Below are 57671 nucleotides of genomic sequence, written 5' to 3' on the forward strand. Positions count from 1 at the left end.
AGATTCCTAAGCATTACTCACCCGTCCGCCGCTAGAAATCGGTAGCAAGCTACCTATTCCCGCTCGACTTGCATGTGTTAAGCCTGCCGCCAGCGTTCAATCTGAGCCATGATCAAACTCTTCAGTTTAAAATCAATAGTACATATAGTGTACCAATCTTGGCTCATCAATTACTGACAAAAATTTGCTCAAATAAACTTCGAGTAATTTCTACCATTAATCAATGAAAATAATTTCGATCGATCAATCAGTAAAAATCCACACAAGTTGTTCTTCATAATCTCTTAATGATCTTCTTAATGCTTCGTCAGCAAATAAGAGAACAACATCAAACAACTCAAAACCTTATGTTTATCACTGTCTGCGTTGGTATGCAGCGTATTCTATAGAGTTTCAAAACAAACACAAGCCCCTATCACAGAAATTTCTATGATATTGCGCCTGAGTGTATATTTTTTAAACTATAAGCAATTTATTGCTTATTTAAAGATCAATATATCCTTATATTTTGCTTTATGAAAGACGAATTTTATAATTCTTGGTGATTTTTATATTCTTCAATCTAAAAAGCCCGTAATTCAACGGACTTTTCGAATATCACGGATTTTAAGAAAACTAATGAAGTTACAAAAGTGACTTTAGTTTGCTTGCTCAGCCAACCAACTCATAAATTTTTGTCGTTCAGCTTTACTAGCCTTCTGCCAAAGCTGAATTAATTGTTGATCTGCCCCATTTTGATGAACAGCTATATTTTTTGGAGCGACCACAGGAGCTGCCACGTTTGTTGGTTTTACATTTAAGGATTGTGCATAAACAGGTGACGGTTGATTTTCTGGCACAGCTTCTTTCTTCGCAAAATCTACGGCATTACCCAAAACACCATTGGAGAAAATCGATTTTTGTTCTTTCTTCGCCCCAGCTTGCTGCACAAGTAATTGATTAGATCTGTCATACAAACCAAATATCGGTTGGTCTTTATATTTTTGCGCAGCATCAAAATCTTTTGGTGCATTGACTAGACCCAAACGATACTCTTGCCCATCAATCAGAGCTGGAGTACGAATGGCGGCAACACCTGACTTTAAAATATCGTGAGAATTATCAGCATGTTGAAAAAATTCACTATAACGTACCGTTAATAGGTTTTCACCTGCATCTAGCTTATACTTCTCCGTAGATCGAAATAAACCACCAGTAACTTCTTGATCATTAACTGCAACTATTTTAATTTCTTCCGGAACAGTCAAAGTTACAGCTGCAAATCCGGCACTACTTAACATCAGCGCTGCAGCAGCAACAGTTAATCTTAAAGTCATCATTATCACTCTTTATCAATTATTTAGTTTCGAATGCACTATGCAATGCATATGTGACAATCTTATGACATCTAACAATCACTGTATATTTTGTTTCAAGACATTATTTTGATATTCATTAAAGAATTTTGCATATAAAAAAAGGATGCTCAAAGCATCCTTTTTAATTCATCACACCATCATTACTTGAATGTTTTGAATCGTTCTTCATCTGCAATAAAGGTTTTTTCACCTGCAGGTGCTTCAATCGAACCGAAAACAAGTTGTGCACGTAGTTTCCATTGATCTGGCACATCAAATGCCGCAGCTGTTTCAGCATCAACAATTGGATTGTAATGTTGTAATGACGCACCGATATTTTTTTCAGCCAAAGCAGTCCAAGTAGCAAATTGAGCAATCGCCGTTGAGTGTTCAGACCATACTGGGAAATTATCTGCATAAAGTGCAAATTGTTCTTGGAGAGCTTTTACTACAGCCTGATCTTCATAAAATAATGCTGTACCAAAACCTGCTGCAAAACTATTAATCTTGCCATTAGTTCCTTCAAATGCATCTGCAGGTACAATTTTACGTAAAGTTTCACGTACGATATTCCAGAATTTTTGATGTGCATCACCAAACAGAATAACGACACGAGACGTTTGAGAGTTAAATGATGAAGGACTTAAACGTACAGCATCTTTAATGGTTTGCTCAATTTCATCTTGCGATAAAGTAACGTTATTACCAATAGAATAGATTGTGCGACGTTGTTCGATTTGATTCAAGAATGACATTACAAGACCTCTTTTTATTTTCAATTAGCTTACTAAGTTGAGATTTATAATAGGTGAAGTTTTTAACAGTTGTATGACTATATTTACAACATTGTGTCTTATTTCTAGAACAATCAGTTGCAAGCATCTAAATACCTACAACCCACTTACATTCAGATTTTGGTTTCACTGTCTTTAGTACGGCAGAAATCAAAGCAACATACAGAACATAGAAATTACTCATAAATTCTAAACTGATCTTGATCTTCTAGTTCTAAGCGTTCAGGCGCTTGGCCTTCAATTGAACCAAAGACCAACTGCGCACGTAGCAGCCATTGTTGTGAAATATCAAAGTGTTCGGCAACAGCATAATCAATGTGTGGATTATAGTGCTGTAAACATGCGCCTAGACCTGCATCTGCGATCGAAGTCCATACTGCGAATTGGGCCATGCCAGACGTTTGCTCCGACCACACTGGAAAATCTTCTGCACTTAATGGCACTTTCTTTTGTAATTGTTGAATCACAGCTTGATCTTCATAGAAAAGCACAGTTCCTAGGCCAGCTGCACATTGATCTATTTTGAGCGCCACGCCCTCAAAAATATAACTCGCAACATTCTTGCGTTGTACGTCTTTTACTATGTCCCAAAATTTTTGATGAGATTCACCAAATAAAACCACAATACGTGTACTTTGCGAATTATATGCAGATGGACAACTTCTTACAGACTCTTGAATCAGTTCAGCCAAATAAGCCTGACTATAATGTACCTTCTTTCCAAGCTCGTAAATACTGCGACGTTTCTTTAGTTGGTCGACAAATGACGCTTCTACTTCTTGGTCAGTATTTTTCTTTTTTAATTTAAAATCTTTAGTGATATCCGCAGTCAATACATGACCAATTTTATCGAGTAACGCCACCCTAAACACCCCAAAGCAATTTTTATATATAAACAACAATTCCTTACTTATTCTAAGGGTTTATTAGGCTGAATTTTGATTATGATTTATTCACATGTTGCTTTTTAAATCAATCAATAAACTCTAAAACAAAAAACTCCGCATTTTGCGGAGTTTATGTGACATTTAACGCATTTTATTTATCAGTTTCAAATAATGCTGCGACAAATGATTTTGCTGAGAATGGACGTAAGTCATCAATTTTCTCACCTACACCAATAAAACGAATTGGTACATGGGTACGGCTTGCAATATTAAATAACACACCACCTTTTGCTGTACCATCAAGCTTAGTAATAGTTAGACCTGTAAGCCCTACTGCCTCATCAAACATTTCAACTTGGTTAATGGCATTTTGACCTGTGCCTGCATCTACCACTAACATCACTTCATGCGGAGCTGTAGCATCAATTTTTTGCATTACACGTTTTACTTTAGACAACTCTTGCATGAGGTGTCCTTTGTTGTGTAAACGACCTGCAGTGTCTGCAATCAGCACATCTACGCCTTTTGCACGAGCACTTTCAAATGCATCAAAAATAACAGATGCAGAATCTGCACCATGACCTTGAGCTACAACGGCAATATTATTGCGTTCGCCCCAAATTTGTAATTGTTCTGTGGCTGCTGCACGGAATGTATCACCAGCAGCCAACATTACTTTTTTACCTTCACCTTGTAAGCGTTTCGCTAATTTACCAATCGTGGTGGTTTTACCCACACCATTTACACCAACAACCAAAATTACATACGGATTTTTATTGCTGTCGATATGTAGCGGTTTAACACGTGGTGCAAGTAATGCCACAAGTTCTTCTTGAAGCGCTTTATATAAAGAATGTGAATAGATTAAATCGCCACGTTCAGTACGTTCAGTTAAGTTCGCAATAATCGTTTTGGTTGCATCGACACCAATATCAGCAACCAAAAGTTGCTCTTCAACTTCCTCTAAAAGCTCATCGTCAATTTCCTTCCCACCGATCAGGATATTCACCATGCCGTCTGCCAAGTTCTTACGTGACTTTGCTAGACCTTCTTTCATTCGACTAAAGAAGCCGCCTTTCGCCTTCGAGTCTTCAGTTTCTGACTCTGTTTCTTGTAATGGTGCAGCAACGTCTTGCTGTACTTTCGGTGTCTCGATAATCGGCACATTTACCGCAGGTAAACTCGGTAGCGTGACATCGTCATCACCGATATCAGCATCAATCAAAAATTTATTCTGCCCATGAGATTGCTGTTGCATGCCGAATCCTTGAAAAGCACTGCGTTAAAAAAACCGATTCTATCATAAGTTATCTTAAATTGAGTCGCTACACGCCTGTCAGAGCGAAGCACACTAAAAAACAACATGTTGAACTTGCAATCAAAATTAACTTTAGGAAAACTAGATAGCTATAAAATGCATTTTAATGGATTCCTTTGTGTCCCATAAAAACAGATTTTCTCCTTATTTTTTTAAAACTTTATTTCGCTCTGCGCTTCCTATCTGTGTCATCAGCAGTTGCCTTTGGTCTGCAACTCATCTACATGCAGACACACGTACCCAATTAACACGTAGCACCTTTGAAACCACACTTAAAAATGGCTTAAAGGTCATTATCCGTGAAGACCACCGTGCGCCGATGGTAATGACCCATATTTGGTATCGTGTTGGCAGTAGTGATGAGTCGGGCAATCTATTAGGGATCTCCCACGCGCTCGAACATATGATGTTTAAAGGAACCACCAAAGTTCCTAATGATGAATTTACACGTCTCAGCCGTATCTATGGCGGCAGCATCAACGCTGCAACCTTTACCAATTACACCAATTATTATCAGTTGTATCCAAAAGCCTATTTTCCTATGGCGCTGGAGCTCGAAGCGGATCGTATGAGTAATTTACGATTACAACAACAAGATTTCGACCCTGAAATTAAAGTGGTTATGGAAGAACGCCGACAGCGTACAGATGATAACCCTCGTTCTTTGGCTTATGAACGTTTCAAATGGATTTCTTATCCAACCAGTCATTATCGCCAACCCGTCATTGGGCATATGAAAAATCTGCAAAACATCAAATTGGCAGATTTAAAGCAATGGTATAAAGATTGGTATACACCGAACAACGCCATTTTGGTGATTGTCGGTGATGTCGATGCCGAAGCAGCCATTCGTCAAGTTCAAAAATACTTTGGTGATATTCCATCACGCAAAACACCTGATCGTAACGATGTGATGGAATTCGAACGTGTGGGCTATCGTCATATGGAACTAAATTTACCCGTACAAGTGCCTAATTTGTATATGGCGTGGAATGTACGCTCACTGGCTACTGCAAAAAACCCACAAGATGCATATGCTCTCAATATTATTCGCAACATTTTAGATAGTGGTATTTCATCGCGCCTACAAGACAAACTGGTACGCGATAGAAAATTACTCACCGCTGTAAGTGTTTCTTATGATCCATACAATCGTGGAGACAGCTTGTTTACCATTTCAGCACTCCCTGCCGATGGAATCAAAATGGAACAAGCTCAAAAGGCGATACAAGATGAAATCGACACTTTAAAAACAGAATTAGTCAAAACACCTGAAGTTGAACGTATCACCACACGTTTTGTCTCCAATTTAGTCTATAACCAAGATGACATCAGCAGCCAAGCCAAGACTATCGGTAACTTAGAAGTCAATGGGCTCAGTTTCAGGCTAATGGACGAATTACCAAAATTATATGAAAACGTCAGCGCACAGGATATTCAACGTGTCGCCAATGCGTATTTTGTCCGAGAAAATTTAAGCACCATGTATTTACTTCCGGAACAAACGGAGACCCCTACAGCTGCAAATAAAGCAGATCAAACTACAAAACCTGCAAAAACAGAAGTTGTTATTCCAGAGCAACAGACCAGCTCAACCCACAACACAGAAAGCGTCTTGTAAGGATTAGTGATGACTATTACGAAAATTTTATCCCTAAGCTTACTCACTGCGTTTGGCTCAATCCTCCATGCAGAAACTTATACGGAAAATGTTCCTGACCTCAACGATAATCCGAGCCAATTACAATCTATCCCCATGCTGCAAAGTTTAAAGAATTTACAGATTGATAAAGACTACCGTGCTCCACTCGTTCAAGTGCTGAAAAACCGAAATGGTGTGAATAGCCTGTTTGTTGAATCACAAGATCTACCCATGGTGGATATTCAACTGACCTTTAATGCAGGTTCTGCTCGTGATGAAGAAGTCGGAAAAGGCTTGTATGGTGTTGCCAACATGGCTGCACGTTTAATCGATGAAGGCACAGAAAAATACAATGCAACGCAAATTGCCTCGGTTTTTGACCAAACAGGTGCTCAATTTAGCGTACAAGCACATCGAGATATGTTTGTCGTTCGGCTGCGCGTATTATCAGACCCTAAAAAATTAGAACCTGCTTTAAGTATGATGATGGACGTGATTAAAAATGCGACTTTTAAAACCTCCAGTCTAAACTTAGCTCTCAGTAATAACCAAGCTGGTCAGAAGCAACTCCAAGAAAGCCCTAGTCGCTTAATGAATATTCGATTCTATCGGGCTGTATACGGCACACACCCTTATGCAGAACCGATTACGGGAACCAATGGCAGTATCAAAAAAATCACCCCAGACATTTTAAAAAAGTTTCGTGATCAATTTTTAGTTGCTCAAAACTTGAATATTGCCATTACAGGCAAACTCAGCAAAAAAGAAGCTCAGAACCTAGCAGAACGTATTTCTGGAAACTTAAAGCAAGGCGAAAAAGCCAAGGCACTTGCACAACCAGAAGAAAAACAAGGGTTTGATATTATCCATCTTCCCTACAATTCCACCCAAGCCAACGTCATATTTGGACATTTAGGGACGACCCGTGATAACAAAGATCGATTAGCCTTAGAAGTAGCCAATCGAATGTTTGGCGGTGGTGGTTTTAACTCGGTCCTCATGCAAGAGCTTCGTGTCAAACGTGGCTATACTTATGGTGCCTATAGTGCATTTAGCTTTAGCCAAGCGCCCGGTATCTTTAGTTTTAGCTATGGAACACGTCAAGATCAGCTGATAGATAGTATTCGTGTTGCGCATAAAGCCTTTAATGATTTTGTCAAAATGCCTATTGATCAAAAACAAATGGAAGAAACCAAAGCCGGTATGCTGCGTGCTTTTCCGAATAATTACAGCAGTAATGCAACAATCAATGCACAGCTTGGTCTATTGGGCTTTTATCAACAAGACCCAGATTATTTGACCCAGTACCCTAAATTATTGGAAAAAATAACTGTAGCTGATGTACAAAATGCGGTTCGTACCTACATGCACCCTGAAAATATGACGGTGATTGTGGTCAGTAAAACCTTAGATAAAAATGAAGTACAGCAGATATTGGAGGAGAATGTACAAGCAGCTCCAACCAAGATAATCCCTGCGACTAAGGCTGTTCCTCTGCCAAGGCCGGAAGTTGATGTGCCCGCACAGACTCCATCTGATAAGCATGCATCAATTTAAGATAAGCACCCACACGGATGCGATCTTGCTGTCTCAGCAGCATCGCCATTTCCTGTGTTTCAGGATAACTTTGCTGCAAAGCAAGTCGTGACACGTTTTGGTATTGCTGTACAGAAATAGGACGATATAAGGCAATCACAGCCAATACCAAAATCACCACGATCATGACTGAAACAAAGATATTATAAATTTGCTCTAGCTGTATTTTAGATTTGAATTGAATAATTTTTTCTAAATCAATAGTCATACACTACCTCAGGTTCAAAGTAGTGTATGGCTGACGTTCAAGAAGTTCAAGTCACAGCGCTTAAAACTGCATCAGTCCACTGTTTCAGTCTGTGAGTTAGCTAAACAATTTACTGAATAATGGTACGTATCACCGCAAAATAAAGAATCAATGCAATAATCGCCAAAACGATAAATACTGCAAAAATACTCATTCCACCCTCTGCATGCGCAGGATGTAAATCATCATCATCGGCGATTTTGAGTAATTCGCCATTATATGCATTGTAAAATTCTAAACGCTGTGCCTTATCTAAATCCCGTGTGAAATCATATACACGTTTGCGCTGTGCCAAACCAAAATCCCCTAAATGAATTTCTTGATGAAAAATTGCTTCATCAAGATTGCGACGATGTAGATGTGCCAACTCCACAATTTGCGCTAATGTCGGAGGATAATCTAAAGTTAAACCGTCTAAAACTCTTGTCATTTACTTCTCCTTATTATCTACAACTTCTTATGATAGTATTTTACTCACGAAAACAATTGTCCATTGTTTAATCATGTAAACTATAGCAAATTAGAAATATTTACGTGAATAGTTGACAATTCAAGATAATTGTAATATTAGTTTAATAATACTTAGTTAAATTAGTTAATAGGGCTAAAGAATGGGCCCTTAATGATCATAATTAGAATAAGGAGTTAAATATGATTCAACAATTCTCTCAACATGAACTCGAACATGTATACGCAAATGCGGTAAACACAATTCAATCTCAAATGAACTTCAGCGATGCAGTTCATGAATTGGAAGATGCAGCTCGTGCTGGACATGGTAAAGCAGCGTTATTTTTGGCTGAACTTTATTATCAAGGCTTCCGCGTAGAACGTGACTCACTCAAAGCGCAATATTGGCAGAACATGGCCACCTTGCAAGCATAACAAAACGTCACTAAGGTGGCGTTTTTTACACCCTTCAACTTTTAACTACATAAATTCTTACAATCAAGTTCAAAGCTTACACAGCTTTTTCATAAGAATTTCCTACAATAGGAGCAACATCAACAACACGCTGCATATGATGTCTAAATTAAAGCAATATAAACCTATTTCAAAAGATTTATTTTTCAAAATTAGTATTTTAAAAACCATGATGTACTGTGGAGTCCTTTGGGGTCTCTACCACCAACAAGGTTGGGCAATGACCAGCGATCAAGATCATATTATCTTCCCGTTTTGGCTAAATGGCATTCAAGCGCATAAATATGCCAAAAAGCATTGGCCCAACTACACTCCACGACGCATTACACCACAAGATTTTGAGGCATCGCTATTACCAACATTGACACGCCTTAAAGTCATCCCTGCGTTGCATAGCTCTAGCCACATCCGTCTCAAGCTCACAACATCGCAAATGCGTTTATTCTTTTTTAATAATGACAAAATACAAATCGCATAAAACCCTCAGTGCATGTTTGACCTAAGCATGCACTGAAAAGTATTTGCTTTTTTCAATTTTCGCGCTAATTTAAATTAAACAAAAACTACTATAAAGGAATGAAAATATGACTACAGTTGCCCAAGTACTTAAAGACAAAGCTTATCAAGAAATCTACACCATCACCCCAGATGCGACTGTACTCGAAGCCATTTCCCTGATGGCACAAAAAGGCATTGGTGCCCTCGTTGTGACCAATGAAGGCACAGTTGTTGGGATTTTGTCTGAGCGTGATTACACACGTAAAATCGCACTCATGGAAAGAACCTCTTTCGATACTTCCGTCAGTGAAATTATGACGGGTAGTGTCATCACCGTGACAAGTGCAGCGACTGTCGAAGAATGTTTAGAACTTATGACAGATCGCCATTTACGTCATTTACCTGTCGTTGAGGAACAGAAATTAACTGGCTTAATCTCCATCGGCGACCTTGTAAAAGCAGCAATGGATGATCAACGCAAACTGATCGAACAACTTCAACAATATATTTCTGGCTAAACTCGAAAATCCCCCTTTAACAAGCTTTAAGGGGGAATTCTAAATTTCAATAATTTTATATAATCCATAATATGTAATGACATACACATTACAACTTAATTACTTTTCTCAATTTCCCTTCTTATGTTGAAACGCGCGTTAGATAAATTAGACCAACTGGATGCCATCATTTTAGAATTAGAACGCTTAATGGTTTCGATGAAAGACGATGAGGTGGTGCAAAACTACCGACGTACGATTAATTTGGAGATTGCTTCTGCTATCGCTGAAATTTTAGATACAAAGGCAATTATTTATGCACTACAACCTGAGTTAATTCCAATTACATCAAGCTTTGACCACACTTTTTATAAAAATTACGTCAAAAAAAATATCCCAGTTAAAAACTGGGATACTTCGAATATAGATCGGGCTATACAACTGCAAAAGATTTTTGCACCATCAACAGATGATGAGCAACATAGTCTTTTTTAATGGTAGTAATTAATTTAAACCTAATTTTTCAGCCACATAGTCTGAGTCTTTATCGCCACGGCCTGAAACGTTAACGACAATCTTCACATCTTTGGCAAGTTTTGGTGCCTCACGAATTGCCCACGCAACCGCATGTGAACTTTCTAGTGCAGGAACAATACCTTCCACACGTGAAAGCGTCATGAATGCATCTAAACATTCTTGGTCTGTCGCTGTTGTATATTCAACACGGCCTAGGTCTTTTAACAAGCTATGTTGTGGCCCCACTCCTGGATAATCCAAACCTGATGCAATTGAATGCACTGGTAATGGTTCACCCTGTTCATCTTCAAGGACATAACATGCCATGCCATGAATTTGACTTGGCTTACCCAATGTCAACGTCGCAGAGTGCATATTGGTATCTAAGCCATGACCAGCCGGCTCTACACCCACAAGTTTTACATCTGTATCATTGAGGAATGCTGTAAATGCACCAACGGCATTTGAACCACCACCCACACATGCAACCACATAGTCAGGATTTGCATCAAAACGCTCGTTGGTCTGAACTTTAATTTCATCACCAATAATGGACTGGAAGTCACGAACCATTTTCGGGAATGGATGTGGGCCAACCACTGAGCCAATCGCATAAATAAAATTGGTTGGATCTTTTAAATATTCTTCAAAAGCGCTATCTACTGCATCTTTAAGCGTAGCTGTACCACGAGTGACAGAGATTAGGTTGGCACCTAAAATCTTCATTTTCACCACGTTTGGATGTTCTTTTTCAATATCCACTTGCCCCATGTGAATTTCACATGGAATGCCCACCAAGGCACAAGCCGTTGCCAATGCTACACCATGCTGACCTGCGCCAGTTTCTGCAATCACTTTGGTTTTACCCATGTATTTTGCTAACAAAGCTTCGCCAAGGCAGTGGTTAATTTTATGTGCGCCAGTATGGTTAAGGTCTTCACGCTTGAGGTAGATCTGTGCCCCACCTAATTTGTCAGACAAGCGCTTCGCATAAAACAATGGGCTTGGACGTCCAACATAATGTGCAAACAACTCTTTCAATTCATTTTGAAATTCTTCTGTATGACGAATTTGCTCATAAGCAACATTAATGTCATCCATTGCCTGTTTTAAATCTGGTGGAATGAACTGCCCACCGTATTCACCGAAGAAACCTTCTTCATTAGGTAATGCGATACCATTAATTTGATGATCCATCATATTTCCTTCATGTTGTATGCAAAACAAAGACTTTTAAATACTATCCAATTTTAAAAATAAGAAACAATGCAAAATTGGAGTAAGTAATATAAACATCATTGATAAGAAAAGTATCGTTTTAAAGCTTTAGCGCGCTAAATATTTCGTCATATCTTCCACACCTTTTAGGGTCATCGGGAACATATGATCTTCAAAGATGTGTTTTATCGCAGCTATGGTTTGGGTGTAATGCCAATAACTTTCTTCTTCGGGGTTTAACCATGCTGTTTTATCAAAGTGATTGCGTAAGCGCTGTAACCACACCTGACCCGCTTCATCATTCATATACTCCACAGAACCACCTGCCGAGTTCAACTCATACGGCGCCATACTTGCATCACCGACAACGATGACACGGTAATCTCGACCATAGGTGTTGAATAGATCCCATGTATTCATACGCGTGCTGGAACGGCGAATATTGTCTTTCCATACATAGTCATATAAACAGTTATGAAAATAGAAATACTCTAAGGTTTTAAATTCAGTTTTAGCCGCGGTAAAGAGCTTCTCACATTGGGCAATATGTGAGTCCATAGAACCCCCAACATCAAACAGCATCAATACTTTAATGCGGTTACGTCGTTCAGGAACCAACTGCACATCCAAAATACCTTGTTTGGCCGTTTCACGAATGGTTCCGTCGATATCTAGCTCTTCTGCTGCACCTTGACGGGCAAATTTACGCAAACGACGCAATGCCATCTGCATCTGACGACTACCGAGAATCTGCTCATCATCTAGGTTTCGGTATTGACGTTGTTCCCAGACTTTCACCGCAGATCGTTTACGACCAGGCCCACCGATACGTACGCCTTCAGGATGGTCGCCATAGGCACCAAACGGCGATGTACCACCCGTACCGATCATCCGATTACCACCCTGATGCTTTTTATGCTGCTCGCGCAAACGCTCTTCGAGCATTTTCATCAGTTCTTCTAATGATCCGGCTTTTTTTAATTCTTCTCGTTGTTCAGGTGTTAGATGTTTTTCGATGAGTTCAAGGTCAAACCAATCCTTTGGCAGTTTATGCACCTGATTTAATAGCTCATCCAAATCAAAGGTGGCAATACCGTCAAAATAGTCTTTCATTGCACGGTCGAATTTATCAAAGTAACGTTCATCTTTGACCATGACGGTTTTTGCAAGCTGATAAAATTCATTTTGATCTGCAAAGACTAGCCCTGCTGCCACTGCTTGGTTCAAGTCAATCAATTCACGAGTTGAAACAGGAACACCGTATTTTCGAAGGGTATAAAACAATCGCACAAACATAGGCGAATAAAATCCAATAAAAATTAAATATCAGGAGGTCAAATCCAGTGTGAATGCATGTGATCTTGTTATTTCATCTGCAACTGAGTCTTGCCTTTACATCCACCATTATGAAAAATTGATCCCTACAAGTAAAGCCAAAAGCTTTTACTGCGTGTTCATATACGTTGCCCTATCTTCCCAAAGAAAGGTAAATGACATGATTTATTCACAAGTCGCATTTCTATTTTTAAGCGATTGTTTAAGAGTTTCATATTTGTGCTGAACTTTGAGGCGATCTTGCTGCAACTTTTCAATAGATACGATTTTATGAAAACCTTGATTGTTTTTATAGCGGTTAAAGTCACTTAGATTCAAGATCACAAAATCATAGTATTTCAGCTCGAGTACAGTTGCAGCACAGGTCTTTTGTTGAATGGCTGTGTGAGTTTCGGGATGATCTGATTGATCGATGAGTTTTTCTTTAAGTTGATGTTCTGCAACTCGCGCCCAATACGCATCCTGGAGTAGCTGTTGATGCTGCTGTTCAAACTGAGCATCATCCATCGCATAGCTATACCCAGATAAATACAAGCTCGCAGCCAACAAGAGTACGGTCGGCTTTAATCTCTTAGTTACAGCTATGTGTACTTGAGATAAGTATGCGCTTGTCTGCATAATTCACCTTTATATTTTTTAGTGCTCAAAATAAAAGCCGGATAACCGGCTTTTAAATCTTTTAAAGAATTAATATCAATTAACGACGTGACATAAATGCTAGACGCTCAAGCAATTGCACATCTTGTTCGTTCTTAATCAAGGCACCATAAAGCGGTGGAATTGATTTTGATTTATCTGTGTTGCGTAAAATATCTTCTGGCATATCATCCGCCATCAGCAAACTCAACCAATCAATCAACTCAGAGGTTGAAGGCGGTTTCTTTAAACCCGGAATTTGACGTAATTTAAAGAAGATTTGTAGTGCTTCAGAGACCAAGGTATTTGAAATATTTTCAAAATGTACATCGATGATTTCACGCATGGTTGCTTCGTCAGGGAATTCAATATAATGAAAGAAACAGCGACGCAAGAAGGCATCTGGAAGTTCTTTTTCATTATTTGAAGTAATGATCACGATTGGACGTTGTGTTGCCGTAATCGTTTCACCCGTCTCATACACAAAGAAGGACATTTTATCGAGTTCGTGTAGCAAATCATTAGGGAATTCGATATCTGCTTTATCAATCTCGTCAATTAGAAGTACACAACGTTCTTCACTGGTGAATGCTTCCCAAAGTTTACCCGGCTTAATATAGTTTTTGATGTCATAAACACGGTCATCGCCCAACTGACTATCACGCAGACGGGATACGGCGTCATACTCGTACAAACCTTGTTGAGCCTTGGTCGTCGATTTGATATGCCAAGTAATGAGCTTAAGGCCTAAACTTTCAGCCACTTGTTCGGCTAAAAGTGTTTTACCTGTCCCCGGCTCACCTTTAACCAAAAGTGGCTTTTGCAATGAACGTGCAGCTTTTACTGCAAGTTTTAAGCTATCGGTCGCAATATATTGATCTGTACCAGTAAATTGTTGAGTTTCAACAGACATGACATAACCTTATTTTTTTATTTAAAGCGGTGAAATTTTCTTGTTTACAACGTGCTGTGGTTTCGCTGCATTGTATTTGGTCCAAAAATAACCGAGGACTAAACCAATACCCACCACAAAGAGAATCAACGATAGATTCAACCAAACCAATGGCTGATCTTTTGTTAATACACCAAAAATCAAACCAAAAATCGCAGGTGCGATTGCTGCATTTGAACCTTCAGAAACAGTTGGTGTTAATAAAATAGCAAATACGATAAGCCAACCAATGGCACCGATCGTTTTGGGTAAGCGCTTCATCAGCCCATACCAACACAACAAAGCAATTACAGCCCCACCTAGGTAAACCGTAATTGCAATACTGCTTTCAGGAATTGAGTCCAATACCGATACTACACCATTCATTTTCACAACTCCTGAATTAACTTAAGCGCCGCGCAAGCCTTCTGGCTCAACTGCATTTGGGTCAATTAAACCTTCTGGAGGCATTTGAATAAAGAACCCTTTTGTTTCAATTGAATCTAATACATGCAATACGTTCACACGTGCAAGTTTGCGTGATTCACTGAGTTCTAGATCCATGACAAATGTGGCACGACCAAATGCTGTACGTAAAGCATCAGGCATTACTGCAAGCGGATCTGTCGCTTCAGTTTCGTTTTCATTAACTTCAGGACGAGCAATATAAAGATACATTTCATCTTTTTTGCTCGATTTGTAGATAGAACAGTACATAATTGAATCAATACTCATTAAACGCAAGGCAAAGGATACATCAAAAAAAAGACTGATACATTAGTGTTTATTAACGCATCAGTCGTGAAATTGTATAAGTGATAGTTCTTTAATCAATCAGAACTTATTCCATCACTTTCATTTGACCAGAAAGATAGCTTTCATCGGCATGCAGCACTTCAATTAAAGGCTTCGTCAGTAATTCATAGCGCCAACCCAATAGGTAGCTCGGTAAATCCTGTTCATCATTATGAAAAACCACATGCTGATACAAAGCATTTAACCATTTTTTGCGCATTAAAACTTCTTTAGGCACAGAGGTTTCTTGTACTGCACGCTGAATGACTGTATCGACGCGCGAACCAATATCCTGAGACGAATGACGAATTGGACGTGCCATACGCAGCGGCCATTCAGCTTGTTCAGGTAAAAACTTCAACAAATCTAAAATAATTTTACCATGCTCACGCACAATGTTCGGACGAATGTCTTTCACCGCACTCAATTGAAAATTATTTTTTGGATTTTTTTCAACCATATCAATGATGGTTGAGTTTTTAAGAATAAAGCTACGTGGCTGATTTAAGGCTTTCACCATTTGCTCACGCCAAACGGCCAATTGCTGAATTTGCATGAGCTGTCGACGTGAATGTCGATAATTACCAATATCGTGATACAGCATATGGATCGGCGTTTCAGTGCCAATTTCATAAGTTAAATTTTTGCAGTCCTCAAGCACACAATTTAATAAACTTTTCGCAGCCAATTCATTCTGAATCGTATGGCTTAAATTCATTAAATAATGTACATCATTCGCTGCATAGTTCAATTGCTCGGCACTGAGTGGACGGGCCAACCAATCTGAACGTGTCTGATCTTTATCTATATCTACATCGAGCATAGTTTTTAAGGCATTTTGATAGCTGACTTGTAAGCCATGCCCTAAAAATGACATCCCAACTTGTGTATCAAATACATTTTCTAAAGACTTATGCTGTGCATAGTGATAAATCAGGTCGATATCTTCACTACAAGCATGAAAAATGTTTTGCTGAGCCGCAAATAATTTTTGCCAGAATTGGGTTAAATCGAGGGTTGTACCATCAAGTAAATACACCTGATTTTGTACATTAATTTGGAAAAGTCCAAGTTTGGGCCACAGGGTATCTACTTTTATAAACTCGGTGTCGAGTCCGTAAATCGAGCTTTGGTCCATAAGATTTAAAACAGAATTTAAATCTGGCTGATTTTGAATGAATTGATACATAAGTTGCTGAGTCTAATTTTAGATGCTCTATGAGCTTATATTAACTGATATATATTATTTATCTATAAGGAAAAACGTTATTTTAGTGACTTATTTCCTTTAATTGGCTTTTTTATTCATTGTAAACAAAAACTTTAATCGTTATTAAGTATAAATAATTAGGTGAAAATTATACAAAGCGAAACGAGTTTCGCTCTATAGTTACTTCATTCGCATTCGGTTATGCACGGCCTGACTTAAGGTATGACTATCCACATATTCAAGCTCACCACCCTGTGGTACTCCCTGTGCAATACGGGTCATTTGTATTGGTAAATGTTTAGTCGCTTCAACCAAATAATGTGCTGTCGCTTGACCTTCAACTGTTGCATTGGTCGCCAAGATCACTTCCTGCACTTTACCATCACTTAGTCGTTGAATTAAATATGGGATACCAATTTCGTCGGGGCCAATACCGTCGAGTGGCGACAAATGCCCACCCAATACATGATATTTCCCTCTAAAACTGCCACTTTGCTCGATTGCCATGACATCTGCAGGAGATTCAACCACACAAAGCAGTTGATCATCACGCTCTGAAGAGACGCAAATGTTGCATACTTCATCTTCAGTCAATGAATGGCAAATGGAACATTCATGAATATAGTTGGTTGCTTCAGTCAAGGCATGTGCCAGACCAACAGCACCCTCCCTATTTTTCATGATTAAGTGCAGTGCCATACGTTGAGCCGACTTAGGCCCAACGCTTGGCAAAATACGCAATGCCTGTACAAGTTGATCAAAACGATCACTAAACATTCAACGTATTCCTTAGAATAAACCTGAAAGGCCTGGTGGAAGCCCCATACCAGAGTTTGCAGATTTCATTTTTTCTTCTGAAATCACTTCAGCTTGACGTGAAGCATCATTCATTGCCGCTGCAATTAAGTCTTCAATCATATCTGCATCATCTTGAAGTAGTTCAGGATTGATTTCGATACGTTTCACTACATGACGTGCAGTCATAGTAACTTTAACCAGACCACCACCTGCTTCAGCGTGAACTTCAACTTGTGCAAGCTCTTCCTTGGCTTTTTTAATGTTGCTCTCAACTTCTTTTTGCATGCGTTGAGCTTGCTGCATGAGCATATTAATGTTCATAAAAATCTCCGAACAAAACTGATGAATTCACTTTAGATAAGATCTAAACCGCGTGAAAGATCGCGAATAATATCATTAATATCTTCTAAACCAACAGATACGCGAATTAAACCTTCGCTAATCCCTGCTGCTTTTTTCGCTTCTGCTGACATTCTGCCATGAGAAGTCGTTGCTGGATGGGTAATTGTTGATTTTACATCACCCAAGTTACTTGTAATAGAAAGGAACTTGGTATTATCAATCACGGTCCAAGCGCCTTCACGTTCGCCTTTGGCAACAAACGACACAACACCGCCAAAGCCTTTTTGTTGCTTTTTCGCCAACTCATGACCTTCATGATTTGGAAGTCCCGCATAGTACACTTTTTCAACTTTCGGGTGCGCATCTAACCATTCAGCTAAAGTCTGAGCACTTGCACAATGTGCTTTCATACGTAAGCTTAAAGTTTCTAGACCTTTCAGGAAGATCCATGCATTGAATGGACTCATCGAGTTACCCAGTGTACGAATAACACCTGTAATCTCTTCCATCAATTTTGCACTACCAACAACTGCACCACCTAGCGCACGACCTTGACCATCAATATATTTAGTTGATGAATAGATCACGAGGTCCGCACCAAATTTAATCGGTTGCTGTAACACTGGTGTACAGAAAGTATTATCGACTGCAAATAATGCGCCATGCGCATGTGCAATATCGGCAATGGCTTGTAAATCACCTACTTGAGCTAATGGGTTTGACGGTGTTTCAATAAACAATAGGCGTGTAGTTGGACGAATCGCTTGTTTCCAAGCATCTAAATCTTCCAAATCAACAAAAGTAACGTCAACGCCAAATTTTATGACATATTTTTCAAACAGAGAAATGATCGAACCAAAGACAGCACGTGAACACACCACATGATCGCCAGCTTTCAAATATGCCAAAGTGATCGCGTGTACGCCCGCCATACCTGAACTTGTCGCAACAGCGGCTTCAGCACCATCCAAAACAGCTAAACGTTTTTCGAACGCTTGTACAGTTGGATTGGTATAACGTGAATAGGTATTGCCTTCAATTTGACCTGAAAATTTTGCTGCGGCATCTGCTGCACTTTCACAAACAAATGATGAAGTCAGGAAAATTGGCTCACTATGTTCACCCTCAAAAGTACGAGTATGACCTGTACGAATCGCTAAAGTCTCTAATTGGTATTCGATGTCGTCTTGTTGGCTCATCTGTATTACTCAGTCGCGAAGAACTGCCTTTGTGAAGAATTGCCAATATTTTGAGCGTCTAAGCTATTTAAGGTCAAGGTAAAATACGAAATTATCGCTTAGACTTCGACCAATCCTACAAGGACTTAGGCAATTGACAGTTATGCATCCTTTCAAACAGAAATTTCTGGCGCAGCAAAAGAAAATTAAACACCTGTCTACACGTGTGTTTAATGCAAAATCGCTGGTCCTTTCTCAATCAACACCCTATGAAGTAATTACTGAATATAAACATGCAAAAGTTCGGTATTACGCTTCGCCTGATCGTAAATACAAAGAACCCTTAGTGTTTGTTGCACCACTGGCCATCAATATGGCAATTTATGATTTGTATCCATATCGCTCATTGGTGAAACATTTTCAACACAGTGGCTTTGATGTCTATTTGTTGGAATGGGGAAAGTTGAACTATCAAGATCGATTCTTAAATTTTCTATCGTTTATTGATGATGTGATTCCACATTGTATTGATCAAATTTGTGAGCATGCAGATAGTCAATACATCTCGCTACACGGTTGGAGCATGGCTGGAGTCTTTGTCACGCTGTATACCGCATTACATCAACCTGAACATGTTAAAAATCTCATGGTGATGGGCGCACCGATTGATAGCTATGCTTCAGGTCGTATCGGAAAGTTATTTCAAAAAACCAATCGCTTGCTTTCACGTAGTAAGAATTTACAAGAAAAGGTCTACACAGGGAAAATTCCTAAACATTTTATCCATACACCGGGCGTACTCAATGCAATTGGTTTTAAAATCGTTGATCCAATGGGTTGGTTCAAAAGCCAAAAACAATTTCTATCTAACTTAGACAATCTACATGACCTGTATGAGCATGCAACCATGGGCGATTTTCTCAATCACATGATTGACTATCCGGGTGGCATTAACCAAGACATGGTATTCAATGTTTGGCTACAAAATCCACTTAAAAATGGCATTATTCAATTGAAAGATAAAGTTATTCAATTAAAAAATATCCACTGCTCTTTGTTGATTGGCGCGGGTTCTACCGATCAAATCGTTACTGCCGATGCAGCAAGTCCTTTAGGCGAATTGACAAGTAGTCAAGATGTCACGTTTACTCTCATTCCCGGTGGTCACCTCGGCCTGATGTCGAGTCAAAAAAGTGCCAATCAATTTTGGCCAACTTTGACCCAGTGGCTTACACAAAGATCCAGTTTATTGAAATAAAAAATTTAGAGGGTAAAGATGATTCAATCAGTTGCATTTATCGGATTGGGCGCAATGGGTTACCGTATGGCAGCGCACCTACCAAAACAGTTCGACACGGTTTATGTCTGGAATCGAAACTTTACCAAGGCAGAGCAACATGCTGCTGAATTTGGTACGCAAGCGGTTGTATTAGAGCAAGCAGTGCAAGCGGACATTATTTTTTCATGCCTACCCATCAGCCAAGATGTTGAAAATTTAATTGCGAGTGTGACGCTGAAATCAGGCTCGATTTGGGTCGACTGTACCAGCGGTGTGCCAGAATCTGCAAAAAAACTCGCTTCAGCCTTAAAGCAACAAAACGTTTCGTTCTTAGACGCCCCTGTGAGTGGACAAACCATTGGCGCTGAAACTGGAACATTAACCGTCATGATTGGTGGTGACGCAGCAGCCTTTGAACGTGCATTACCTGCGATCCAAACATTTGGCAAACTGATTAAACATGTGGGTGAACCGGGTGCGGGTTTTGCCGTTAAAGCTGTAAACAACATGTTAATGGCTGTAAATCTTTGTGCAGTTGCTGAAGGATTCACCACCTTAAAAGCGCATGGCGTGGACTTACATGAGGCACTTGATTGTATTAATGCGTCGAGCGGTAAAAGTAATGTGACTGAAACTGTTTTACCTCAGCGCGTACTGAATCGCAGCTTCCCATTAACCTTTGCACTTCCATTACTTGCAAAAGATACGGGAATTGCTGTTGATCTTGTGCGACAAGCAAAACTTTCAGCACCTGTGCTCTCTTTGACGCAAAACTTAATCCAAGCAGCAAGTGATCAAGCTGAAGAAAACAGTGATTTTTCAAGCGCTATGATTATGTATGAAAAATGGAGTAAAATTACAATTGAGTAATAACTCGCCATTGAATAACGATAAATAACCATCATATTGTACTCTAGTGTCATAACACACATTGTTACAAATGACAGAGGAAACTCGCATGAACAAATTTACCCTCGCAACTTTGCTAGGTGCTGTAACTTTAATCGGGGCTTCTACTGCTGTTTTAGCATCTGAGCAAGAATGCCAAAAGTTGAAAAATGACCATGACGTGATTTATGCATCGAAAGGTTTCTGCTTTAAAGATCCTGACGCTAAAGCGAAGTTTGGCAATGACAATTGCTACACAACTAAGCCTAAATTTTCAGAAAAAGAGCAACAACGACTTGACGCGATCAAAGATCGTCAGAAAGAATTGAACTGTAAATAATTACGATTCAATTCGCTCAAGGAATTTAGCAATGACTTATGATGATCAAAATATTTTTGCTCGGATTTTACGCGGAGAACTTCCTGCGTTTAAAGTCTATGAAGATGATCAAGTACTCGCTTTTATGGATGTCATGCCACAGGCCGAAGGTCATACGCTCGTAATTCCTAAAACCCCTGCTATTACGCTGCTTGATTTAGATCCAGAAGCGGCTGCTTATACCATTCAGGTAGCTCAAAAAGTTGCAAAAGCAATGGAAAAAGCCTTAGACGTGAAAGGTATCGTATTGATGCAGTTGTCTGGCGCTGCTGCGGGTCAAACTGTTCCGCATGTGCATTTCCACCTAATTCCGACTTCAGTGCATGAATTAGGTAAACATGCCGCACAAATGGGCGACATGGAAAAAATCAAAGCCATTGGCGAAAAAATCAAAGCAGCACTTTAAGTTCAATTGAGTTTAAAGTGATGATCAATGGAGCTTCGGCTCCATTTTTTATGTCTCGAATATTATCCCAAGAACTTTTAGCTGCAAAATTTACTGTTCAATACAACCCTAAGCATTTAATAAATATTCATTTTTATAAGTATAAAAGCAATTTAAACCAGAAATCACCTTTCACCGTTTTGAAATATTTCCTTAATAGAACTGTCTTATTTGTAATGAATACTTAGCGCCATTAGATAGCGAAATTACTTCTAGCCAAGCTACTGATAAAACATATTGATATGACTGGAAAAGTCTTCTGGAGCTTCAAATGAAAAAAACTCTATGTGCATTAGCAATCGGGGCAACAATTCTTACACCAATGATGGCGTCTGCTGCAGATGTAAAAATTTATGGCCGTGCACATGTCTCTCTTGACTATCTAGATGATGGTAAAGATTACAACGAAGTTGGTCTTTCTTCTAACGCTTCACGCTTAGGCTTCAAAGTAGATCAAAAAATTAATGATGACCTCAACGTATTCGCTCAAATTGAGCAAGAAGTAAACTTTGCAAGCGGTAGCCAAGACAGTAAAGGTGTAGATTTTTCAACACGTGACACATTCGTGGGTTTAAAAAGTTCAACTTATGGTCAAGCACGTGTAGGTCGTTTTGACAGCCCATTTAAAGTCGCACGTAGCCCTGTGAACTTCTTCGGTGACATGGTTGGTGACGTTCGTAACGTAACACGTGTAGGCAACTTAAAATTTGATGAACGTAATGAAAACACCATTGAATATAAATCGCCAAAATTTGGCGGTGGTTTCAATGTATTAGCTGCAATGTCGATGCATTCAGGTACACAAATTGACCGTGAAACAGATGGTGAAGGCAAAGATGACAACAAAGCCTATGACCTTGCTCTAACCTATAAAGAAGGTCCAATTGATTTTGCAGCAGCTTACGAAAAGTATGATGAAAATGCAGCAAACGCAGCAGGTGGCGCAAGTCGAGATGCATTGCGTATTGCCGGTGCATATAAATTAACTGAAGAATTTAACTTGGGTGCCTTATACCAAATTGCCAAACACGACAACGATACATCCAACCCAGATACTCAAGTTTTCGGTGTAGCTGGCGAATATAAAGTAACGCCTAAAACCTCAGTACGCGGTGAATACTTCTACCGTGACGTAGATGCTGATGATGCCAATGCAAGCTTGATCGGTGTGGGTGTAGAACATAAGTTGGATAGCACATTACGCGTATACGGCAACTTAGCAACTGTGCTTAACGACAAAAACTCTAAACTCAACCCTTGGAAAGAAGGTCGTAGCTTCGGTAACGGTATTTCAGGGATCGGTGATGAAAATGCAACTGCACTTTCTCTTGGTCTACGTTACGATTTCTAAGCTGCAATATCTCCCCCAAAAGACATACTCCGGTATGTCTTTTTTTACTCAAAAGAAATGTTTCAGGACTAAAATAAGCTAAGTTCATCATGTATCAAATATTTAAAAAGTATTTAAAAAACTTAGTCCAGCCTCTTTAACATCAACCATATAGAGATCGTTTAACAGCACTACATCAATAGCCCATTTTTTTTAGCAAAACTTAAACATAACAAATAAAAATCTTATTCATTCAATAAAGATTCTCATTATTAACAATATAACTTTTAGTAAATATAGTAAATTAGTCAGAATTTAAATTAGATACATAAGCAATTTAGTCGGATTTAAAATAATTAAACACAAGTGTTTTAGTCAAGTATTTAAAATAAAAAATTAGTTTATTTTTTAACTAATAGGTAATATAAGTAATTGTATTTAAATTACTTAATAATATATTTTTATTTTAACTGTTCAACCTATTTGCTTTTTGTATATATTTGTTAATAATATAGTACAAGTTTAAAGAATAGGCTTATCTCCATGAGCTTAAAATTCAAAGATTTAAATCGTCGTGTGGTCAGAGAAATAACCGCAATACTAATAATTAAAGTGATTATTTTAATGATCATTAAGAACATCTGGTTCGACGCCCCTACTATCCCTAAAAACTTTGACAATCAAGTTGCCGAGCATATTGCTGGCAGTCCTTCCCAAATCAAGGAGACACGTTGATGATTTCTGAAAGCGTGGTCGATCTTTCGCGGTTCCAATTTGCAATGACCGCGATGTATCACTTTATTTTTGTTCCACTGACTTTAGGTCTGGCTTTTATTCTTGCCATCATGGAAACCACCTATGTGATTTCTGGCAAAGAAATTTATAAAGACATGACTAAATTCTGGGGAAAACTCTTCGGTATTAACTTCGCATTAGGTGTTACTACTGGTTTGACCATGGAGTTTCAGTTCGGTACTAACTGGGCGTATTACTCGCACTATGTCGGTGATATTTTCGGTGCACCATTAGCCATTGAAGGTCTGATGGCATTCTTCCTTGAATCAACATTTATTGGTTTATTCTTCTTCGGCTGGGATCGCCTATCCAAAGTTCAGCATTTGGCTGTCACTTGGTTAGTTGCGCTTGGCTCGAACATGTCTGCACTATGGATTTTAGTGGCCAATGGTTGGATGCAAAACCCTGTTGGTTCTGCTTTTAACTATGAAACCATGCGTATGGAAATGGTGGACTTCGGTGCGCTGATTTTCAACCCCGTGGCTCAGGTTAAATTCGTGCATACCGTATCTGCAGGTTATGTGACTGGTGCTATTTTCGTACTGGCAATTTCAAGTTACTACTTATTGAAAAAGCGTGACTTGCCATTTGCGCGTCGCTCATTCGCCATCGCTGCTATCTTTGGTTTAGCGTCTACACTTTCGGTGATCTTACTGGGTGATGAATCTGGTTATGAAATTGGTGACGTACAAAAAACTAAACTAGCTGCGATTGAAGCTGAATGGGACACTCACCCAGCTCCAGCGCCATTTACTTTGTTCGGTATTCCAAATAAAGAAACCATGTCTACTGACTACGCGATCAAAATTCCTTATGTCATGGGGATTATCGCAACACGTTCAACTGATAAAGAAGTGACGGGTATTAAAGACCTGATCGTACAACACGAAGCGCGTATTCGTAACGGTATGGTGGCTTACTCACAGTTAGAACAACTTCGTGCAGGCGATACGTCTCCTGAACTTAAAGCAGCATTTGCTGAGTCTCAAAAAGACTTGGGTTATGGTCTGCTTCTGAAAAAATACACAGACAAAGTGGTCGATGCTTCTGATGATCAAATCAAAGCTGCTGCAAAAGACACTATTCCACATGTTCCAAGCTTGTTCTGGGCATTCCGTGCAATGGTTGCTTCTGGTTTCTTAATGCTCCTTCTGTTCGTACTTGCTACCTTTGCTGTCGGTAAACGTAATGCAGAAAACAAACCTTGGTTATTAAAATTTGCTTTGTTTGCTCTACCATTACCTTGGATTGCTGCACAAACAGGTTGGTATGTTGCCGAAGTTGGTCGTCAACCATGGACTATCGGTGAAGTTCTACCTACACATCTTTCAGCTTCTAGCTTAAGTACAGGTGATGTATGGGGTTCTATCCTTGCATTGGCAGCGTTCTACACTGTACTGCTGATCATTGAAATGTACTTAATGATTAAATTCTCACGCCTTGGCCCAAGTTCTCTACATACTGGTAAATACCACTTCGAGAAACTTGAAGCTGCAAAAAAGGCAAATGAGGAGGCTCAAGCATGATCGAATATGAATTACTCAAAATCATTTGGTGGGTTTTAGTCGGTGTCCTACTGATCGGCTTCGCCCTCACCGATGGCTTCGATATGGGCTCAATGGCGATCATGCCATTCGTAGGTAAAAAAGACGAAGAACGTCGTGCGGCAATCAATACGATTGCCCCACACTGGGACGGTAACCAAGTATGGTTTATTACTGCCGGTGGTGCACTGTTTGCAGCATGGCCAATGGTATATGCAACTGCATTCTCAGGCATGTATTGGGCGCTGTTACTGGTACTCTTCGCTCTCTTCTTACGTCCAGTCGGTTTTGACTACCGTTCTAAACTTGAAAATACCAAGTGGCGTAATTCTTGGGACTGGGGTTTAGCAATTGGTGGTGCCGTTCCTGCCCTCGTATTTGGTGTTGCGTTTGGTAATATGTTCCTTGGTGTTCCATTCACTATGGACGAAACTGTTCGCTCGACTTATACAGGGAGCTTCTTTGCACTGCTTAACCCATTCGCTTTAGTTTGCGGTATCGTGAGTTTATCTATGCTTTGCGCTCACGGTGGTGCATGGCTCATGCTTCGTACAGACGGCGATCTACGCGCACGCTCTGCAAAAGCAACTCAGCTTATGGGTATCGTATTCTTAGTTTGCTTCTTACTGGCAGGCGCATGGTTATACTTCGGTAATATCCAAGGCTACACATTAGCTCAACCGTTTGACACTAATGGCGTTGCAAACCCATTAGCTAAAGAAGTGATCACCAATGCCAACCCAGGTTGGATGAACAATTACAGTACTTATCCAATTACTATGATTGCGCCAATCATGGCTATTTTAGGTGCGCTGATCATCATCCTTGCCGCAGGTAAAGGTAAAGCAGGTTTCAGCTTCCTTGGTTCAAGCTTGGCAGTCATTGGTGCAATCTTAACTGCTGGTTTTGCATTGTTCCCTTTCCTTATGCCATCGAGCATCAACCCAACTGTAAGTTTGACTATGTGGGATGCGGTATCAAGTAAAAATACCCTAACTGTGATGACAGTTGCAGCATGTATTTTTGTCCCACTTATCCTGTGCTACACAACTTGGTGTTACTACAAAATGTGGGGCGTGGTTACTAACAAACATATTGAAGAGAATTCACACAGCCTATACTAAGGCTGTGTCTAAGGAGAAAAGACGATGTGGTATTTTGCTTGGATTCTCGGTATCTTGATGGCATGTTTTGCAGGTGTACTTAGTGCGCTTTACATCGAACATCATCAAGATCTAGATGAGGAATAACAAATGACTGATGCTGCTGTAGAAAAATCACTTGTAGAAAAGAAGCCAAATAAATTTGCAATGGTCATTTCCTGCCTGTTAGCTTTTCCTTTGGCAGCCGTGTTACTTGTACATCCTGCTGCCATGCTGGATGACAATGGTGGATATAGCCATCGAGCGCTGATGTTCATCATGATAGGTATTTCAGGTGGTTTTGTGCATGGTGTGGGTTTTACACCACACCATTGGTTCTGGAAATGGCTTTTTAGCCCCTTCCTCGCTTGGCCACTCATGTTATGGGGCTACTACACATGGTTCCTACATTAATTAATATCTAAATAAAGCCCTCACTTGAGGGCTTTATTATATTTACGATCAATTTCGGCTTTTTTTTCTGCTGTAATATCGTCTTGCATTTGAAAACAGCCTCTAAATTTTTCATGGATATGATGAATATATTTTTCTTTAGCGGCATGCCTTAGCAAAATTTGAGCTGCCATTATGATAAATCCATTGACTTGCTTCACTATTATTATGCGCTGAGCATCCGCCAACCCAGCTTTTCGCTGAATTAATGAGTTTCGACCAGTATGCACAATCGAATGCAAATGCTTTAACGAATAGAACTTAAACGCTTTAAACATTTCAACAATATGCTTAATTTCTACAACATTTTCTAACTTTGTAATCATTTCAGCTGCGGTAGGAATTTTCACATTCTGAAGCAACTCTTCTTCTCGTTGAATTTCAAATTTCTGAATTTCTATATTAGAGGCAACCATTAGTAACCAATATGCCCTCACCACAGCTTCAAATTGAATTCGAAATAATGCGAGTGCAGATATATCTTGGCGTGATTCTAAAAGTTGTAAAATGGCTTCACCATGCTCCATGGATAATTCACAACATTCATAGACTAAATCAAGTCGCTGCACGCCACCAATAAATGCTGAATGATTTAACTCGTTATATAGCTCATCCAACATCGATTCAGAATCACGAAAAATATCTATCAACATCAGCTTCCATTTTTTAAATGCCAAAATTTTAAATATAAAAAAAGCCGGATTAATTCCAGCTTTAAAATTTAACGATGCGTATGAATCGACATCACAATCCCCATCCCTGCGAGCATCGCAATTACAGCTGTACCACCATAACTCATCAACGGTAGTGGATCACCTGTTACCGGTAAAATCCCACTGACCATACCCGAGTTTAAAAATACAAAAAAGAAGAAAGTTAATCCTATCGCTCCTGCATAGAGTCGTCCAAAATTATGGAAGCAATTTAGTCCAATAATCAAACAGCGAACAATAATTGCTGTAAATAAACTAAATAAAAGAAATACACCAATAAAACCAAACTCTTCAGCATAGGTCGACATAATAAAGTCAGTATGATGCTCTGGCAGATAACCCAAATGCGACTGTGTCCCTTCGGTATACCCCTTACCCATTAAACCGCCTGAACCAATGGCAATTTTAGACTGAATAATATTCCAACCTGCACCAAGTGCGTCAGACTCAGGATCGAATAACGTCAGTACACGTTTTTTTTGATATTCCTGCAAAAAGAACATCCAGAGTACAGGTGCTGCAATCGCAAAGGCTGTTAAAGCAGCTGCAATTAAACGCCAAGACATTCCACTTAAAAATAAAACAAAAATACCCGGAATAATCAAACCGATATTCAAGTCAGGCTGTAAAGCGACCAATGCAAATGGAATCAATAATAAAATTAATGCCCCGACGATTTGTAAAAATTTCGGTGGAAATGGTTTTCGCGCAAAATACCACGCCATCATGAGTGGCATGGCAAATTTCATAAATTCACTCGGCTGCATACTACCGATACCCGGCAAGCTAATCCAGCGTTTCGCCCCCATCCTTTTTTCACCAATGACCAAAACCAACAACAGTAAAAATATACCGATGGCGTATAAGTACGGACTCATAGATTGGTAAACTTTGGGTGGAATTTGCGCGCAGATCAGCATCACAATAAAGCCCACACCAAAACTTGTGGCTTGACGTAGTACCATTCCCGAATCTTCCGCGGTCGCACTATAGACAACCATCAGCCCCAATATTGCATTGAGTACCAAGAAGCAAAGTAACCACGGGTCTAAATGAAGTTTAGCCCATCGAGAAGAATCGTGTTTTATACTGCGGCCATCGCGTAATGACTGACGTAAAAAACGATACTGTTGAGAAGGGATCATTGCGAAACAGATCTAAAAAGGATGCGGGAATTATAGATTAAAGCGACAGTAAAAATCACTGTCCCTTAAATATTCCTTGAAATAATCATCTATTCACTTGAGACGCTAAAATTAAACGTGCCAACTCTAAATCATCAGGATAGGTAATTTTAATATTGTCCGAACGACCCTGCACGACATTGACATGCTCACCGACAAATTCTAAGGCACTTGCTTCATCTGTGATGGTCGCACCAGCGGCAAGCGCTTGTTCAATGGCATTTTTAAGCACACCCAATTTGGCAATTTGTGGTGTCTGCGCTTGCCATAAAGTTGAACGATCTACCGTTGTTGATATAAGTGGTGCCGTTTCAACTCGCTTTAAGGTATCGCGTACGGGAATGGCGAGAATCGCACTTTGCTCAGTTTCTACTGCCGATTGAACTAAATTTTCTAAACTCAACTGAGAGACACATGGTCGTGCTGCGTCATGAACAAACACCCAATCATCATCATTGGCAATCGAAGATAGATATTGCAATGCATTGAGTACAGAATGCACACGCTCTGCACCGCCTAAACAAAAATGAGCCTTCTCTTGATTAGTGAGTGCCAAGGTCTGAGCAACATTATCTTGCTCACCTATAGCCAATACATAGCCTGTCAACGGCAATTGGTTGAGACGTGCAACTGTGTGTTCAAGCACAGTTAGACCCGCAATGTTTTGATATTGTTTTAGTTCAGTTTTAGAAAATCGACTTCCTGAACCAGCAGCAGGAATAATGGCCCACAATTTAAGGTTCTGGTGGAAGTTCGGCTGGTTCTGACTCATTGGTACGTAGGTCTACTTTTGCGTTTGGATCAATATAAATTGGTTTGTACTGAGTACTGATCGTACTCATCTGTACGAAAGTCTCATGCGGTTTAATTAAACCTAAATCTAGACGAGCATGCTCTTCAATAGCTTCAACGCCATTTTTTAAATCGTATACTTCAGCGGCAAGTACGCGATTTCGTTCTTTTAATTCGTCATTGAGTTCGACTTGTTGTTGTATTTTCTGACTCAGTTGTTGATGTTGATGATAACCACCTTCACCGAACCAGTATAAATATTGAAACCCTGCGATCAAAAAGATCGCAAGGCCCAACAATGCTTTACTCGCTTTGGAGTCAAATACATTTAACATAGATAGCATGATCTGCTTAGTTCAAACCTTTGAACTCAGCTTTACCGCGATATGCAGCATTAGTCAATTCTTCAATACGAAGTAATTGGTTATATTTCGCTACACGATCAGAACGGCAAAGTGAACCAGTTTTGATTTGACCCGCTGCTGTACCCACTGCAAGATCCGCAATAGTTGAATCTTCAGTTTCACCAGAACGGTGTGAAATTACTGTAGTGTAACCATTTGCTTTTGCAAGGTAGATTGCATCTAGAGTTTCAGTCAACGTACCGATTTGGTTGTACTTGATTAGGATCGAGTTACCCACTTTTTCGTTGATACCACGTTGAAGAATCTTAGGATTCGTAACGAATAGGTCATCACCAACCAATTGGATTTTGTCGCCAAGGATTGAAGTGAGGTAAGACCAGCCTTCCCAATCAGACTCGTCCAAACCATCTTCAATTGAGATGATTGGGTATTGTTTTGCAAAACCAGCAAGGTAGTCAGCAAATTGGTTGCTTGTGAATGCTTTATTGCCTTCACCTGCAAGGATGTATTGACCATCTTTGTAGAATTCTGAAGATGCACAGTCAAGCGCAAGCATAATATCAGAACCTGCTTTGTAGCCAGTTTTTTCAATTGCTTCAAGAATTACTGTAATTGCTTCTTCGTTAGAACGAAGGTTCGGTGCAAAACCGCCTTCATCACCAACAGCAGTATTTAAACCTTGTTTCTTTAAAACTGATTTTAAAGAATGGAAAATTTCAGCACCAGCACGTAAAGCTTCAGAGAATGAAGTGAAGCCAACAGGCTCAATCATAAATTCTTGAATGTCTACGTTGTTGTCTGCATGTGAACCACCATTTAGGATGTTCATCATTGGAACAGGCATAGTCAAAATGCTGTTATTACGAAGGTCTGCGATGTATTGGAAAAGTGGAATTTTCTTTTCATCAGCAGCAGCGCGCGCAGCAGCTAGCGATACCGCTAAAGTTGCGTTCGCACCTAATTTTTCTTTGTTTTCAGTACCGTCAAGCGCGATCATTGTATTATCAATGTCTTTTTGTTCGAATACTGATTTACCCAACAATGCATCACGAATTACTGTGTTAACGTTGTTAACCGCAGTTTTAACGCCTTTACCTAAGTAACGAGCTTTGTCGCCGTCACGAAGTTCTAAAGCTTCACGAGAACCAGTTGAAGCACCAGATGGTGCACATGCACGGCCTACAACGCCAGAGGCTAAGATTACGTCTGCTTCGATGGTAGGGTTACCACGAGAGTCCAAAATTTCACGTGCACGAATGTCAACGATTTGGCTCATGAACAATTCCTCAGTTGATTAATAAAAATGATGCGTCAAAAGTGACGCATCAATGTGTATCGAATTAGTGTGTGTCTAACTTTGCGAAACCTTTGACCAAGGTATCGAGTTCTTTTAACTGTGCCAAGAATGGTTCCAACTGTGACATGCGTAGCGCACATGGACCGTCACATTTGGCATTTTCTGGATCTGGATGAGCTTCTAAGAACAGACCTGCTAAACCAGTCGCCATACCTGCACGTGCCAGTGTCGTGATTTGTGCACGACGACCACCTGCAGAATCCGCACGACCACCCGGCGTTTGAAGCGCATGCGTAACATCAAAGAACACAGGGACATTCATTTCTTTCATGATGTCAAAGCCCAACATGTCTACAACTAAATTATTGTAACCAAATGCTGAACCACGTTCACAAAGAATCAGTTTGTCATTCCCTGCTTCCAAACACTTATGCAAAATATGACGCATTTCGTGTGGTGCGAGGAACTGTGCTTTTTTAATATTGATGATGGCATCAGTTTTCGCCATCGCTTCAACAAGGTCAGTTTGACGGCTTAAAAATGCAGGAAGCTGGATAATATCCGCAACTTCAGCAACAGGCGCAGCTTGATATGGTTCATGTACGTCAGTAATAATCGGCACATTAAAGTGTTTTTTTATGTCAGCTAACCACTCGATTCCTTTTTCCAGGCCTGGGCCACGGAAAGAGTTCAAGCTTGAACGATTGGCTTTATCAAAACTTGCTTTAAACACATACGGAATATCCAAGCGTTTGCAGATATCCACATAGGTTTCAGCAATTTCAAAAGCAAGGTCTTTTGACTCAAGTACGTTCATGCCGCCGAATAGTACAAATGGCAAATGATTTGCCATTTGTATATCGCCTAAACGTACAATTTCCTGTGGTTTTAATTGTGACATTTAAACTCTTCCTGGTTTAGTCAAAAACACATTATTTCGCTTTTTGGTACTGCTTTTTAGCAGCATCAATAAAGCCTGCGAATAATGGGTGTCCATCACGTGGTGAACTTGTAAATTCCGGATGGAATTGTACAGCAATAAACCAAGGATGTTCAGGAATTTCAACAGTTTCAACGAGACGCTGTACTGGAGAATAACCTGAAATCTTCATGCCTTTTTCTTCAAGCACTGGGATATAACGGTTGTTCATTTCATAACGGTGACGATGACGTTCAACGATCTCTTCAGAACCGTAAACTTGTGCAGTTTTTGTTCCCGCAACCAATTCAGATTTTTGAGCACCCAGACGCATTGTGCCGCCTAAGTCAGAATCTGCATTACGTTGTTGAACTTCGCCGCGCTCATCTAACCATTCAGTGATTAGACCAATCAATGGTGATTTAGTAGAACGGTTAAATTCAGTAGAAGTTGCATCGCTAATACCCGCAACGTTGCGCGCATATTCGATCACAGCCAACTGCATACCTAAACAGATGCCAAGGAATGGCACACCGTTTTCACGTGCAAAACGAATCGCTTTCATTTTGCCTTCTGTACCACGTTCACCGAAGCCACCCGGCACTAAGATTGCATCCGCGTCTTTTAATACGTCGTTTACATCTTGGCTTTCAAGTTCTTCTGCATTTACGTAGTCGATTTGAACTTTCACACGGTTTTGAATACCCGCATGTAAAAGTGCTTCGTTTACAGATTTGTATGCATCTGGAAGTTCAACGTATTTACCAACCATCGCTACACGAACTGTATATTCAGGGTTCAGTAATGCATCTACAACGTTATCCCAGTCTGTAAGATCAGCTTCTGGAAGATCGTCATAACCAAAACGTTCGCAGATTAAATCATCAACGTTTTGTTCATAGAAAGTACGTGGAATTTGGTAAATTGAACGCGCATCTTTACATACCACAACTGCACGCGCTTCAACGTTCGTAAATAACGCAATTTTACGTGTAGTGTCAGCATCAACATCATGCTCTGTACGGCAGATCAGGATGTCTGGTTGAATACCAATCGACAAAAGCTCTTTTACAGAGTGTTGAGTTGGTTTAGTTTTTAATTCAGCAGCTGACTTAATATATGGGAGTAAAGTTAAGTGCATTAACATTGTGCGCTTATGACCTAGTTCGACCATAAGTTGACGTACAGATTCCATGAATGGGAGAGATTCAATGTCACCTACTGTACCGCCGATCTCAACGATCGCAACGTCATAGCCTTCACCTGCACGAAGAACACGTTCTTTAATATTGTCAGTAATATGTGGAATAACTTGAACTGTACCACCGAGGTAATCACCACGACGTTCTTTATTCAAGACATCTTGGTACACTCGTCCTGAAGTAAAGTTGTTCAGTTTGGTCATTTTCGCACGACGCAAGAAACGTTCGTAATAACCCAAGTCTAAGTCAGTTTCAGCACCATCCTCTGTGACAAAAACTTCACCGTGTTGGAATGGACTCATAGTCCCTGGATCGACATTAATGTATGGATCCATTTTTACCATGGTTACTTTTAAACCACGGGCTTCTAAAAGCGCAGCCACTGATGCAGCTGAAATACCTTTACCTAGTGATGATACAACACCACCAGTAACGAAAATAAAATGGGTCATTAAGTTTCTCGTACAATGGAGCCTAAATTGGCCTACAATGTTGTGCGATTTTACTTTACTCTGTACCAAGAAAGCAAAGTCATTCCGCATCAATTCATAGAACAATTAACAATTGGCTATTGTAACAGCAATTATCATAAAAATTTAGAGTAAGTTCTTATCATTTCTATATTCTTATTTGCTGTTATAATGCATTTATCCAATCCACACTTTTTTGTTTTGTGTAATTATGAATAAGAAACTTTTAATCTGCGGTGCAATCGCAACAGGTCTACTTCTTACAGCATGTGTAAAAAAAGAAGCACCAAAAGAAGAAGAACAGGAACAGGTTGAAGTTGCAGCATCTGAACCAACAGCATCTGTACCTACACAATTAGAACCAGTTGAAGAACAACCAGTTGTTGAAGAACCGACTCAGCAGCAAGTTGAAGTGATTCGTGAAGAAACACCGAATACAACAACTGAAATTCGTCGTGAACCTACTCCTCCTGCAGAAGCTCCTGCTCCAAAAGCAGAAGCACCTAAAGCAGCAGAAAAACCTGCGCAAGCTGCTCAACCTAAACAAAACTCTGGTTCTGCACAGTCTGAAGATGACGCCGTTGCCGCTGCCATTGCTGCTGCAACACCAGCCTTAGAGAACTAAGATCGAAGTTTTATCAAACAAATGATCAAAAAAACCCGGCAAAAGTCGGGTTTTTTATTGTTTCTATGTAAATAAAAAGCTGCACAAAACGATGCACAGTTTTTCTCACAACTATTCTTGTAATTTTTCAGCTAAATATTCAATAAATAAACGAACACGTTTCGGTAAATGCTCTTGTTGATAATAGACAGCATGAATAAGCTGTTCATGTGGCTCAATTTGATCGTCTAAAAGTTGTACCAATCGCCCTTCTGCAATATCTTTTTCTAACATAAAAATCGAAAGACAAGCGATGCCCATCCCATGAATCGCAAGCTCACGAATGGTTTCACCATTTGATGCCTTAATATTTGGTCGGATCGTCAAATGTTTCCCTGCGACTTGGATCGGCCAAGTATTCATATGGGTAATTTGACTAAATCCAAGTAAAGCATGTGCGGTTAGCTCATCAGCATTTTGCGGACGTCCATGCTGCTGAAGATATTCAGGACTCGCCACCAAACACAGTCGACTCTTGTAGATAAGTTTTGCGTGCAAACTGGAGTCGTTTAATTTTCCAAAGCGAATTGCAACATCCGCTTTATGCTCTAATAAGTCAATCACTTGATCATGATTTACTAATTCAATCTGTATATGCGGATAACGTGCATTAAATTCTGGAATCAAGGGAACGATCATATGCAGAATAAACGAAATCGCAGAATCGACCCGCACCAACCCCGAAGTATCTGCATCTAATTTCAGCAGAGAATCTTCCGCTTCGCTCAAATCATTCAATATCCGCCGTGTTTTTGCTAAAAACAATTGCCCCTCTTGCGTGAGCTTAATTTTGCGGGTAGTTCGTTCCAACAAGGTTACATTTAATTTAGATTCCAGACGCTGTAATGCGCGGCTGACACCCGATGCTGTCTGATCCAGTCTTTCTGCTGCTTTGATAATAGAGCCACTATCTACAATAACAGTAAAAGCCTGCAGCTCCTCAATGGTCGATTTCATTGCATATTCGAATTCGTGATTTTTAATCAATAATATATTCTAAACTCATGCATTTTTCTTCATTAAAATTAGCAGCACAATAGCATCAATTCAAAAAAGAGAATTCCTGATGATTGTTCCCCAATTTGGTGTCGGTACCTTCCGTTTGGCAGGTGAAACTGTCATTCATTCAGTTAAAACAGCCTTAGAGGTAGGATATCGTGCTGTAGACACCGCACAAATTTACGCTAATGAAGCAGAAGTAGGCCAAGCACTCCATGAAAGTCAGGTCAATCGAGCTGATATTTTCTTAACCACGAAAATTTGGACTGAAAATTATGCTGCCGACAAACTAATACCCAGTCTAAAAGACAGTTTAATTAAATTGAGGACTGATGCAGTTAACCTCACACTTATTCATTGGCCAGCACCTGCTCTAGGAGTCGATATTCCCGAATTAATGGGACATTTACTTGAAGCAAAAAAACAAGGTTTGACTGAACATATTGGTGTATCTAATTTTAATATTGAGCTCACTCAACAAGCCATTGATCACATCGGGCTAGAAAATATTGCAACCAATCAAATTGAACTTAGTCCATATTTGCAAAATCAAAAATTGGTCAATTATCTGCAAACGAACAATATAGATGTCACATCCTATATGACCTTGGCTTATGGCAAAGTTTTGCAAGACCCAACCCTGTTAAATATTGCGGCCGAACACCAAGCTACTTCAGCTCAAATTGCACTCGCATGGGCACTGCAAAAAGGTTATGCCGTGATTCCATCTTCAACCAAACCTGAACATTTAATCAGTAATTTAAAAGCTCAAGAGATTCATTTAACACCTGAACAGATGCAGGCCATTGCCACACTCGACAGAAATGCGCGTGAAGTGAACCCACCTGAACTTGCTCCAGTTTGGGATATTTAATATGAAATTCAATTTTCCATTAATTGCATTAGCCGTAGGTGCTTTTGCAATTGGCACAACAGAATTTTCACCCATGGGCTTCTTACCTGAAATCGCAGCAGATTTATCGGTGTCTATTCCTCAAGCGGGCTTACTGATTAGTGCCTATGCCGTTGGCGTCATGATTGGTGCCCCATTAATGACCTTATGGTTAGCACGTTTTCCTAAACGTACTGCCCTTATTTTACTGATGGCAATCTTTACCATCGGTAATATTTTGGCAACGATTGCACCCAATTATCTTGGTTTAATGGCTGCACGCTTAGTCACCAGCTTAAATCATGGTGCATTTTTTGGCTTAGGTTCTGTGGTTGCAGCGAGTGTTGTGCCGAAAGATAAACAAGCCAGTGCTGTTGCCATGATGTTTATGGGCTTGACCATTGCCAATATTGGCGGCGTGCCACTCGCAACATGGGTGGGGCAAAATATCGGTTGGCGTATGTCTTTTGCGGCCATCACCTTACTTGGCATCATCACCATGTTGGCATTATGGAAAGCACTACCCCATCAGCAACAGACCGAAAAACCAGATGTACGAGCAGAGTTAAAAGTATTAACACGCATGCCTGTTGTTTTAGCACTGCTCACCACGGTCATGAGTGCTGGAGCTATGTTCGCGCTCTATACCTATATCGCACCAAGTTTAAAAGTCTTTACTCATGCAAGCCCTGAACTTATCACTTTCATGTTGGTTTTAATCGGGATCGGATTTTCAATTGGTAACCATTTCGGTGGTAAGTTTGCAGATCAATCCTTAGATAAAACCTTGATTGGCTTTTTAGTCTTACTCATGCTGATGATGCTGTTATTTCCAATTTTAGCAACATCCACCATTGGCGCGGCGATTGCATTAATCATCTGGGGAGCAGCAGCCTTTGCCGTTGTACCACCTTTACAAATGCGTGTTATGACAGTCGCTCACGATGCACCAGGCCTCGCTTCTTCAGTGAATATTGGTGCATTTAATCTTGGAAATGCTTTGGGCGCTGTTGCTGGTGCCGCAGTGCTAAATCTTAACCTCAGCTATGCCGCGGTGTCTTATGCAGGCGCTACACTGAGCGCTATAGCGTTGATTTTAGTATTGATTCAAATGAAGCTTAAACCTCAAACATCTGCATGTTGCGCACAAGCTGAGTAATTTCACAAAAAATAGCCTATTAAAAATAGGCTATTTTTTAATTCGCATATAACTTTAAAAAATCTGCCATCAATTTGGTTGCCCATGAATGGGTTTCCACTAGACCTTCATAATAACCACAGTGACTGCCTTTTTTAGTGGTCACCACCACTACATTCGGCAAAGAACGGATTAATTCTTTATAGGGTTCAAAGTTTTGAATGTGGCAAATAGGATCGTCTTCGGCATTTAAAATCATCAAAGGAATTTTAAGATTTTCAAATACATAAATTGGGTTGGTGGATTTGGCATAACTTTCATAATCAGTAAAACCCGCCATTTGAAAATATGTACGTTCAAACTGCGCCAGATCTTTACTTTTTAGGACTTCAATTATAGATGGAGTCGTTGACCATGTTGCAGAATAGGGTTCTACAAATTTCTGAAAGAGCTTCTTGGTCATCATTTTACTGTAAAAAGGATGTACATTTTTAAAGCCAAGCTCGGTGTCATAGCCCGGACATAAAGCAAAAGCCGCTTTAAGTGGTGTTTCCTCACCTTGTTCGCCTAAATAGCGGACCAATAACCCCGTTCCTGCAGATGAACCGACGCCAAATAAATTCGATTCGGGAAATTTCTGCTGAATAAAGGCAATCTGTTCACGCAGGTCATCGGTTGAACCAAATAAGTTTATTTTGGCAACAGGCATAGGTAAATTGGCATGACCACGTCTTAAACACAGTGCAATGCGCCAACCTGTATATAGATGAAGATCCCGAACCACTTCTCGCATACTTTCAGGCGTTCCCGTAATCGTATGCATGAGCACCACAGTTGGCACAGCCGCAGGTAAATCTAAACCTAACCATGCAATGGCTGTGATTCCACCATCAGCCATGGTTAGCTGCTCTATGGCGTCGTATTTGAGCTTTACTTGCTGCTTTTTAATGACATCAAAATACAGTAAATGTGCATGGGTATTCGACAGCCAAGGCGTAGGACGATATTTTTTATGTAGTTGCTTTAACTTCGGCAGCACATGTTTCATTTGCCCTTCAGGATGATAATAAAGCTGTGGTAATTCTGCACCGATTGCATGATCTACAAAATTTAAAAGAGCCTGACGCCCTTTATGCATCACATTATTCATTGACCTTACCTTCACCTCGCTTCGCACCACAGCAAATTATTCCAATCTTTTCACTTTGACTAACAATGCCCATTAAAAAAAACGTATCTACAAAACCATATCTCGCTAGCAATATTTGTTTGCTTAAGCCTCAAAAGCAAAAAGCATGACAATATCCATCATGCTTTTTATCATTCTGTGATGAGCATTTAAAATCAGCAGATTTAAGGCTGATATTGCATAATGCGCTCACCCATTTTTGCAGCCAATGCTTCTAAGCCACTTTTTGGACGAAGCATGACTTCAAAATCAATCATCTGACCTTGTTCATTAAACTGAATCATGTCGATCCCTTTAACTTTTTCTCGCCAACATTGGCAGAAAACTCAAGAACTACGTTCAAGCCATCTTCTGTATAGAACTCACGGTGATAGGTAAAATTTTCAAAAATTTGAATCACATTGGTCAAAATAAAAGTTACTACAGGCTTACCTGGATATGGGTTAAACGCGACAGGTGAACGAAACACCACATCTTCTGCCAAGAGTTCATTTAAAATATTCATATCCCGTGTGTTAAGCATTTCGTGCCAACGTGCAACAGATTTTTTTGTTGTTTCAATAGTCATGTTTATGTCCTTTTTTTTGATGAATCATTTCCCTTTCCTCAAACTCCTCTCCCAAATGGAGAGGAAGCACGACAACTGCATATTAAATTGAATGAAGTTGTCGTGGTTTAGTATGAGGCTGATTAAATCACCGCAGCCAAATCTGCACCTTGACGAATGGCACGTTTAGCATCCAACTCACCGGCTTCTTTCGCACCTCCAATCAAATGCACATTTTTGCCATCTGCTTGTAGCTGTTCATACATCGCGGTATAGGATTCCTGACCTGCACAAATCACCACATGATCAACATCTAAAATACGTGATTGACCATCAACGGTAATATGCAAACCTTGATCATCAATTTTGTCGTAGCTTGCACCCGCAATCATTTTCACATCGCGGTGTTTCAAACCTGTACGGTGAATCCAACCCGTGGTTTTACCTAAGCCAGCACCAACCGATTTAGCCTTACGTTGCAATAAATACACTTCACGCGGCGATTCTTCGACGTCTGGATGTTTCAAGCCACCGACTTGCGCATAAGTGGTATCAATACCCCATTCATCATAAAATTTCTCAGGATTGAGGCTACCGCTTTCACCTTCATGCGTTAAATATTCAGCCGTATCGAAACCAATACCGCCTGCACCAATGATCGCTACACGTTTGCCCACAGGTTGACGTTCACGTAAAACCTGTAAATAACTCAATACTTTTGGATGATCAATACCATCTATATCTAACTGACGCGGCGTTACACCCGTCGCCACCACGATGTCATCAAAATCAGACTGAGCTAATTCTTCATACGTTGCCGTATGGTTCAGTACCAATTTAATCTGAGGCAATAGTTCTATTTTGCGTTTGAAATAACGCAGCGTTTCATAAAACTCTTCTTTACCAGGAATCGTTTTCGCGATATTGAACTGCCCACCAATTTGGCTCGATGCTTCAAAAATAGTTATGTTATGACCACGCTCTGCAGCATAAGTTGCAAAGCTTAAACCCGCAGGTCCCGCACCAATCACAGCAATATTTTTCACCTGTGCAGATTCTTTAAAAATCAGTTCAGTTTCATAGCAAGCTTGAGGGTTAACCAAACATGTTGCAATTTTCATCGAAAAAATATGATCTAGGCAGGCTTGGTTACAACCAATACAGGTATTAATTTCATCACTACGACCTTGTTCTGCTTTTTCCACAAAACGTGGGTCAGCCAGCATTGGACGTGCCATGGACACCATATCTGCATCACCCGAAGCAAGTACGTGCTCAGCCATTTCAGGGGTATTGATACGGTTTGAGGTGATTAAAGGAACATTCACTATACCTTTTAATTTCTTGGTCACCCATGTAAATGCAGCACGTGGCACTTTGGTTGCAATGGTCGGAATACGTGCTTCGTGCCAACCAATACCGGTATTGATAATGGTTGCACCGGCTTTTTCAATCGCTTTTGCAAGTTGCACAACTTCTTCGAAAGTCGAACCGCCTTCAACCAAATCCAACATAGAAAGACGGTAAATAATAATAAAATTTTCACCGACTAATTCACGCGTACGACGCACGATCTCAATTGGAAAACGAATCCGGTTTTCATAACTGCCACCCCATTCATCATCACGGTGGTTGGTACGTGCAGCAATAAACTCATTAATTAAATAACCTTCTGACCCCATGACCTCTACACCATCATAACCCGCTGTCTGTGCTAACTGAGCACATTTGGCAAAATCATTGATTGTGCGTTCGACGTCTGCTGTGCTTAAAGCTTGCGGTTTTACTGGGTTAATTGGTGCTTGAATAGATGAAGGTGCAACATTATTGGCCTGATACGAGTAACGACCTGTATGCAAAATCTGCATCGCAATTTTACCGCCAGCATCATGTACCGCCTGCGTAATCACTTTATGTTTTTCTGCTTCTTCTAAAGAGTCTAATTTTGAACCACCAGCAAATGTCACACCATCATCATTGGGAGAAATACCACCAGTTACAATCAGACCTACACCACCTTTCGCACGCTCAGCGTAAAAAGCTGCCATGCGTTCATAGCCACCCGGTGCTTCTTCAAGGCCGATATGCATAGAACCCATCAATACACGGTTCTTTAGCGTTGTAAAACCTAAATCTAGTGGTGCCAATAAATTTGGATAATTTGACATTTTTTCTCCTTAGCGTGCTGAAAAGCTGGCTATTTTTATCTTCACTTGTATACGAGCTTTCTCTTTTCATCTACGTATACAATATTTTTGCAACTTGTTGCACTAATTTATATGCGAGATTTGATTTTTATGCAACATGTTGCATAATAAAAAGTACAAAACTATTTTGACTGAGCCATATATGTCTTTAGCCCATGTTTTACTCACGAGCTTACTTGAAAAACCGAGTACAGGAATTGACCTTGCACGCCGTTTTGACCGCTCTATGGGCTTTTTTTGGAATGCAACACATCAGCAAATCTACCGTGAACTCAATGGCATGCTGCAAAAAGGCTGGATCAGCACCATTGAAGATGAGCACAGTACAACCCGTAAAAAAACCTACCAAGTTGAACAGCTTGGACGTGTTGAATTAGCCAATTGGATGGTTGAGCAAAGCCCTCCGGCTCAATTACGTGAAGAGTTGATGGTTCGTTTACGTGCAGAAGCTCAGCTGGGTACAAATGGCGTATTACCCGAATTAGAGCGCCATCTAGACATTCACAAAGAAAAACTAAAAGTGTACCAGTCTATTTTTGCAAAAGACTTTGCACATGCGCATGATGAAGACCGTACTTTGTACATTCATAAAATGATTTTACAGCTTGGGATAGATTTGGAAATCGGTTGGATCAAATGGCTCGAAACCATCATTCCACAATTGCATAAATTTAATCGCTAAAACAAAAAAATAAATAGGAAGCCGCATGCCACACTATACAATGCCCGATCAGCAACAACTGTATGTTCGTGAATATGGTCAAGGAGAACCCATTCTGGTTTTATCTGGACTGGGCATGCAAAGTTGGCAATGGCACCCTTTTCTATATCAACACCGAAAGCATTTTAAATTTATCATTCCAGACTGGCGTGGATTTGGCGGCTCTAAACATTGTCAAATTCCAAATATGGACACCATTTCAAGCCATTGGCGAGATATTGACAGCTTAGTTTCCCAACTTGGTTACGATAAAATCACGGTGATTGCTTACTCCATGGGGGCAACGACCACCATGCACGGTTTAAAATACGGTCAGTTTGCTGAAAAAATTAAACGTTATTTACACATCGATCAAACCCCTAAAATACGAGTAGATGCAGATTGGCAATTTGGTTTATATGGCAAACGTCACACTGAGTTTTTAAGTATTTTAGAAGACATCTCGAAGGTACTTGCAACCAACCTCTCTGTGCCATTTGCACAGCAGATGAATAAACATGACCGTCAAGGTCTAGTCGACGCTTGGTTAAGGTTCATAGACTTACAAAATAGCAATCCATATGCATTATCCGCTTTCCGTTTTGCATACCAACAACCGACGTTACAGAAGCTGATGTTACCCTCACAAAGTGTGGCCTATTTATATTGGTATATTCAAAATTATCTGAACCATACTGAAGATTATCGTGAAGCCATTGCAGCACTCACCGCACCAACAACTTTTTTCACAGGGGCAAAATCGATCCTCTACCCTGCTCAAGGTCAAAAAATTATTGCTGACAGTCTAGCCAATGCAGAGCAGATTATTTTTAAAAAATCGGGACACACGCCATTACTCAGTGAACCGGTCAAATTTAGCCGTGAAATCACCAAGTTCTTAAAACAAGCGCTCTAATAAGACTGAATAAAAAAATAGGCTCATTACTTTTCAAGATTGAACCTATTTTTTTATATACAGGATGTTTTACTTAATAGGTAACTTAAAAATTAATTTCAAAATCAAATTGTTTTTAATGTTAAAACAAGTGTTAGAAAACCCGACGATCGTATTCAATTGCTTCCAAATCATACACTTGGTAGACGCAGTCAAATAAAGGACGCGCCAATTCGCCTTCATCATCATTCCGCACAATCAAATAAATTTGGCTAATGGCGGCACTGTCCGATAATTTCACATAATTCACATGCCTAAACTGCATAATTTGGACAGATTCAGGAACAATACAAATGCCTTCGCCCGCAGCGACCATACCCAGTGATTGCTGCAAATCTGCTTGAGTATTGAAGCGTTTCGGCTCCATCCCATATTCTAAAAATAAAGACTTGATCAGCGTTGCATAACTTTGACCATCCGTTGCTGGATAGATAAAAATCTGCTCATCTTTGAGATTATTTAATGCAATCTGCTGCTGTGAAGATAAAGGATGGCTTGAATGCACCGCAACAATCAGAGGCTCTTCACGCAATAGCACACGTTTAACCGCCTGATCCGACACTCGAACTCGGCTAAAACATGCATCAACCCGACCTTCTTTTAATGCCTGAATCTGATCGACTGCACTCAGTTCAATTAAATTTACATTTAAGTGTGGATATTGCTGACGGAACAAATAAACAATTCGAGGTAATAAACCACAGAGTAGCGAACCGCCATAACCGATATTAATCGTGCGTTCAGTAGCACTGGCCCGCTGCGTAATGAGCTTAATTTCTTCTGCATTGGAAAGTAATTTCACGGCTTGCTGATAAAAGAAACGGCCAATGGTGGTGGTTCTCAAAGGACGGCTGCCACGCTCAAAAAGCTGTGCACCCAACTCTTCTTCTAAATTTTGAATTTGACGACTTAAAGGAGGTTGAGCAATAAATAGCTTTTCAGCAGCCTTCGTAAAACTCTGTTCTTCTACAACGGCGACAAAGTAACGTAAATGTCTTAATTCCATGACATTGTCCTTTAATGTCGAATTTCTTTCATAATGGTCTTTTATTTGAATATATCAGGACGACACTCAAATCACATCCTTCAAATTCGGTTATTTAAAAGATGTATACACCACATTTATTGTTTGGTCATGCTAATGTGAAACGATTACAAGGTTAACCCGACTTTAGTCTTGGCAATTTTGCTCAAACTTCTCACATGAAAAACTACAAAACGTGATTGACTTCATGAAACAATTCAAGTTAATTAGCAAAATCGTTGCAAATATGGAATAAGAACAGTGCTGAGTGATCTAGATGATTTTTATTGTTTTGCCCAAGTGGTCGAACATGGTGGTTTTAGTGCAGCAGAACGTGCAACTGATATTCCAAAATCAAAACTAAGTCGTCGGGTCTATAACTTAGAAGAACGTTTAGGTGTCCGCCTGATTCAACGTAGCTCACGACATTTTGCTGTTACAGATATTGGTATGAATATCTATCGCCATGCACAAGTCATGATGAATGCCGCTCAAGCCGCACACGATTTGGTTGATCATCTCAGCACACAGCCGCGCGGCTTAATTAAAGTCAGCTTACCTGTTTCCATCGCGCAAAATGAAATGACCAAAATTTTGCCTGAATTTTTAAAGCAGTACCCAGAAATTAAAGTGCAAATGATGGTGACCAATCGCCGCGTAGATATCATTAATGAAGGCTTCGACCTTGCGCTGCGTGTACGTTCAAATCTAGACGATGACCCGAATTTAGTCATTCGTAAATTTGAAACGATTGAGCAGCACTTATTTGCCAGTCAGGCCTATCTGAATAAATTTGGTGAACTCAAACAGCCCGAAGACTTATCACAACATCAAATATTAAGTATGGCGGATGAGCATCTCGATCAACATATTATTGTGACCGATGCACAGCAGCATCAGAAAAAAATTAAAGTCAACCCAACGGTAATGGGCTCTGACCTATCGATGTTAGCTGCACTAGCCTGCCAAGATTGTGGCGTGGTGTTATTACCCGACAGTATTGTGTCCGATCATGTGAAATCAGGTGCTTTGGTTCATGTATTACCTGAATGGAAAGCTGCACATGGTATTTTCCATGCTGTATATCCATCTCGTCGTGGCTTATTACCGGCTGTACGTGTTTTCATTGATTATTTAGTTGAAAAACTCAGCCAACATGAACACGCTAAATTTTAGGCAAAAAAAAGCTTACCCATGTGATGGGTAAGCGAAAACTTAAAAACTAAGAAACTACAGCAGAATCTGTAATCATATTATATAAATAAAATACATCTTTATTAAATCGTTAATAGCTCTAACTGATTTTCAGAGTTATAAGCAAAACCTTATAAATTAAGCTATAGAGAAAACCTCTTAGTCTTAAAACCTATAACGCTCATACACACTACAACTTATTAGACTAAAGTCAAAAAATATACACTTGTACAATTTAATTTAACTTCAATCCTTTAGATACAGCAGATTCAGGATTAAATTCGCGATTTAGCTTAGATTGCAGGATATGTACCTGTACCTTCTGGCCATGGAGATAGCAACTCAAAACCACTATCGGTTACAACCACCATATGCTCCCACTGTGCAGATAAAGAGCGGTCTGCAGTAATCACTGTCCAGCCGTCTTTTAATTCTTTAGTTCGCGCTTTACCGCTGTTGATCATCGGCTCAATGGTAAAGACCATGCCTTTTTTTAGAATTACACCTTGACCCGGTTGACCATAGTGTAAAACGCTCGGTTGCTCATGATAAACCTTACCAATCCCATGACCACAGTATTCACGTACAATGCTGTAGCCTTCACGATGAGCAACTTGTTGAATGGCATAACCTACATCTCCCAATGTTGCTCCCGGTTTAACTGCATGAATCCCAGCAACCATGGCCTCGTAGGTAGTTTCGACTAACTTTTTAGCCGCAGGTGAAACTTCACCCACATAGTACATACGACTGGTATCACCAAAATAACCATCTTTAATGATGGCGACATCAATATTGATAATGTCGCCATCTTTCAATACGGTTTCTTTCGAAGGAATACCATGACAAACCACTTCATTCGGTGAAATACAGGTGGTTTTGGTATAGCCATAGTAGCCAACATTGGCAGGAATCACTTTAAGTGTATTGATGATAAAATCATTACAGATATCGTCCAAATATTCAGTCGTCACGCCCGGCTTGACATACTCCCCGATCATCTCTAAAACCTGAGCAGCTAAACGACCTGAAATGCGTAATTTTTCAATATCTTGCTCGGTTTTAATCGTGATTTTGGAAGCTTTCATCTGAATATCCTCAAATTTGAATACACCGAATTATAGACCTTTTAGATTTTTTTTGTTTTATTCAGCCAATATTTCTGCATTTATTCGGCTTATAGCATCCTATTTAGTGCTGAAAATTAGAACAATTGATTTATATCTGATAAATCTTAATAGCTAAACTTATTCCTATAAAAATTTTATATACAATAAATTTCTTTTATTTATCATAAATATAAATAAAACATTATTTTATCTGTCAATATATTCATGATTCGTATTATAAAAACTATCTATACGATTTATAAATTTTGCTCCAAAAACGAGCTTAATTGCACTAAAATTGCCTTTTTTCACAGTTCATCTCCCCTTTATGACAAGTCTTCGTACACGGGATATTGTTGCCTTAGGTTTTATGACCTTTGCACTGTTTATTGGTGCAGGTAACATTATTTTCCCACCAATTGTCGCACAGCAAGCGGGTGAACATGTTTGGTTAGCTGCATTTGGTTTCTTAATCACCGCAGTTGGCCTACCTGTCATCACGATTATTGCTTTGTCGCGTGTAGAAGGTTCTATTCAAGTTTTAAGTTCACCTCTGGGTAAAGCAGCCAGCATTATCCTTACTGTCGCGTGTTACTTAGCTGTTGGACCTTTATTTGCAACACCTCGTACAGCTACCGTTTCTTATGAAATTGGTTTCTCTTCTTATTTTGGTAACAGCGCAAACAGTCTGCTGTTTTATAGCGTGATTTATTTTGCATTAGTGACCATTGTTTCACTTTATCCAAACAAAATTTTGGATACTGTGGGTTATTTCCTTTCACCGCTCAAGATCTTAGGTCTCATTGTACTGGGTATCTCTGCGTTCTTTATCCCTGCTGGTGTAATTCCGCCTGCAATTGGTAACTACGTGGCTGCACCAGTTTCTGAAGGTGTGGTCAATGGTTATTTAACCATGGATACTTTAGGTGCTTTAGTTTTTGGTATCGTGATCGTAAAAGCCATTACTTCACGTGGTGTAACGGATAGTAAGCTCGTCACCAAGTATGCTGTCATTGCCAGTATTATTTCAGGTATTGGACTTACACTGGTTTATATCAGCTTGTTCAAACTCGGTATGGGCAGCCATGATATTGCTCCAAATGCAACAAATGGTGCAGTGATCCTGCATGCATATGTACAACATGCATTTGGTGATATGGGCGCTTATTTCCTATCTGCAATGATCTTTGTTGCATGTATGGTTACCGCGATTGGCTTGACCTGCGCATGTGCTGAATATTTCTCAGAATTGACTAAAATTCCATACAAAGTTTTTGTGTTCATTTTAGTTGGTTTCTCACTGCTGATTTCAAACTTAGGTTTAACCAAACTCATTGCAGTTTCAGTGCCTGTTCTAAGTGAGATTTATCCACCTGCGATTGCAGTTATCCTACTTAGCTTCTGCTCTAAATGGTTTATTTCACCATCAAGAGTTATTGCGCCTGTTACCGCATGTGCGTTTATTTTCGGTATTTTTGATGGTTTAAAAGTGGCTGGTTTCGAAGATGCACTTCCAAGCTTTATTGCCAATCTACCGCTTGCTCAACAAAATTTAGCATGGCTGATCCCTTCTACGATTGTGCTGATTATTGCTGCTGTAATTGACAAAGTTAAAAAATAACCTTTTTTGACCTGTCTAAAATCGGAGTTTTACCCGAATGACGATTTTACCTGTGACCAATAATTGTCGAGTTTTACCCAAACTGACATTTATTTGTCCTACTACAGCGCAATAATCCTAAGTCATTGAACTTTTAAATAAAGTTTTATTTTCATGATGAGAAAAAAAGCCAGCCCTTTGGCTACAAAATATAATAATAGTTAAAATACAAATACTTTCTGCAAAATACACCGTACACAAACTCCATGATTAAGCTCGATTCAGACTGTAAGCTAGGCGGTTTCGTGTCATAAAGCCGATATACCCGTGTTGGTATATATATTGCTTATTCATACATAGATATTATGCATCGACCATTTTACTCACCAGTCAACACCTTTAGATTCATAATATTTAGTATATGAATAAAATGATTATTCTTATACGATGATCTAACATAGTTTTATGACAAAATAATGACATTTACTATTGAAATACTTCTAGTTTCGAAGTACAACAGTAGTTCAAACCTGACCAAAATCATGGGTTTTGGCTAAACAACAACAAGGAGGGGTGGAGATGTTATCAGTACATTTCAAAAAGCAATTCTTCATTAACGCTCTGAAGGCAAATAAGAACATGGTGACCTATACAAGCACCACTATTGCTCTCATGCTGACACTACTTATTCAAGGCTTAATACAAGGAAATTTAAGACCTGAATATTTTGCTTATGCGCTTATTGTCTCTGTAGCCTTTTATTTATGGGCAGTCATTGACCACAAATATCGAAAGCAAAAATCAACAGAATTTTAAGTTAGAAGATGGATGAGGCATCATCCATCTTGAAAAAAGAAAAGATGCCACCCCTACCTTCTCGATCATTCAATCCATTTTAAATAACAATAAAAATAATCCCTAAAATAACCAGAAAATCATCAGCCTTTTCTCATAAATTTTCAATTCTGCAGAACTTAAAATTTTGTTTATATAAATTCTTCTACCGAACAATCGCCTGCACTTTAAAAGCTTTTATCTCCTGATTAGCCTCCAATCTAATTGGTACTATTTATGATTGATACTACTTTGCTTAAAACCAAAATTTAACGATGACTCCAAAGAGCAATCCGAGTGTTGCAATTAACTCACCAATCACCAATCCAAGCATTGCCATACTCATCATCCATTTAGGCAAATGCCATTTGCCTAAGACGTGTGGCACTTTAAATTGATTGGTGGTATCGGCTAAATAGCCATGCAGTACATAACTTAAAATCGAAAAGCTAAAAAAGAACAGATTGATGATTACAAACAGTAAATTGAGTGTATGTGGAAGTGCTGAAAAATAGGCCAATACCGCCAAAATGAGTGTCGCTGGGGCGTATAACAAACTGCTCCGATGTGCTATATCGACATAATAATGCGCACGTGCTAGTTCAGAATGTCTTATTTGTGCATATTTCCACACCCCCGTGAGCATACCTACCCATAAATAAATCCCACTAAAAACTATCGCAATTTTTACTGCACTTGAAAGTTGAAATATATCCATTTTTAATTCAAATCCATTGTTCAATTATACGCATTATTTTTATCTGTATTTCTTCTCCAATAATACTTACTTCTAACCTATTATGACATGACTTTAGAGTCATACTCTTTTCAAGTTTCTTTTTGGAACTTGTTTAAATTAGTGACATCGGAATACATCCATAAAGTTTGAATCATGTCATCATCTGAAAAACTCACGATTCATTGCCAAGACGGCTATCCACTGAGTGCGCGCTTTTATCCACACCAGACAGAGCTAAAACAGGCTTTACCTGTGTTGATTTGTCCAGCCACAGGCATTACCAAGCAATTTTATAATAGTTATGCAACATGGTTAAGCCAACAAGGCTATGACGTTTTAGTTTTTGATTTTCGTGGTATTGGTGAGTCGCTACACAGCCCTTTAAAACAATCGACAGCAAGTATTGTGCAATGGGGGGAGCTAGATATCCAAGCGGCAATCGACGCTTTGATCAGTAAAACGCAGGCGCCTAAAGTCATATTACTCGGTCATAGCGCAGGCGGACAACTATTAGGCATCGTGCCAAATTATGACAAAGTTGCCAAAGTGGTTGCTGTTTCTGGCTCTACAGGTCATATCAAAGATCTTAAAGGTCGCACCAAGCTTTTAGCTCCAGTGATGTTTAATGTGATCTTCCCGATTGCACGCTATACCATTGGCTATGGCCCGACCAATGCAATTGGCATGGGTGAAAATTTGCCAAAAGATGTAGCTCGTGAATGGGCTGAATTTTGTAGCAAACCTGGTTATGTCATCAATGCCTTAGGCAAAACTGTTCAGCATGATTTTCATCAACAAGTGAGCTGCCCGATCACTGCCGTATGGAGCTCTGATGACGAAATCGCCACGGAAGCCAATGTCAAAGACTTGCTGCGCTTATACCCGAATGCTTCGACTCAAATGATTGAGTTAAAACCGAAAGAAACAGGTCATAAAGCCATCGGACATATGTTGATGTTTAAATCATCACATCAAAACTTATGGCCGATCATTGAACAACAGTTACACGCTTAAGTTTTGCCACTCAGTCAGTAATCCGGCTGAGTGGTCTTTTTATGGTCTGCACAAGATTTTCTACTTATAGATTCAATCACACTACCTAACACCTTACATAATTTATTTTTCTATCTTTAAAATCTGCACTGAAAGTCCAAGTGTGCTTATTTTCTTCAGCCGACCATTGCAAAAAATGATATAACTATTTTTTCTCAATTATATTCTATTTTGGCATGAGTGAAGCACGACACAACCTCGACAGAATTGATCGCTTAATATTATCCGCATTAAGAGAAGATGGACGACTCACCATAGCCCAGCTTTCTGAACGTGTTGGTCTCTCCTCTTCGCCGTGTTGGACACGCTTAAAGCGTCTAGAAAATTTAAAAATTATCGACGGCTATACAGCCAATATCAATCCAAAATCGATTGGGATCAATGAATTATTCTTTATTGAAATCACATTAGAACGTCACGATGATGAAATTTTAGATCAATTTAGTGAAACTTTAGCCAATATGCCAGAAGTGGTAGAGGCACATTTAGTCACTGGCGATTATGATTATTTGGTGAAAGTGGCGGTTAAAAATGCTGAACACTATGAGCGTTTTTTGCGTAAAAACTTATATTCTATGAAAGGTATACGCCATACACGCTCTATTTTTGCGCTACGACAATTAAAATCTGCCAGCAGTGCTGACCTTATGATGATTGAGTAATGAGCCAATATAGATCTAATCTATAAGATGACTTTAAAATTTAAGGGCAATTGAATGCAGCACTCAATTGCCCTATTTATGCGGTCTAATCTATAAAGCCATCTTTATTCAATTTTTTATCTGTCAAATTCTCACTATATGATTTTAGTGAAATGAGCAGATTTCTTGACAATGCATCACGATCGGTTTTTCCGGAAACAAGCCGGATTCTCTGCCAATTTACTCAGCAATTTTTTCAATTTTATGTTTTAATACACGCAGTATGAGATGAGCCTTATATGAGTATCACGCGAGTGATACGACTAGCCCCTAACCATGGGGCTTTTTATTGTCTAAAAACAAATACTTATAAATAACTGGCGAAAAACTGGCGTAATCCTAAAGTTATCCACAGCTAACAACTTCTTGTTTATGCTTATTATATCACTCATCTTGAAATAAAAAGAATGGATGGAAAAATGAAAACATGGACCTACTTTTACATAGAGCACACGATAAAGAATGGAAGGATTTTTAGGAAGGAATCCGGGTGGGCTTTGATGTTGAACAGTGATTTCAATATGACTTTGATAAGAGTGTGAATATGCAACAGTATCTAGATTCAATAAGGCTTTCTTTGGTCACCAATAACTATTTTGGAGCTATTGCTATGGCCCTTACTTTACCCGATATCTGTTCCTCAATAGAGGCTCAAAACAATAAAACAAATGGAGATAAATATTGCGATTAGTTTAATAGGTATTTATCTCAGAAATATACTATTCCTGCTGATGAATGGAGTGAGGAAAAAGTTCTTTTTAGCGCCAAAGAGTGCTATGCAGCACGATGTTCTTTTTTGCATCAAGGCACAAATTTAACAAGTCATCAACGAATTCTTCAGGGAATTGAGAAAGCTGCGCCCTCTGTTAGTTTTATGAAAGGTACATTGATATCTCAGGTTTCTCGAAATGATCACAAGGTAACATTGGATGTGGATAATTTTTGCCAGAACATGATAGGTGCTGTAGAGAGGTGGATCGAAGACAATAAAAGCAATACAACTATATGCGATAAAATTTCAGAATTACCTAATGTTTATATAGGAACAGAAAATCTTCCTTTTGCTTACACTTTTGCCCCGCGATGACATCCTTAAAGAGCCTTCACACATATCCCCACATTCACATTCGTCGTAATAGAATGAGCTGTGCAGCCTGATAGTAGGATGCACAGCGTTAAAGCCTTAATTGCGCTTTTCATAATCGATCAGCACTTTGGCCACAGCCTTAGCAGCCAACCAGTAACGCGCATTGAATCGGGCAAGTTCGTCTTCATTGGAAATAAAACCAAGCTCTACAATCAAACCACCAGCATTGATAAATCCAAGTTTGCCGCGAGCTGACTCTGATTGATCAATCCAACCATCCTGTCCACGCAACCGAGATCCAAATACATTGGCCACAGCTTTAGATAATTTTTGAGCCAAGATTTTATCTTTGGGAAGTGCAATTGTCTCAATACCATTTGCTTGTTTCGATGCCGCAGCATTCATATGGAATTCAATTGCGATCGATGCGCCTTTCGCCAATGCGATAGCATTTGTAAGCGGGAGATTAATTGTTCCTGCGCCATCGGTTTTATAAGACAGACCTGCAGCTGCAAGATAGTGAGCGACAGCATTTCGAAACTGACGCACCAATTCAGCTTCTTTATATTTGCCGCTGACAGCACCCGGATCTGCATTGCTATGCCCTGCAGTAATTGTCACAAATTGATTTACATCATGTAGCTCAGGCTGCTTTTTCAGACGTGCAAGCACTGTGGCCACACCAATAAAGATGCCAACCCACTCTGCAATGTTTTCAGGAACCTTGTTTTTTAGTTCCTGTGGAATGACATTCCAGATATTTAAAAATTGCTCTGAGAATAAAATCAGGGCATAAAAAAAGGCGCTTAATGCGCCCACTTGTACTGACTTAAGTTTCCAAGCCTGCTTCCAGTTATCAATTAGTTTCATCGCTCACCTTATCAATTTTCTTACTTACGAAATGCGTGCCTTTGTAGCCAACAACTGATGCAAAACCCACTGAAATGATTTCAGGAAAGCCTAGCCATGTTGTCAGCGACCAAAAGCCTACTGCAAAAAATCCACACATAAACGCTTCAAGCCAATCGGCCTGCCCTCGTTTCTTAGCGGTACGAAATAAAGCCATTAAAAAAGCCATCACGAACGATGCAATGGCTGTATAAAAAGGGCTTACTGATTCAGCGACTTGTTTAGAAAAGTCGTCCATTAAATTCCCCTAATTTTTGGCATAAAAAAAAGCACCCGAAGGTGCCGTTGATTAGACCTGATAAGTAATTTGGAAGTTGCTGTTATACACTGGTTTACCTTTTGTTATTCGAACTTTACGAATAGATCCACTTGCGTACACATTATTTTCCCAGTTTTTACCAATAAATAGAGGTTGATTTGAGCCAAAGTTCGTTGAACCTATCGGCCATGTTTTCACCAAAGTACCATCTATAAAAAGTCTTAAGTTTGCCCCACTTCTTGACATTGCTAAGTGATGCCATGAGTTATTGTTGTTTACCGGAGTGTTAGTGTTAATCCATGTATCTCCAAGTCTAAAATAAACAGCAGTTGGATAGATAAACAACGTGCCAAACAAACTTGTTGGTTTTGCTAAATCAACAAACACTCTACCCGTTGTAACTGATGATGGAATTTTATAAGCAAACTCTATACAGAAATCACCAGTTCCGAAACCAAAGTTTGAATTTGCTGCACTAGAAATAGCCGAACTTACCCCGTTAAATACGGCCGCATCTTCCAAAAAATTTACGTTACTTGGTGTATGTATTTGTGGGAGCAAGCCTCGGTCAATAACATCATTTTTTAGTTCTAAGTAAGTGACTGCATACTCAACCCACGTACTCGTACTGACTTGGATCTCACTACTGATTTTTTCAATACCCGCACTTACAGCACCAAATCTAACATAATAAAGCTTCTCATTTTCTACAGTGTTATCTACATATGAAAAACCTGTTATGTTGGTCGCAACCGCTGGAGGCATAGCTGATAAATTCATCGGTGCTTCAGAACGATAATAATTCACTGAATGAAATAAACCATCTATCACATAATTAAATTCAACTTCTACACTCATGTTCTTCTCACTGTAAATACTATGTCGTATGGCGCACTAAAAAAAGTACTTAATTCGACCGTGTGTACAATGGCATTAATGCATTCATATCCATCTCGCACGGTTTTCAGCGTGATCTCAATTGACCGCACATCTGCTTGCATTGATGAAATCGGCATTGTGTAGCCTGTGGTGCCTGTAACATTTGCGTTAGTTGTCGCTAATTCCACATTATTTTCATCAAATTGCGTCAAAGTAAGATGCGTTTGTGTATTTGGCTCAATTTGAACACCGCAATCAACCCAACCAAGGATTTCACCACCAGTTTGCTGTAAGCGGTTGCGATCTACCCAAGTTAAAACCAAGTCTGTTTCAATTTCAGCTGGATAATACTCACCATTGATTTTCACGTTCGCCGGCGGATATGGGCGATATGCTTCACCGTTTAGCGTAATTAAATGAGCAGTGGCCAACGCAGCCGAAAGCTGCGCAGAGCTGGTATTTGTCAGTACTTTCGCATTCACGATTTCACCTGCGTAGTAGTCCGTATTGTCTACCGCAAGCCATTGATCGCAGAAATACAGCCGCGCCTCTGCTGCATGTAGCGCAGGAACAGTGCCAAGCACGCCGCGTTTCACCGTGACTGTATTTGCGATAAGATCAATTGCGGTAACAGCAAGCTTTTCGTCATCAAGTAACAACCATTCATTTAGTTCAATCAAATCAAGATCTGTGCCGTCTTTAATTGAAAGTACAGTCTGCATGCGGTCAATACCGGCACTTAAAAGCGCAGATGGACAATAGTCCAATGTTGCTTTTGTGCTATAGCTTCCCTGCCCAGTTTGCACATCCGCATTAATTGAATTGCGCTGATGCCGCGCCGCAATCACAGCAACTTTTGAAAGCGTTGGATCAGCAGCAAGCTCCGCATTCACTTCTGACTCGCTTGCTAATTGCACAGCATCAAAATACGGCAGCTCAATCACACGGACAGTTGGATTGTCTTGCGGTGGCTGAATTGCAGGGTTTTCTACAGGTGGCACATATGGTGCTACCGAGTTCATCGGCGTGCTGAATACATCCTCGATCGCTTCAATTTTTACACTGAGATCATGCGCATCCCCATAATCAATAGACTTAACACGCATAACCGCACCAGTAACGCCATGCGCACTCCAGTTCCAAGTAAAAGCATCACCAACAGACAGCTTGCGGCCAAAATCAGGATGCACTTCATTCAAAGTAACTAATTTCAGTGGGCTAGAAAGCGCATGCAAATCACGCTCTGCCGCACGATATGCGGTGGCTGCATTGGTAAAGCCATCGTATTCAACAGGCTTATTCACTAAACCGTTTTGCGCAATACGCGCGGGATCTTGTGCGGTTGATGTCGCATTTTTACCGGTTTCTTTATTCCAGTATGTCACAGTGACTTGATTGACCTGCTCTGCTGCAGTACGAATTTCATAATCTGAAATTGAACGCACATTGGACTCATCTAGCACAACCAAAGATTCTGCTTCATAGTCATCGCGAATCAGTTTTAGCGTCCATTTATTTGTCTTCTTATCAACAAAACAAGACGCATCAATATGCTCGCAAATTAGATTAATAATGTTTTGAATCTGCCCCTCATCATCAAAAACAATGCTCATATACATGTCTTCAATTTTTAAGACACGCCAAGCTTCAAGGAATGAATCTTTATCAAGCATTGATTCAGGTTGACCTAATCCCCACTGGGCATTTGTGATGCAGAGCCATAACATGTCAGCTGGATTCATATCTGGTTCACCAGTGCGAATACCAAACCACGCTTCTTCATTAATTAATGTAGACCCATCATCAGTCCAAATCCACGGACACAACAATCCGCCACCTAGCTTGACATCTTCACGCACCCAATTGTCTTCCGGTGTATTGTCTAAACTTGACAAAGCAATATGGTGCGGTAAATCAGCATTGTTGGCGCTCGCAATAAACTGAGTGTATAAACAAAAATGCTTAACTGCGTTGAAGTGGCTCTGCGCTGTTGCTGTATGCGATGCTCTAACATCCTTCCCATCTGCAATAATGACAAATGTATTGCGCGTCGCTTCTGCGTTTTTAGAAAAAAATGAATACCCTGTGATCATCATTTCTGAAAATGAATTGCCACTCACCTGGTCTTTATATGCAATAAAATCCCCAAATTCACCCGCATCACTGACCTGAAAATCAATAAAATCTTTATAGGTCACAGTTGCGTCAAATGCGATAATGCGAACATTTAAAACACAGTTGTAGTAAGTTTCTTTAAAAAAAACTAAGGTATTAACAATACTTGAAAGTGTATTCTTTAAGCGCACAAAGTCTTGCATTGATAGTGATTTTGAGCAGTCAAAAGCAAATACAAAATTTGAAGGAACATTGGTGATATTAGAGTTAATGCCGCCAACATGTGAAATGCGGTATTTCCAATCCTTCATGTAGTTTTGATTGCCAATATAACCCTGCTTCCAAACAAAAGAACTAACGCCACGGTACGCAGGTACATTCCCCTTACCTAGAACCGACTCAAGATATGGGTCAGGCTTTTGATCTGGTGTGCCGATGTAATAGTTAAAATTGCCTGCAACACCACCACCAGAGTCATCACCACCAAACAAGTAAGGCTTTGAAATTCTACTAGATTCATTACCCACCCCGCCGTACCATGCTTCTTTGTCTTCCACCCAAATTCTGCGCAGATATGCACCCGCATGTGCAAGCACGGCATGGAATCCGACAGAATATTTATACCCAACTGTCTGTTTCTTTCCGCTGCTCATTTTCTTCCACCTTTGCTATCTCTACGACTCTTAAAGCCATCGCATCATTTGTATCAATCAATTTTTGCGCCTCAATTCCGTTTGCTAAAAAGTCTTGCCAATCCCAATTTCTGGCATTAAAAAAGGGCTTTACACCCTCTTTCCTGCAATACCCAGCTGCTCGCATATGTCGAATATAAATTCTCATTTCTTAATCGCCTGACTTTTTTGATCACCAAACCACACCACACTACCCTTCACATCACGCGTACCTAGCACTACTTTATTGGTCACCCCCTCTTCGGCAGTAGTAACCTCCACATCTTGTGCTGACATTCTGTTTTGCTGG

At 39.8% G+C, this 57671-nt stretch carries 60 protein-coding genes, 1 rRNA gene and 2 pseudogenes (1 of these 63 running past the window's edge); 26 read left to right on the top strand and 37 right to left on the bottom strand.

Going from position 1 to position 57671, the window contains the following annotated elements; all coding sequences use genetic code 11:
• The 5 genes from FTT88_RS00005 to ftsY form a co-directional block, all read right to left on the bottom strand.
• Nucleotides 1-128: ribosomal RNA gene (locus FTT88_RS00005) — 16S ribosomal RNA — on the bottom strand; the annotation flags it as partial.
• Between the two features lie 510 nt (nucleotides 129-638).
• Entirely contained in the window at nucleotides 639-1316 is a 678-nt protein-coding gene (locus FTT88_RS00010) for a DUF2057 domain-containing protein (protein ID WP_180173655.1), read from the bottom strand.
• Between the two features lie 182 nt (nucleotides 1317-1498).
• Entirely contained in the window at nucleotides 1499-2092 is a 594-nt protein-coding gene (locus tag FTT88_RS00015; RefSeq protein ID WP_180035761.1) for a nitroreductase family protein, read from the bottom strand.
• Between the two features lie 215 nt (nucleotides 2093-2307).
• Nucleotides 2308-2994 (bottom strand): nitroreductase family protein, encoded by a 687-nt coding sequence (locus tag FTT88_RS00020; RefSeq protein WP_180133191.1) that lies wholly within the window; start codon nucleotides 2992-2994, stop codon nucleotides 2308-2310.
• A 175-nt stretch (nucleotides 2995-3169) separates the two neighbouring features.
• Nucleotides 3170-4276 (bottom strand): signal recognition particle-docking protein FtsY, encoded by a 1107-nt coding sequence (gene ftsY, locus FTT88_RS00025; protein WP_168379661.1) that lies wholly within the window; start codon nucleotides 4274-4276, stop codon nucleotides 3170-3172.
• Nucleotides 4277-4526: 250 nt separating this feature from the next.
• On the opposite strand from ftsY, the pseudogene FTT88_RS00030 reads away from it, so the two are divergent.
• Nucleotides 4527-5840, top strand: a pseudogene (locus tag FTT88_RS00030) (M16 family metallopeptidase); the annotation flags it as partial.
• A 126-nt stretch (nucleotides 5841-5966) separates the two neighbouring features.
• Nucleotides 5967-7535, top strand: coding sequence for a pitrilysin family protein (locus FTT88_RS00035; protein WP_180173552.1), 1569 nt, complete (start codon nucleotides 5967-5969; stop codon nucleotides 7533-7535).
• Here the strand turns inward: FTT88_RS00035 and FTT88_RS00040 are convergent.
• Nucleotides 7459-7782, bottom strand: a complete 324-nt coding sequence (locus FTT88_RS00040) for a hypothetical protein (RefSeq protein ID WP_111884935.1) — start codon at nucleotides 7780-7782, stop codon at nucleotides 7459-7461. The genes FTT88_RS00035 and FTT88_RS00040 overlap by 77 nt on opposite strands.
• A 109-nt stretch (nucleotides 7783-7891) precedes the next feature.
• On the bottom strand, nucleotides 7892-8251 hold the full coding sequence (locus FTT88_RS00045) for a hypothetical protein (RefSeq protein WP_180056128.1): 360 nt from the start codon (nucleotides 8249-8251) through the stop codon (nucleotides 7892-7894).
• A 221-nt stretch (nucleotides 8252-8472) separates the two neighbouring features.
• Between FTT88_RS00045 and FTT88_RS00050 the strand changes: the two genes are divergently transcribed.
• The 4 genes from FTT88_RS00050 (at nucleotide 8473) to FTT88_RS00065 (ending at nucleotide 10235) form a co-directional block, all read left to right on the top strand.
• Nucleotides 8473-8706, top strand: coding sequence for a hypothetical protein (locus FTT88_RS00050; RefSeq protein WP_078188494.1), 234 nt, complete (start codon nucleotides 8473-8475; stop codon nucleotides 8704-8706).
• Nucleotides 8707-8845: 139 nt separating this feature from the next.
• Nucleotides 8846-9223, top strand: coding sequence for a DUF2750 domain-containing protein (locus FTT88_RS00055; protein WP_180173553.1), 378 nt, complete (start codon nucleotides 8846-8848; stop codon nucleotides 9221-9223).
• A 106-nt stretch (nucleotides 9224-9329) separates the two neighbouring features.
• The gene (locus FTT88_RS00060) at nucleotides 9330-9761 is read left to right on the top strand and encodes a CBS domain-containing protein (RefSeq protein WP_180173554.1); all 432 of its coding nucleotides are present in this window, start codon (nucleotides 9330-9332) and stop codon (nucleotides 9759-9761) included.
• Nucleotides 9762-9884: 123 nt separating this feature from the next.
• The gene (locus FTT88_RS00065; protein ID WP_180173555.1) at nucleotides 9885-10235 is read left to right on the top strand and encodes a hypothetical protein; all 351 of its coding nucleotides are present in this window, start codon (nucleotides 9885-9887) and stop codon (nucleotides 10233-10235) included.
• A 9-nt stretch (nucleotides 10236-10244) separates the two neighbouring features.
• Here FTT88_RS00065 and trpB read toward each other — a convergent pair whose 3' ends face one another.
• The 10 genes from trpB to FTT88_RS00115 all read right to left on the bottom strand — a co-directional run bounded on the left by trpB (nucleotide 10245) and on the right by FTT88_RS00115 (nucleotide 18720).
• The gene (gene trpB / locus FTT88_RS00070; RefSeq protein ID WP_180173556.1) at nucleotides 10245-11453 is read right to left on the bottom strand and encodes a tryptophan synthase subunit beta; all 1209 of its coding nucleotides are present in this window, start codon (nucleotides 11451-11453) and stop codon (nucleotides 10245-10247) included.
• 129 nt (nucleotides 11454-11582) lie between these two features.
• On the bottom strand, nucleotides 11583-12770 hold the full coding sequence (locus FTT88_RS00075; RefSeq protein ID WP_180114562.1) for a VWA domain-containing protein: 1188 nt from the start codon (nucleotides 12768-12770) through the stop codon (nucleotides 11583-11585).
• Nucleotides 12771-12974: 204 nt separating this feature from the next.
• The gene (locus FTT88_RS00080) at nucleotides 12975-13427 is read right to left on the bottom strand and encodes a hypothetical protein (RefSeq protein ID WP_180114561.1); all 453 of its coding nucleotides are present in this window, start codon (nucleotides 13425-13427) and stop codon (nucleotides 12975-12977) included.
• A gap of 79 nt (nucleotides 13428-13506) precedes the next feature.
• Entirely contained in the window at nucleotides 13507-14358 is an 852-nt protein-coding gene (locus FTT88_RS00085) for a MoxR family ATPase (protein WP_180011248.1), read from the bottom strand.
• A gap of 21 nt (nucleotides 14359-14379) precedes the next feature.
• A complete protein-coding gene (locus FTT88_RS00090) occupies nucleotides 14380-14763 on the bottom strand; it encodes a hypothetical protein (protein WP_078193907.1) in 384 nt (127 codons plus the stop codon).
• A gap of 21 nt (nucleotides 14764-14784) precedes the next feature.
• A complete protein-coding gene (locus tag FTT88_RS00095) occupies nucleotides 14785-15093 on the bottom strand; it encodes a YcgL domain-containing protein (RefSeq protein WP_078188503.1) in 309 nt (102 codons plus the stop codon).
• 124 nt (nucleotides 15094-15217) lie between these two features.
• The gene (locus tag FTT88_RS00100) at nucleotides 15218-16360 is read right to left on the bottom strand and encodes an HRDC domain-containing protein (protein ID WP_180102469.1); all 1143 of its coding nucleotides are present in this window, start codon (nucleotides 16358-16360) and stop codon (nucleotides 15218-15220) included.
• 201 nt (nucleotides 16361-16561) lie between these two features.
• Entirely contained in the window at nucleotides 16562-17158 is a 597-nt protein-coding gene (recR, locus tag FTT88_RS00105) for a recombination mediator RecR (RefSeq protein WP_078188505.1), read from the bottom strand.
• Nucleotides 17159-17170: 12 nt separating this feature from the next.
• The gene (locus tag FTT88_RS00110; protein WP_180173557.1) at nucleotides 17171-17500 is read right to left on the bottom strand and encodes a YbaB/EbfC family nucleoid-associated protein; all 330 of its coding nucleotides are present in this window, start codon (nucleotides 17498-17500) and stop codon (nucleotides 17171-17173) included.
• A 32-nt stretch (nucleotides 17501-17532) separates the two neighbouring features.
• Nucleotides 17533-18720 carry an O-succinylhomoserine sulfhydrylase gene (locus tag FTT88_RS00115; protein WP_180040989.1) on the bottom strand — a complete coding sequence of 396 codons (1188 nt, stop codon included), beginning with the start codon at nucleotides 18718-18720 and terminating at the stop codon, nucleotides 17533-17535.
• A 142-nt stretch (nucleotides 18721-18862) separates the two neighbouring features.
• Here FTT88_RS00115 and FTT88_RS00120 point away from each other — a divergent pair, with 142 nt between their 5' ends.
• The 10 genes from FTT88_RS00120 to FTT88_RS00165 all read left to right on the top strand — a co-directional run bounded on the left by FTT88_RS00120 (nucleotide 18863) and on the right by FTT88_RS00165 (nucleotide 26915).
• On the top strand, nucleotides 18863-19957 hold the full coding sequence (locus FTT88_RS00120) for an alpha/beta fold hydrolase (protein WP_180011252.1): 1095 nt from the start codon (nucleotides 18863-18865) through the stop codon (nucleotides 19955-19957).
• Between the two features lie 18 nt (nucleotides 19958-19975).
• Nucleotides 19976-20848 carry an NAD(P)-dependent oxidoreductase gene (locus tag FTT88_RS00125; RefSeq protein ID WP_180040991.1) on the top strand — a complete coding sequence of 291 codons (873 nt, stop codon included), beginning with the start codon at nucleotides 19976-19978 and terminating at the stop codon, nucleotides 20846-20848.
• Between the two features lie 88 nt (nucleotides 20849-20936).
• On the top strand, nucleotides 20937-21206 hold the full coding sequence (locus FTT88_RS00130) for a YARHG domain-containing protein (protein WP_078188510.1): 270 nt from the start codon (nucleotides 20937-20939) through the stop codon (nucleotides 21204-21206).
• Between the two features lie 31 nt (nucleotides 21207-21237).
• Nucleotides 21238-21651, top strand: a complete 414-nt coding sequence (locus tag FTT88_RS00135) for an HIT family protein (RefSeq protein ID WP_078188511.1) — start codon at nucleotides 21238-21240, stop codon at nucleotides 21649-21651.
• Between the two features lie 310 nt (nucleotides 21652-21961).
• Nucleotides 21962-23041: a porin gene (locus FTT88_RS00140; RefSeq protein ID WP_180173558.1), complete on the top strand. Its 1080-nt coding sequence runs from the start codon at nucleotides 21962-21964 to the stop codon at nucleotides 23039-23041.
• A gap of 522 nt (nucleotides 23042-23563) precedes the next feature.
• Nucleotides 23564-23755: a cytochrome oxidase putative small subunit CydP gene (gene cydP / locus FTT88_RS00145; protein WP_078188513.1), complete on the top strand. Its 192-nt coding sequence runs from the start codon at nucleotides 23564-23566 to the stop codon at nucleotides 23753-23755.
• A complete protein-coding gene (locus FTT88_RS00150) occupies nucleotides 23755-25341 on the top strand; it encodes a cytochrome ubiquinol oxidase subunit I (RefSeq protein ID WP_168378621.1) in 1587 nt (528 codons plus the stop codon). Before cydP ends, FTT88_RS00150 begins: the two co-directional genes overlap by 1 nt.
• Nucleotides 25338-26483: a cytochrome d ubiquinol oxidase subunit II gene (cydB, locus tag FTT88_RS00155; protein ID WP_168378622.1), complete on the top strand. Its 1146-nt coding sequence runs from the start codon at nucleotides 25338-25340 to the stop codon at nucleotides 26481-26483. The genes FTT88_RS00150 and cydB overlap by 4 nt, the downstream gene beginning before the upstream one ends.
• Nucleotides 26484-26507: 24 nt before the next feature.
• Nucleotides 26508-26609: a cytochrome bd-I oxidase subunit CydX gene (cydX, locus tag FTT88_RS00160; RefSeq protein ID WP_002120988.1), complete on the top strand. Its 102-nt coding sequence runs from the start codon at nucleotides 26508-26510 to the stop codon at nucleotides 26607-26609.
• Nucleotides 26610-26612: 3 nt separating this feature from the next.
• Nucleotides 26613-26915 (top strand): cyd operon YbgE family protein, encoded by a 303-nt coding sequence (locus FTT88_RS00165; protein WP_078188516.1) that lies wholly within the window; start codon nucleotides 26613-26615, stop codon nucleotides 26913-26915.
• 20 nt (nucleotides 26916-26935) lie between these two features.
• Here FTT88_RS00165 and FTT88_RS00170 read toward each other — a convergent pair whose 3' ends face one another.
• The 7 genes from FTT88_RS00170 to FTT88_RS00200 all read right to left on the bottom strand — a co-directional run bounded on the left by FTT88_RS00170 (nucleotide 26936) and on the right by FTT88_RS00200 (nucleotide 33878).
• Nucleotides 26936-27607 carry a hypothetical protein gene (locus FTT88_RS00170; protein ID WP_257232995.1) on the bottom strand — a complete coding sequence of 224 codons (672 nt, stop codon included), beginning with the start codon at nucleotides 27605-27607 and terminating at the stop codon, nucleotides 26936-26938.
• Nucleotides 27608-27675: 68 nt separating this feature from the next.
• Nucleotides 27676-28812 (bottom strand): rod shape-determining protein RodA, encoded by a 1137-nt coding sequence (gene rodA / locus FTT88_RS00175; protein WP_111884954.1) that lies wholly within the window; start codon nucleotides 28810-28812, stop codon nucleotides 27676-27678.
• An 85-nt stretch (nucleotides 28813-28897) separates the two neighbouring features.
• Nucleotides 28898-29623 (bottom strand): 2-C-methyl-D-erythritol 4-phosphate cytidylyltransferase, encoded by a 726-nt coding sequence (ispD, locus tag FTT88_RS00180; RefSeq protein WP_180117334.1) that lies wholly within the window; start codon nucleotides 29621-29623, stop codon nucleotides 28898-28900.
• The gene (locus FTT88_RS00185; protein WP_078188520.1) at nucleotides 29586-29978 is read right to left on the bottom strand and encodes a septum formation initiator family protein; all 393 of its coding nucleotides are present in this window, start codon (nucleotides 29976-29978) and stop codon (nucleotides 29586-29588) included. The genes ispD and FTT88_RS00185 overlap by 38 nt, the downstream gene beginning before the upstream one ends.
• Before the next feature lie 16 nt (nucleotides 29979-29994).
• Nucleotides 29995-31284 carry a phosphopyruvate hydratase gene (eno, locus tag FTT88_RS00190; RefSeq protein WP_078188521.1) on the bottom strand — a complete coding sequence of 430 codons (1290 nt, stop codon included), beginning with the start codon at nucleotides 31282-31284 and terminating at the stop codon, nucleotides 29995-29997.
• Between the two features lie 64 nt (nucleotides 31285-31348).
• Nucleotides 31349-32206, bottom strand: a complete 858-nt coding sequence (gene kdsA, locus FTT88_RS00195) for a 3-deoxy-8-phosphooctulonate synthase (protein ID WP_078188522.1) — start codon at nucleotides 32204-32206, stop codon at nucleotides 31349-31351.
• 31 nt (nucleotides 32207-32237) lie between these two features.
• Nucleotides 32238-33878 carry a CTP synthase gene (locus tag FTT88_RS00200; protein WP_180055921.1) on the bottom strand — a complete coding sequence of 547 codons (1641 nt, stop codon included), beginning with the start codon at nucleotides 33876-33878 and terminating at the stop codon, nucleotides 32238-32240.
• Between the two features lie 229 nt (nucleotides 33879-34107).
• Between FTT88_RS00200 and FTT88_RS00205 the strand changes: the two genes are divergently transcribed.
• On the top strand, nucleotides 34108-34521 hold the full coding sequence (locus FTT88_RS00205) for an internalin (RefSeq protein ID WP_180026262.1): 414 nt from the start codon (nucleotides 34108-34110) through the stop codon (nucleotides 34519-34521).
• Between the two features lie 111 nt (nucleotides 34522-34632).
• Here FTT88_RS00205 and FTT88_RS00210 read toward each other — a convergent pair whose 3' ends face one another.
• Nucleotides 34633-35517, bottom strand: a complete 885-nt coding sequence (locus FTT88_RS00210; protein ID WP_180173559.1) for a LysR family transcriptional regulator — start codon at nucleotides 35515-35517, stop codon at nucleotides 34633-34635.
• 109 nt (nucleotides 35518-35626) lie between these two features.
• On the opposite strand from FTT88_RS00210, the gene dkgB reads away from it, so the two are divergent.
• Together dkgB and FTT88_RS00220 are read left to right on the top strand one after the other, a co-directional pair.
• Complete coding sequence (gene dkgB, locus FTT88_RS00215; protein ID WP_180173560.1) at nucleotides 35627-36433, top strand: 2,5-didehydrogluconate reductase DkgB; 807 nt, start codon at nucleotides 35627-35629, stop codon at nucleotides 36431-36433.
• Nucleotide 36434: 1 nt separating this feature from the next.
• Entirely contained in the window at nucleotides 36435-37610 is a 1176-nt protein-coding gene (locus FTT88_RS00220) for an MFS transporter (protein ID WP_180005103.1), read from the top strand.
• A 37-nt stretch (nucleotides 37611-37647) separates the two neighbouring features.
• Here the strand turns inward: FTT88_RS00220 and FTT88_RS00225 are convergent, their stop codons facing one another.
• From FTT88_RS00225 to FTT88_RS00235, 3 genes and pseudogenes are all read right to left on the bottom strand, one after another.
• Nucleotides 37648-38739, bottom strand: a complete 1092-nt coding sequence (locus FTT88_RS00225) for a YheT family hydrolase (RefSeq protein ID WP_180173561.1) — start codon at nucleotides 38737-38739, stop codon at nucleotides 37648-37650.
• Nucleotides 38740-38942: 203 nt separating this feature from the next.
• A pseudogene (locus FTT88_RS00230) lies at nucleotides 38943-39346 on the bottom strand (nuclear transport factor 2 family protein).
• A gap of 122 nt (nucleotides 39347-39468) precedes the next feature.
• A complete protein-coding gene (locus FTT88_RS00235; RefSeq protein ID WP_180135170.1) occupies nucleotides 39469-41493 on the bottom strand; it encodes an NADPH-dependent 2,4-dienoyl-CoA reductase in 2025 nt (674 codons plus the stop codon).
• A 181-nt stretch (nucleotides 41494-41674) separates the two neighbouring features.
• On the opposite strand from FTT88_RS00235, the gene FTT88_RS00240 reads away from it, so the two are divergent.
• Nucleotides 41675-42214, top strand: coding sequence for a PadR family transcriptional regulator (locus FTT88_RS00240; RefSeq protein ID WP_180049622.1), 540 nt, complete (start codon nucleotides 41675-41677; stop codon nucleotides 42212-42214).
• A 25-nt stretch (nucleotides 42215-42239) separates the two neighbouring features.
• Nucleotides 42240-43148: an alpha/beta fold hydrolase gene (locus FTT88_RS00245; RefSeq protein ID WP_180173562.1), complete on the top strand. Its 909-nt coding sequence runs from the start codon at nucleotides 42240-42242 to the stop codon at nucleotides 43146-43148.
• Nucleotides 43149-43281: 133 nt separating this feature from the next.
• Here FTT88_RS00245 and FTT88_RS00250 read toward each other — a convergent pair whose 3' ends face one another.
• Nucleotides 43282-44193, bottom strand: a complete 912-nt coding sequence (locus tag FTT88_RS00250; RefSeq protein WP_078188530.1) for a LysR family transcriptional regulator — start codon at nucleotides 44191-44193, stop codon at nucleotides 43282-43284.
• Between the two features lie 279 nt (nucleotides 44194-44472).
• Here FTT88_RS00250 and FTT88_RS00255 point away from each other — a divergent pair, with 279 nt between their 5' ends.
• Nucleotides 44473-45387 (top strand): LysR substrate-binding domain-containing protein, encoded by a 915-nt coding sequence (locus tag FTT88_RS00255; protein WP_180055915.1) that lies wholly within the window; start codon nucleotides 44473-44475, stop codon nucleotides 45385-45387.
• Nucleotides 45388-45698: 311 nt separating this feature from the next.
• On the opposite strand, the gene map is transcribed toward FTT88_RS00255, so the two are convergent.
• A complete protein-coding gene (gene map, locus FTT88_RS00260; RefSeq protein ID WP_180109183.1) occupies nucleotides 45699-46493 on the bottom strand; it encodes a type I methionyl aminopeptidase in 795 nt (264 codons plus the stop codon).
• 349 nt (nucleotides 46494-46842) lie between these two features.
• Between map and brnQ the strand changes: the two genes are divergently transcribed.
• Nucleotides 46843-48135 carry a branched-chain amino acid transport system II carrier protein gene (gene brnQ / locus FTT88_RS00265; RefSeq protein WP_180173563.1) on the top strand — a complete coding sequence of 431 codons (1293 nt, stop codon included), beginning with the start codon at nucleotides 46843-46845 and terminating at the stop codon, nucleotides 48133-48135.
• Between the two features lie 558 nt (nucleotides 48136-48693).
• Nucleotides 48694-48930 carry a hypothetical protein gene (locus FTT88_RS00270; protein WP_078188534.1) on the top strand — a complete coding sequence of 79 codons (237 nt, stop codon included), beginning with the start codon at nucleotides 48694-48696 and terminating at the stop codon, nucleotides 48928-48930.
• A gap of 274 nt (nucleotides 48931-49204) precedes the next feature.
• Here FTT88_RS00270 and FTT88_RS00275 read toward each other — a convergent pair whose 3' ends face one another.
• Nucleotides 49205-49666 (bottom strand): hypothetical protein, encoded by a 462-nt coding sequence (locus FTT88_RS00275; RefSeq protein WP_180026270.1) that lies wholly within the window; start codon nucleotides 49664-49666, stop codon nucleotides 49205-49207.
• 174 nt (nucleotides 49667-49840) lie between these two features.
• Here FTT88_RS00275 and FTT88_RS00280 point away from each other — a divergent pair, with 174 nt between their 5' ends.
• Nucleotides 49841-50701, top strand: a complete 861-nt coding sequence (locus FTT88_RS00280) for an alpha/beta fold hydrolase (protein ID WP_180173564.1) — start codon at nucleotides 49841-49843, stop codon at nucleotides 50699-50701.
• Between the two features lie 215 nt (nucleotides 50702-50916).
• Nucleotides 50917-51402 carry an Lrp/AsnC family transcriptional regulator gene (locus tag FTT88_RS00285; protein ID WP_078188537.1) on the top strand — a complete coding sequence of 162 codons (486 nt, stop codon included), beginning with the start codon at nucleotides 50917-50919 and terminating at the stop codon, nucleotides 51400-51402.
• A gap of 1222 nt (nucleotides 51403-52624) precedes the next feature.
• On the opposite strand, the gene FTT88_RS00290 is transcribed toward FTT88_RS00285, so the two are convergent.
• The 6 genes in view from FTT88_RS00290 to FTT88_RS00315 are tightly spaced (at most 51 nt apart) and all read right to left on the bottom strand, a layout consistent with a single transcriptional unit that may run on beyond the window.
• Nucleotides 52625-53398: an N-acetylmuramoyl-L-alanine amidase gene (locus FTT88_RS00290; RefSeq protein ID WP_180173565.1), complete on the bottom strand. Its 774-nt coding sequence runs from the start codon at nucleotides 53396-53398 to the stop codon at nucleotides 52625-52627.
• On the bottom strand, nucleotides 53385-53675 hold the full coding sequence (locus tag FTT88_RS00295; protein WP_180173566.1) for a phage holin family protein: 291 nt from the start codon (nucleotides 53673-53675) through the stop codon (nucleotides 53385-53387). The genes FTT88_RS00290 and FTT88_RS00295 overlap by 14 nt, the downstream gene beginning before the upstream one ends.
• A 51-nt stretch (nucleotides 53676-53726) precedes the next feature.
• A complete protein-coding gene (locus FTT88_RS00300; RefSeq protein WP_180173567.1) occupies nucleotides 53727-54554 on the bottom strand; it encodes a LamG domain-containing protein in 828 nt (275 codons plus the stop codon).
• Nucleotides 54551-57343 (bottom strand): phage tail protein, encoded by a 2793-nt coding sequence (locus FTT88_RS00305; RefSeq protein WP_180173568.1) that lies wholly within the window; start codon nucleotides 57341-57343, stop codon nucleotides 54551-54553. The genes FTT88_RS00300 and FTT88_RS00305 overlap by 4 nt, the downstream gene beginning before the upstream one ends.
• The gene (locus FTT88_RS00310; protein WP_180004828.1) at nucleotides 57309-57530 is read right to left on the bottom strand and encodes a hypothetical protein; all 222 of its coding nucleotides are present in this window, start codon (nucleotides 57528-57530) and stop codon (nucleotides 57309-57311) included. Before FTT88_RS00310 ends, FTT88_RS00305 begins: the two co-directional genes overlap by 35 nt.
• On the bottom strand, nucleotides 57527-57671 hold the 3' portion of the coding sequence (locus FTT88_RS00315) for a hypothetical protein (protein ID WP_180113475.1). The gene runs 71 nt beyond the window's last position; 145 of the gene's 216 nt are visible here — the last part of the coding sequence; the start codon falls outside the window, past its right edge; it ends in the stop codon at nucleotides 57527-57529. The genes FTT88_RS00310 and FTT88_RS00315 overlap by 4 nt, the downstream gene beginning before the upstream one ends.

Origin of the sequence: Acinetobacter sp. YH01024 (assembly GCF_013420195.1) — a bacterium.
GTDB classification, from domain to species: domain Bacteria; phylum Pseudomonadota; class Gammaproteobacteria; order Pseudomonadales; family Moraxellaceae; genus Acinetobacter; species Acinetobacter amyesii.

Bases quoted from the DNA above. Each gene is read 5' to 3' on its own strand.
- FTT88_RS00010 (WP_180173655.1), bottom strand. From the start codon at position 1,316: ATGACTTTAAGATTAACTGTTGCTGCTGCAGCGCTGATGTTAAGTAGT.
- FTT88_RS00015 (WP_180035761.1), bottom strand. From the start codon at position 2,092: ATGTCATTCTTGAATCAAATCGAACAACGTCGCACAATCTATTCTATT.
- ftsY (WP_168379661.1), bottom strand. From the start codon at position 4,276: ATGCAACAGCAATCTCATGGGCAGAATAAATTTTTGATTGATGCTGAT.
- FTT88_RS00035 (WP_180173552.1), top strand. From the start codon at position 5,967: ATGACTATTACGAAAATTTTATCCCTAAGCTTACTCACTGCGTTTGGC.
- FTT88_RS00040 (WP_111884935.1), bottom strand. From the start codon at position 7,782: ATGACTATTGATTTAGAAAAAATTATTCAATTCAAATCTAAAATACAG.
- FTT88_RS00045 (WP_180056128.1), bottom strand. From the start codon at position 8,251: ATGACAAGAGTTTTAGACGGTTTAACTTTAGATTATCCTCCGACATTA.
- FTT88_RS00050 (WP_078188494.1), top strand. From the start codon at position 8,473: ATGATTCAACAATTCTCTCAACATGAACTCGAACATGTATACGCAAAT.
- FTT88_RS00055 (WP_180173553.1), top strand. From the start codon at position 8,846: ATGTCTAAATTAAAGCAATATAAACCTATTTCAAAAGATTTATTTTTC.
- FTT88_RS00060 (WP_180173554.1), top strand. From the start codon at position 9,330: ATGACTACAGTTGCCCAAGTACTTAAAGACAAAGCTTATCAAGAAATC.
- FTT88_RS00065 (WP_180173555.1), top strand. From the start codon at position 9,885: ATGTTGAAACGCGCGTTAGATAAATTAGACCAACTGGATGCCATCATT.
- trpB (WP_180173556.1), bottom strand. From the start codon at position 11,453: ATGGATCATCAAATTAATGGTATCGCATTACCTAATGAAGAAGGTTTC.
- FTT88_RS00075 (WP_180114562.1), bottom strand. From the start codon at position 12,770: ATGTTTGTGCGATTGTTTTATACCCTTCGAAAATACGGTGTTCCTGTT.
- FTT88_RS00080 (WP_180114561.1), bottom strand. From the start codon at position 13,427: ATGCAGACAAGCGCATACTTATCTCAAGTACACATAGCTGTAACTAAG.
- FTT88_RS00085 (WP_180011248.1), bottom strand. From the start codon at position 14,358: ATGTCTGTTGAAACTCAACAATTTACTGGTACAGATCAATATATTGCG.
- FTT88_RS00090 (WP_078193907.1), bottom strand. From the start codon at position 14,763: ATGAATGGTGTAGTATCGGTATTGGACTCAATTCCTGAAAGCAGTATT.
- FTT88_RS00095 (WP_078188503.1), bottom strand. From the start codon at position 15,093: ATGTACTGTTCTATCTACAAATCGAGCAAAAAAGATGAAATGTATCTT.
- FTT88_RS00100 (WP_180102469.1), bottom strand. From the start codon at position 16,360: ATGTATCAATTCATTCAAAATCAGCCAGATTTAAATTCTGTTTTAAAT.
- recR (WP_078188505.1), bottom strand. From the start codon at position 17,158: ATGTTTAGTGATCGTTTTGATCAACTTGTACAGGCATTGCGTATTTTG.
- FTT88_RS00110 (WP_180173557.1), bottom strand. From the start codon at position 17,500: ATGAACATTAATATGCTCATGCAGCAAGCTCAACGCATGCAAAAAGAA.
- FTT88_RS00115 (WP_180040989.1), bottom strand. From the start codon at position 18,720: ATGAGCCAACAAGACGACATCGAATACCAATTAGAGACTTTAGCGATT.
- FTT88_RS00120 (WP_180011252.1), top strand. From the start codon at position 18,863: ATGCATCCTTTCAAACAGAAATTTCTGGCGCAGCAAAAGAAAATTAAA.
- FTT88_RS00125 (WP_180040991.1), top strand. From the start codon at position 19,976: ATGATTCAATCAGTTGCATTTATCGGATTGGGCGCAATGGGTTACCGT.
- FTT88_RS00130 (WP_078188510.1), top strand. From the start codon at position 20,937: ATGAACAAATTTACCCTCGCAACTTTGCTAGGTGCTGTAACTTTAATC.
- FTT88_RS00135 (WP_078188511.1), top strand. From the start codon at position 21,238: ATGACTTATGATGATCAAAATATTTTTGCTCGGATTTTACGCGGAGAA.
- FTT88_RS00140 (WP_180173558.1), top strand. From the start codon at position 21,962: ATGAAAAAAACTCTATGTGCATTAGCAATCGGGGCAACAATTCTTACA.
- cydP (WP_078188513.1), top strand. From the start codon at position 23,564: ATGAGCTTAAAATTCAAAGATTTAAATCGTCGTGTGGTCAGAGAAATA.
- FTT88_RS00150 (WP_168378621.1), top strand. From the start codon at position 23,755: ATGATTTCTGAAAGCGTGGTCGATCTTTCGCGGTTCCAATTTGCAATG.
- cydB (WP_168378622.1), top strand. From the start codon at position 25,338: ATGATCGAATATGAATTACTCAAAATCATTTGGTGGGTTTTAGTCGGT.
- cydX (WP_002120988.1), top strand. From the start codon at position 26,508: ATGTGGTATTTTGCTTGGATTCTCGGTATCTTGATGGCATGTTTTGCA.
- FTT88_RS00165 (WP_078188516.1), top strand. From the start codon at position 26,613: ATGACTGATGCTGCTGTAGAAAAATCACTTGTAGAAAAGAAGCCAAAT.
- FTT88_RS00170 (WP_257232995.1), bottom strand. From the start codon at position 27,607: ATGTTGATAGATATTTTTCGTGATTCTGAATCGATGTTGGATGAGCTA.
- rodA (WP_111884954.1), bottom strand. From the start codon at position 28,812: ATGATCCCTTCTCAACAGTATCGTTTTTTACGTCAGTCATTACGCGAT.
- ispD (WP_180117334.1), bottom strand. From the start codon at position 29,623: ATGAGTCAGAACCAGCCGAACTTCCACCAGAACCTTAAATTGTGGGCC.
- FTT88_RS00185 (WP_078188520.1), bottom strand. From the start codon at position 29,978: ATGTTAAATGTATTTGACTCCAAAGCGAGTAAAGCATTGTTGGGCCTT.
- eno (WP_078188521.1), bottom strand. From the start codon at position 31,284: ATGAGCCAAATCGTTGACATTCGTGCACGTGAAATTTTGGACTCTCGT.
- kdsA (WP_078188522.1), bottom strand. From the start codon at position 32,206: ATGTCACAATTAAAACCACAGGAAATTGTACGTTTAGGCGATATACAA.
- FTT88_RS00200 (WP_180055921.1), bottom strand. From the start codon at position 33,878: ATGACCCATTTTATTTTCGTTACTGGTGGTGTTGTATCATCACTAGGT.
- FTT88_RS00205 (WP_180026262.1), top strand. From the start codon at position 34,108: ATGAATAAGAAACTTTTAATCTGCGGTGCAATCGCAACAGGTCTACTT.
- FTT88_RS00210 (WP_180173559.1), bottom strand. From the start codon at position 35,517: ATGAAATCGACCATTGAGGAGCTGCAGGCTTTTACTGTTATTGTAGAT.
- dkgB (WP_180173560.1), top strand. From the start codon at position 35,627: ATGATTGTTCCCCAATTTGGTGTCGGTACCTTCCGTTTGGCAGGTGAA.
- FTT88_RS00220 (WP_180005103.1), top strand. From the start codon at position 36,435: ATGAAATTCAATTTTCCATTAATTGCATTAGCCGTAGGTGCTTTTGCA.
- FTT88_RS00225 (WP_180173561.1), bottom strand. From the start codon at position 38,739: ATGAATAATGTGATGCATAAAGGGCGTCAGGCTCTTTTAAATTTTGTA.
- FTT88_RS00235 (WP_180135170.1), bottom strand. From the start codon at position 41,493: ATGTCAAATTATCCAAATTTATTGGCACCACTAGATTTAGGTTTTACA.
- FTT88_RS00240 (WP_180049622.1), top strand. From the start codon at position 41,675: ATGTCTTTAGCCCATGTTTTACTCACGAGCTTACTTGAAAAACCGAGT.
- FTT88_RS00245 (WP_180173562.1), top strand. From the start codon at position 42,240: ATGCCACACTATACAATGCCCGATCAGCAACAACTGTATGTTCGTGAA.
- FTT88_RS00250 (WP_078188530.1), bottom strand. From the start codon at position 44,193: ATGGAATTAAGACATTTACGTTACTTTGTCGCCGTTGTAGAAGAACAG.
- map (WP_180109183.1), bottom strand. From the start codon at position 46,493: ATGAAAGCTTCCAAAATCACGATTAAAACCGAGCAAGATATTGAAAAA.
- brnQ (WP_180173563.1), top strand. From the start codon at position 46,843: ATGACAAGTCTTCGTACACGGGATATTGTTGCCTTAGGTTTTATGACC.
- FTT88_RS00270 (WP_078188534.1), top strand. From the start codon at position 48,694: ATGTTATCAGTACATTTCAAAAAGCAATTCTTCATTAACGCTCTGAAG.
- FTT88_RS00275 (WP_180026270.1), bottom strand. From the start codon at position 49,666: ATGGATATATTTCAACTTTCAAGTGCAGTAAAAATTGCGATAGTTTTT.
- FTT88_RS00280 (WP_180173564.1), top strand. From the start codon at position 49,841: ATGTCATCATCTGAAAAACTCACGATTCATTGCCAAGACGGCTATCCA.
- FTT88_RS00285 (WP_078188537.1), top strand. From the start codon at position 50,917: ATGAGTGAAGCACGACACAACCTCGACAGAATTGATCGCTTAATATTA.
- FTT88_RS00290 (WP_180173565.1), bottom strand. From the start codon at position 53,398: ATGAAACTAATTGATAACTGGAAGCAGGCTTGGAAACTTAAGTCAGTA.
- FTT88_RS00295 (WP_180173566.1), bottom strand. From the start codon at position 53,675: ATGGACGACTTTTCTAAACAAGTCGCTGAATCAGTAAGCCCTTTTTAT.
- FTT88_RS00300 (WP_180173567.1), bottom strand. From the start codon at position 54,554: ATGAGTGTAGAAGTTGAATTTAATTATGTGATAGATGGTTTATTTCAT.
- FTT88_RS00305 (WP_180173568.1), bottom strand. From the start codon at position 57,343: ATGAGCAGCGGAAAGAAACAGACAGTTGGGTATAAATATTCTGTCGGA.
- FTT88_RS00310 (WP_180004828.1), bottom strand. From the start codon at position 57,530: ATGAGAATTTATATTCGACATATGCGAGCAGCTGGGTATTGCAGGAAA.